This is a genomic window from Thermovenabulum sp., assembly GCF_049701175.1.
GTDB lineage: Bacteria > Bacillota > Thermosediminibacteria > Thermosediminibacterales > Thermosediminibacteraceae > Thermovenabulum.
Genome location: NZ_JBNATW010000016.1, coordinates 1 through 51,437, shown reverse-complemented (window position 1 = coordinate 51,437; position 51,437 = coordinate 1). Strand labels below are relative to the sequence as shown.

General features: G+C 38.1%; 53 protein-coding genes. 46 read left to right on the top strand and 7 right to left on the bottom strand.

Going from position 1 to position 51,437, the window contains the following annotated elements; translation table 11 throughout:
• Nucleotides 1–98: 98 nt before the first annotated feature.
• The 6 genes from ACPLVF_RS06995 to gcvH are packed head-to-tail and all read left to right on the top strand — an operon-like array spanning nucleotide 99 to nucleotide 6,596.
• On the top strand, nucleotides 99–875 hold the full coding sequence (locus tag ACPLVF_RS06995; RefSeq protein ID WP_424907121.1) for an AAA family ATPase: 777 nt from the start codon (nucleotides 99–101) through the stop codon (nucleotides 873–875).
• Nucleotides 876–893: 18 nt separating this feature from the next.
• Nucleotides 894–1,832: an acetyl-CoA decarbonylase/synthase complex subunit delta gene (gene acsD, locus ACPLVF_RS06990; protein ID WP_424907120.1), complete on the top strand. Its 939-nt coding sequence runs from the start codon at nucleotides 894–896 to the stop codon at nucleotides 1,830–1,832.
• A 20-nt stretch (nucleotides 1,833–1,852) separates the two neighbouring features.
• Nucleotides 1,853–3,211 carry an acetyl-CoA decarbonylase/synthase complex subunit gamma gene (gene acsC, locus ACPLVF_RS06985; RefSeq protein ID WP_424907119.1) on the top strand — a complete coding sequence of 453 codons (1,359 nt, stop codon included), beginning with the start codon at nucleotides 1,853–1,855 and terminating at the stop codon, nucleotides 3,209–3,211.
• Nucleotides 3,212–3,244: 33 nt separating this feature from the next.
• A complete protein-coding gene (gene acsE / locus ACPLVF_RS06980; RefSeq protein WP_424907118.1) occupies nucleotides 3,245–4,030 on the top strand; it encodes a carbon monoxide dehydrogenase/acetyl-CoA synthase methytransferase subunit in 786 nt (261 codons plus the stop codon).
• 52 nt (nucleotides 4,031–4,082) lie between these two features.
• Nucleotides 4,083–6,206, top strand: coding sequence for an acetyl-CoA decarbonylase/synthase complex subunit alpha/beta (gene acsB / locus ACPLVF_RS06975; RefSeq protein WP_424907117.1), 2,124 nt, complete (start codon nucleotides 4,083–4,085; stop codon nucleotides 6,204–6,206).
• Between the two features lie 12 nt (nucleotides 6,207–6,218).
• Nucleotides 6,219–6,596: a glycine cleavage system protein GcvH gene (gene gcvH, locus ACPLVF_RS06970; protein WP_424907116.1), complete on the top strand. Its 378-nt coding sequence runs from the start codon at nucleotides 6,219–6,221 to the stop codon at nucleotides 6,594–6,596.
• Nucleotides 6,597–6,671: 75 nt separating this feature from the next.
• Here the strand turns inward: gcvH and ACPLVF_RS06965 are convergent, their stop codons facing one another.
• Both ACPLVF_RS06965 and ACPLVF_RS06960 read right to left on the bottom strand, forming a co-directional pair.
• Complete coding sequence (locus ACPLVF_RS06965; RefSeq protein ID WP_424907115.1) at nucleotides 6,672–7,211, bottom strand: spore maturation protein; 540 nt, start codon at nucleotides 7,209–7,211, stop codon at nucleotides 6,672–6,674.
• A 27-nt stretch (nucleotides 7,212–7,238) separates the two neighbouring features.
• Nucleotides 7,239–7,832 (bottom strand): nucleoside recognition domain-containing protein, encoded by a 594-nt coding sequence (locus ACPLVF_RS06960; protein ID WP_424907114.1) that lies wholly within the window; start codon nucleotides 7,830–7,832, stop codon nucleotides 7,239–7,241.
• A 228-nt stretch (nucleotides 7,833–8,060) separates the two neighbouring features.
• Here ACPLVF_RS06960 and acsV point away from each other — a divergent pair, with 228 nt between their 5' ends.
• The 7 genes from acsV to ACPLVF_RS06925 all read left to right on the top strand — a co-directional run bounded on the left by acsV (nucleotide 8,061) and on the right by ACPLVF_RS06925 (nucleotide 13,702).
• Entirely contained in the window at nucleotides 8,061–9,989 is a 1,929-nt protein-coding gene (gene acsV, locus ACPLVF_RS06955; RefSeq protein ID WP_424907113.1) for a corrinoid activation/regeneration protein AcsV, read from the top strand.
• A gap of 35 nt (nucleotides 9,990–10,024) precedes the next feature.
• Complete coding sequence (locus ACPLVF_RS06950; protein ID WP_424907112.1) at nucleotides 10,025–10,243, top strand: hypothetical protein; 219 nt, start codon at nucleotides 10,025–10,027, stop codon at nucleotides 10,241–10,243.
• Between the two features lie 14 nt (nucleotides 10,244–10,257).
• Nucleotides 10,258–10,449: a CooT family nickel-binding protein gene (locus ACPLVF_RS06945; RefSeq protein WP_424907111.1), complete on the top strand. Its 192-nt coding sequence runs from the start codon at nucleotides 10,258–10,260 to the stop codon at nucleotides 10,447–10,449.
• A gap of 3 nt (nucleotides 10,450–10,452) precedes the next feature.
• The gene (locus ACPLVF_RS06940; RefSeq protein ID WP_424907110.1) at nucleotides 10,453–10,863 is read left to right on the top strand and encodes a DUF3842 family protein; all 411 of its coding nucleotides are present in this window, start codon (nucleotides 10,453–10,455) and stop codon (nucleotides 10,861–10,863) included.
• A gap of 156 nt (nucleotides 10,864–11,019) precedes the next feature.
• A complete protein-coding gene (locus ACPLVF_RS06935) occupies nucleotides 11,020–12,138 on the top strand; it encodes a DUF362 domain-containing protein (RefSeq protein WP_424907109.1) in 1,119 nt (372 codons plus the stop codon).
• A gap of 172 nt (nucleotides 12,139–12,310) precedes the next feature.
• Nucleotides 12,311–13,522, top strand: coding sequence for a DUF401 family protein (locus ACPLVF_RS06930; protein WP_424907108.1), 1,212 nt, complete (start codon nucleotides 12,311–12,313; stop codon nucleotides 13,520–13,522).
• Nucleotides 13,523–13,702 carry an L-serine ammonia-lyase, iron-sulfur-dependent, subunit alpha gene (locus ACPLVF_RS06925; protein WP_424907122.1) on the top strand — a complete coding sequence of 60 codons (180 nt, stop codon included), beginning with the start codon at nucleotides 13,523–13,525 and terminating at the stop codon, nucleotides 13,700–13,702. It begins immediately after the preceding gene.
• A 53-nt stretch (nucleotides 13,703–13,755) separates the two neighbouring features.
• Here the strand turns inward: ACPLVF_RS06925 and ACPLVF_RS06920 are convergent, their stop codons facing one another.
• Nucleotides 13,756–16,503 carry a phosphodiester glycosidase family protein gene (locus ACPLVF_RS06920; protein WP_424907107.1) on the bottom strand — a complete coding sequence of 916 codons (2,748 nt, stop codon included), beginning with the start codon at nucleotides 16,501–16,503 and terminating at the stop codon, nucleotides 13,756–13,758.
• A 22-nt stretch (nucleotides 16,504–16,525) separates the two neighbouring features.
• Nucleotides 16,526–17,206 carry a heparan-alpha-glucosaminide N-acetyltransferase gene (locus tag ACPLVF_RS06915; RefSeq protein WP_424907106.1) on the bottom strand — a complete coding sequence of 227 codons (681 nt, stop codon included), beginning with the start codon at nucleotides 17,204–17,206 and terminating at the stop codon, nucleotides 16,526–16,528.
• A gap of 342 nt (nucleotides 17,207–17,548) precedes the next feature.
• Between ACPLVF_RS06915 and ACPLVF_RS06910 the strand changes: the two genes are divergently transcribed.
• From ACPLVF_RS06910 to ACPLVF_RS06825, 18 genes are all read left to right on the top strand, one after another.
• Complete coding sequence (locus ACPLVF_RS06910) at nucleotides 17,549–18,733, top strand: M20 metallopeptidase family protein (RefSeq protein WP_424907105.1); 1,185 nt, start codon at nucleotides 17,549–17,551, stop codon at nucleotides 18,731–18,733.
• A gap of 11 nt (nucleotides 18,734–18,744) precedes the next feature.
• Complete coding sequence (locus ACPLVF_RS06905; RefSeq protein WP_424907104.1) at nucleotides 18,745–20,274, top strand: AbgT family transporter; 1,530 nt, start codon at nucleotides 18,745–18,747, stop codon at nucleotides 20,272–20,274.
• A 53-nt stretch (nucleotides 20,275–20,327) separates the two neighbouring features.
• Nucleotides 20,328–21,581: a DNA polymerase IV gene (locus ACPLVF_RS06900; protein WP_424907103.1), complete on the top strand. Its 1,254-nt coding sequence runs from the start codon at nucleotides 20,328–20,330 to the stop codon at nucleotides 21,579–21,581.
• A gap of 104 nt (nucleotides 21,582–21,685) precedes the next feature.
• The gene (locus ACPLVF_RS06895) at nucleotides 21,686–21,868 is read left to right on the top strand and encodes a Flp family type IVb pilin (protein ID WP_424907102.1); all 183 of its coding nucleotides are present in this window, start codon (nucleotides 21,686–21,688) and stop codon (nucleotides 21,866–21,868) included.
• Between the two features lie 190 nt (nucleotides 21,869–22,058).
• Nucleotides 22,059–22,583: an A24 family peptidase gene (locus ACPLVF_RS06890; RefSeq protein ID WP_424907101.1), complete on the top strand. Its 525-nt coding sequence runs from the start codon at nucleotides 22,059–22,061 to the stop codon at nucleotides 22,581–22,583.
• Between the two features lie 12 nt (nucleotides 22,584–22,595).
• Nucleotides 22,596–23,003 carry a TadE/TadG family type IV pilus assembly protein gene (locus ACPLVF_RS06885; protein WP_424907100.1) on the top strand — a complete coding sequence of 136 codons (408 nt, stop codon included), beginning with the start codon at nucleotides 22,596–22,598 and terminating at the stop codon, nucleotides 23,001–23,003.
• A 19-nt stretch (nucleotides 23,004–23,022) separates the two neighbouring features.
• Complete coding sequence (locus tag ACPLVF_RS06880; protein WP_424907099.1) at nucleotides 23,023–23,967, top strand: TadE/TadG family type IV pilus assembly protein; 945 nt, start codon at nucleotides 23,023–23,025, stop codon at nucleotides 23,965–23,967.
• 20 nt (nucleotides 23,968–23,987) lie between these two features.
• Entirely contained in the window at nucleotides 23,988–24,686 is a 699-nt protein-coding gene (gene cpaB / locus ACPLVF_RS06875) for a Flp pilus assembly protein CpaB (protein ID WP_424907098.1), read from the top strand.
• A gap of 15 nt (nucleotides 24,687–24,701) precedes the next feature.
• The gene (locus ACPLVF_RS06870; RefSeq protein ID WP_424907097.1) at nucleotides 24,702–25,856 is read left to right on the top strand and encodes an AAA family ATPase; all 1,155 of its coding nucleotides are present in this window, start codon (nucleotides 24,702–24,704) and stop codon (nucleotides 25,854–25,856) included.
• 6 nt (nucleotides 25,857–25,862) lie between these two features.
• Complete coding sequence (locus ACPLVF_RS06865; RefSeq protein WP_424907096.1) at nucleotides 25,863–27,269, top strand: CpaF family protein; 1,407 nt, start codon at nucleotides 25,863–25,865, stop codon at nucleotides 27,267–27,269.
• Nucleotides 27,202–28,155, top strand: a complete 954-nt coding sequence (locus tag ACPLVF_RS06860) for a type II secretion system F family protein (RefSeq protein ID WP_424907095.1) — start codon at nucleotides 27,202–27,204, stop codon at nucleotides 28,153–28,155. Before ACPLVF_RS06865 ends, ACPLVF_RS06860 begins: the two co-directional genes overlap by 68 nt.
• Before the next feature lie 14 nt (nucleotides 28,156–28,169).
• Nucleotides 28,170–29,012, top strand: coding sequence for a type II secretion system F family protein (locus ACPLVF_RS06855; protein ID WP_424907094.1), 843 nt, complete (start codon nucleotides 28,170–28,172; stop codon nucleotides 29,010–29,012).
• Between the two features lie 10 nt (nucleotides 29,013–29,022).
• On the top strand, nucleotides 29,023–29,379 hold the full coding sequence (locus ACPLVF_RS06850; RefSeq protein WP_424907093.1) for a DUF192 domain-containing protein: 357 nt from the start codon (nucleotides 29,023–29,025) through the stop codon (nucleotides 29,377–29,379).
• Nucleotides 29,380–29,385: 6 nt separating this feature from the next.
• Entirely contained in the window at nucleotides 29,386–29,949 is a 564-nt protein-coding gene (locus ACPLVF_RS06845) for a hypothetical protein (protein WP_424907092.1), read from the top strand.
• Between the two features lie 49 nt (nucleotides 29,950–29,998).
• Nucleotides 29,999–31,156 carry a sensor histidine kinase gene (locus tag ACPLVF_RS06840; protein WP_424907091.1) on the top strand — a complete coding sequence of 386 codons (1,158 nt, stop codon included), beginning with the start codon at nucleotides 29,999–30,001 and terminating at the stop codon, nucleotides 31,154–31,156.
• Nucleotides 31,157–31,819 (top strand): response regulator, encoded by a 663-nt coding sequence (locus tag ACPLVF_RS06835; protein WP_424907090.1) that lies wholly within the window; start codon nucleotides 31,157–31,159, stop codon nucleotides 31,817–31,819.
• Between the two features lie 18 nt (nucleotides 31,820–31,837).
• On the top strand, nucleotides 31,838–32,599 hold the full coding sequence (locus ACPLVF_RS06830) for a DUF72 domain-containing protein (protein WP_424907089.1): 762 nt from the start codon (nucleotides 31,838–31,840) through the stop codon (nucleotides 32,597–32,599).
• The gene (locus ACPLVF_RS06825) at nucleotides 32,581–33,507 is read left to right on the top strand and encodes a Cof-type HAD-IIB family hydrolase (protein ID WP_424907088.1); all 927 of its coding nucleotides are present in this window, start codon (nucleotides 32,581–32,583) and stop codon (nucleotides 33,505–33,507) included. The genes ACPLVF_RS06830 and ACPLVF_RS06825 overlap by 19 nt, the downstream gene beginning before the upstream one ends.
• Here ACPLVF_RS06825 and ACPLVF_RS06820 read toward each other — a convergent pair.
• The 3 genes from ACPLVF_RS06820 to ACPLVF_RS06810 all read right to left on the bottom strand — a co-directional run bounded on the left by ACPLVF_RS06820 (nucleotide 33,476) and on the right by ACPLVF_RS06810 (nucleotide 37,467).
• Complete coding sequence (locus ACPLVF_RS06820; RefSeq protein WP_424907087.1) at nucleotides 33,476–34,432, bottom strand: D-alanine--D-alanine ligase family protein; 957 nt, start codon at nucleotides 34,430–34,432, stop codon at nucleotides 33,476–33,478. The genes ACPLVF_RS06825 and ACPLVF_RS06820 overlap by 32 nt on opposite strands.
• A gap of 196 nt (nucleotides 34,433–34,628) precedes the next feature.
• Nucleotides 34,629–35,723: an HD-GYP domain-containing protein gene (locus ACPLVF_RS06815; RefSeq protein ID WP_424907086.1), complete on the bottom strand. Its 1,095-nt coding sequence runs from the start codon at nucleotides 35,721–35,723 to the stop codon at nucleotides 34,629–34,631.
• 229 nt (nucleotides 35,724–35,952) lie between these two features.
• Nucleotides 35,953–37,467 (bottom strand): methyl-accepting chemotaxis protein, encoded by a 1,515-nt coding sequence (locus ACPLVF_RS06810; protein ID WP_424907085.1) that lies wholly within the window; start codon nucleotides 37,465–37,467, stop codon nucleotides 35,953–35,955.
• 207 nt (nucleotides 37,468–37,674) lie between these two features.
• Here ACPLVF_RS06810 and truD point away from each other — a divergent pair, with 207 nt between their 5' ends.
• The 15 genes from truD (at nucleotide 37,675) to cdd (ending at nucleotide 51,382) form a co-directional block, all read left to right on the top strand.
• Complete coding sequence (gene truD, locus ACPLVF_RS06805; protein WP_424907084.1) at nucleotides 37,675–38,844, top strand: tRNA pseudouridine(13) synthase TruD; 1,170 nt, start codon at nucleotides 37,675–37,677, stop codon at nucleotides 38,842–38,844.
• Between the two features lie 91 nt (nucleotides 38,845–38,935).
• A complete protein-coding gene (locus ACPLVF_RS06800) occupies nucleotides 38,936–39,886 on the top strand; it encodes a polysaccharide deacetylase family protein (protein WP_424907083.1) in 951 nt (316 codons plus the stop codon).
• A 93-nt stretch (nucleotides 39,887–39,979) separates the two neighbouring features.
• Complete coding sequence (gene queD / locus ACPLVF_RS06795; protein ID WP_424907082.1) at nucleotides 39,980–40,348, top strand: 6-carboxytetrahydropterin synthase QueD; 369 nt, start codon at nucleotides 39,980–39,982, stop codon at nucleotides 40,346–40,348.
• Nucleotides 40,339–41,160: a GTP cyclohydrolase FolE2 gene (gene folE2, locus ACPLVF_RS06790; protein ID WP_424907081.1), complete on the top strand. Its 822-nt coding sequence runs from the start codon at nucleotides 40,339–40,341 to the stop codon at nucleotides 41,158–41,160. Before queD ends, folE2 begins: the two co-directional genes overlap by 10 nt.
• On the top strand, nucleotides 41,114–42,328 hold the full coding sequence (gene folP / locus ACPLVF_RS06785; protein ID WP_424907080.1) for a dihydropteroate synthase: 1,215 nt from the start codon (nucleotides 41,114–41,116) through the stop codon (nucleotides 42,326–42,328). Before folE2 ends, folP begins: the two co-directional genes overlap by 47 nt.
• Nucleotides 42,292–42,753 (top strand): 2-amino-4-hydroxy-6-hydroxymethyldihydropteridine diphosphokinase, encoded by a 462-nt coding sequence (gene folK, locus ACPLVF_RS06780; protein ID WP_424907079.1) that lies wholly within the window; start codon nucleotides 42,292–42,294, stop codon nucleotides 42,751–42,753. The genes folP and folK overlap by 37 nt, the downstream gene beginning before the upstream one ends.
• A gap of 23 nt (nucleotides 42,754–42,776) precedes the next feature.
• Complete coding sequence (locus ACPLVF_RS06775; RefSeq protein WP_424907078.1) at nucleotides 42,777–43,622, top strand: DegV family protein; 846 nt, start codon at nucleotides 42,777–42,779, stop codon at nucleotides 43,620–43,622.
• A gap of 31 nt (nucleotides 43,623–43,653) precedes the next feature.
• Complete coding sequence (locus ACPLVF_RS06770) at nucleotides 43,654–44,172, top strand: gamma carbonic anhydrase family protein (RefSeq protein ID WP_424907077.1); 519 nt, start codon at nucleotides 43,654–43,656, stop codon at nucleotides 44,170–44,172.
• A 102-nt stretch (nucleotides 44,173–44,274) separates the two neighbouring features.
• Nucleotides 44,275–45,375 (top strand): BMP family lipoprotein, encoded by a 1,101-nt coding sequence (locus ACPLVF_RS06765; RefSeq protein WP_424907076.1) that lies wholly within the window; start codon nucleotides 44,275–44,277, stop codon nucleotides 45,373–45,375.
• 79 nt (nucleotides 45,376–45,454) lie between these two features.
• Nucleotides 45,455–46,981: an ABC transporter ATP-binding protein gene (locus tag ACPLVF_RS06760; RefSeq protein WP_424907075.1), complete on the top strand. Its 1,527-nt coding sequence runs from the start codon at nucleotides 45,455–45,457 to the stop codon at nucleotides 46,979–46,981.
• Nucleotides 46,978–48,069, top strand: a complete 1,092-nt coding sequence (locus tag ACPLVF_RS06755) for an ABC transporter permease (RefSeq protein WP_424907074.1) — start codon at nucleotides 46,978–46,980, stop codon at nucleotides 48,067–48,069. Before ACPLVF_RS06760 ends, ACPLVF_RS06755 begins: the two co-directional genes overlap by 4 nt.
• Before the next feature lies 1 nt (nucleotide 48,070).
• Nucleotides 48,071–48,955, top strand: coding sequence for an ABC transporter permease (locus ACPLVF_RS06750; protein WP_424907073.1), 885 nt, complete (start codon nucleotides 48,071–48,073; stop codon nucleotides 48,953–48,955).
• A gap of 20 nt (nucleotides 48,956–48,975) precedes the next feature.
• On the top strand, nucleotides 48,976–50,208 hold the full coding sequence (locus ACPLVF_RS06745; protein ID WP_424907072.1) for a fucose isomerase: 1,233 nt from the start codon (nucleotides 48,976–48,978) through the stop codon (nucleotides 50,206–50,208).
• Nucleotides 50,209–50,253: 45 nt separating this feature from the next.
• Nucleotides 50,254–50,973 (top strand): GntR family transcriptional regulator, encoded by a 720-nt coding sequence (locus ACPLVF_RS06740; RefSeq protein WP_424907071.1) that lies wholly within the window; start codon nucleotides 50,254–50,256, stop codon nucleotides 50,971–50,973.
• Between the two features lies 1 nt (nucleotide 50,974).
• Nucleotides 50,975–51,382 carry a cytidine deaminase gene (gene cdd / locus ACPLVF_RS06735; protein WP_424907070.1) on the top strand — a complete coding sequence of 136 codons (408 nt, stop codon included), beginning with the start codon at nucleotides 50,975–50,977 and terminating at the stop codon, nucleotides 51,380–51,382.
• Nucleotides 51,383–51,437: the final 55 nt, after the last annotated feature.

The window sequence follows — 51,437 nt, the reverse complement described above, 5'->3', positions numbered from 1 at the left end:
TTGTACATTCTCATCCCACCTTTAGCGAGGCTGTGATGGAAGCAGTTCACGATGTACACGGCCAATCTATTCACAATGCATAAAATGGAGTGATAAAAATGGCTTATACAATTGCACTGGCAGGTAAGGGTGGAACCGGTAAGACCACCCTTGCCGGGTTTACAGTGGATTATTTGGTAGAGAAGGGTTTAGGCACGGTCCTTGCAGTAGATGCGGACCCCAATTCGAATTTAAATAATGTCCTTGGGGTAGATGTGGAGTTTACCTTAGGTGAAATCAGAGAAGAAGTAAAAAATATGGAAAATCTCCCCGGTGGAATGACAAAGGCTGATTATTTAAATTTTAGGTTACAGCAGGCTATTATCGAAGGCAAAGGCTATGATCTCCTCGTTATGGGAAGGCCTGAAGGATTGGGTTGCTATTGCTTTGCAAACGGAATTTTACGAGAGGCAACCGATAAGCTTTCAAATTCTTACTCCTTTATGGTTATTGACAATGAAGCAGGGCTTGAACACCTTTCAAGGAGAACTACAAAAAAGGTGGATTTGATGTTTGCAGTAAGCGAATGCTCGAAAAGAGGGATAGATGCCGCATATCGGGTAAAAGCATTGATCGATGAGTTGAATTTAGATGTAAAGGAACTTTTCTTAATAGTAAATAGGGTTCCAAAGGATGGAATAGATGGGGAACTTTTGAAACATATAGAAAAGTATAATATCCCCCTTGCTGGTCTTGTTCCCCTTGATGACAGTATCTATGAATATGACAACAAAGGTATACCTTTAGTAAATCTACCTAAAAACACCGAGGCAATAAGGGCTTTTAGAAATATATTAGATAGCATTCTCCTTCCAAGGATAACTATAAAAAAATGAGATACGGAGGCGAAAGATATGGCATATAAAAAACCCCAGCAAAAATATCAGGGGAAAATTAGGGAAGTTATTTTGGGTGAAGGTTTAAAAATTGGAGGGGAATCGGTACTTCCCTTCTACAGCTTTGACGGAGATTTGGGCAATGCTCCAAAAATCGGAATGGAAATCTGGGATGTGCCTCCTTTTGGTTGGCCCGAAAAACTGATGAATGAGATCAGGGAGGTAGCCGAAGATCCGGCAAAATGGGCAGAACATTATGTAAAAAATTACAATCCCGATTTTATAAACTTAAGATTTGTAGGTGCAAATCCCGATACCAAGGATAGAACTCCTGAAGAATGTGCAGAAATCGCTAAAAAAGTAGCAGAAAGTGTCAATGTCCCGCTGGTCATTGCTGGATGTGATTCTAATGAAAAGAATGCAAAGATTTTTACCAAGGTAGCTGAAGCACTTGCTGATAAAAATTATGCGTTCCTTTCAGCAGTAGAAGCAAATTACAAAGAAGTAGGTGCTGCTGTAGGTTTGGCGTACGGCAACATAGTTGTGGCCGAGTCGTCAGTAGATTTGAACCTTGCAAAACAGCTGAACATTTTACTGACTCAGCTTGGGGTAAAGCCTGAAAAAATGCTCATGAACCCCGGTATTTCAGCTGTAGGCTACGGATTTGAATATGTTGTAACTACCATTGACAGGATAAAGCTTGCTGCATTAGAACAGAACGATACTACACTTCAGATCCCTATAATCATGCCAGTTTCTTTCGAAACCTGGAAAGTAAAAGAATCAATTGCGACAGAAGAAGATGTACCCGAATGGGGAAATCAGGAAGAAAGAGGAATAGCAATGGAAATTGCCACAGCGGTTGGTGTGTTAACGGCAGGAGCCGATGCAGTAATTTTAAGACACCCGCGTTCATTTGAAATTATAAGAAGATTTGTTAGAGAAATGACGAACTAAATTTGAAGGGAGAGGTAAACATGGCTTTAACGGGTATGGATATATATAAACTGCTTCCAAAGAAAAACTGTAAAGAATGCGGCTTTCCAACCTGCCTTGCTTTTGCTATGAAATTGGCACAGGGAGGGGTTGATGCGGAAAAATGCCCCTACATGTCCGATGAGGCAAAAAAGAAACTTTCCGAGGCTACAGCTCCTTTGATGAAGACGGTGAAGTTTGGAAGAGGTGATAAAACTTATACCCTCGGAGGGGAAACTGTTCTTTTCAGGCATGAAAAAACCTTTGTAAACAGGAATCGATTTGCGGTAATGTTCAATGATACCATGTCTGAAGAAGAGATCAATGAAAAGATTTCGCGAATGAACGGGGTAAACTATGTGAGAATTAATGAAAATATGTTTGTAGAAATAGCTGCAGTAAAATGTGAAAGCAAAAATAAAGAAAAGTATATTGAACTATTAAAGAAAGTCAAAAACGAATGCAAATTAGCTGTACCCATGATAATTACCGATGACCCGGAAATTGCAAAGGCAGCGGTAGATGAAGTGAAGGGATTAGGTCCAATACTATTCGGAGCGAATGAAGAAAACTTTGAAGCTATGGTCAACATAGCAAAAGAAAATAATCTGCTTTTAGGAGTAGAAGCAGAGAATTTGGAAGCTTTATATAATCTCGTCGAAAAAATCCATTCTCTCGGATACAAAGAACTCCTTTTGAGCACAAAAGCCGGAAGTGCAAAACAACTCTTTGAAGATGTAGTAAATATCAGGAGAACGGCTTTAATCTCGCAAGATAGAACCTTTGGATACCCCACAGCTGTTTTTGTAAACAGGCTGTCAAAGGATAAGTTCATGCAGCTTTCCTATGCTTCGATGTTTATCGAAAAATACGCATCAATAATCGTTCTTGATGACATAGATTACTCATTAGCTTTGCCTCTCTTTGCTTTAAGACAAAACATTTACACAGACCCGCAAAGGCCTATGAGGGTGGAACAGGGAATATACAAAATAGGGCAGGCTGATGAGAATTCTCCCCTTTTAGTAACCGTAGACTTTGCTCTAACCTACTTTATAGTATCGGGCGAGGTTGAAAGGTCGAAGGTTCCGGCATGGGTTCTTATACCTGATGCTGGCGGATATTCGGTATTAACTGCTTGGGCGGCAGGAAAGTTCAGCGGAAAGTCCATTGCAAAGGCGGTTAAAGATTTTGGAGTTGAAGATAAAATCAAGACAAGGGAAATTATTATCCCCGGCAAGGTTGCGGTGCTAAAATCCGATATTGAAGATGCTCTGCCCGGATGGAAGGTAGTAGTGGGTACCGAAGAAGCTGCAATGATTCCTAAATTTTTAAGGGATTATGCAGCAAAAAGGTCGTAAAATTTTAAGAATGAATTTTTGGAGGTGTGTTTTATGGCAAGGTTTTTAACCATAGGTGAGAGAATTCACGTCATTTCACCGGTCATAAGAAAAGCTCTTCAAGAAAGGGATCCGAAGCCTATCTTGGAAAGGGCAAAAGAGCAGATTGAAGCGGGGGCTCATTACCTTGATGTAAATATAGGTCCTGCTGAAAGAGATGGAGAAGAATTAATGCAGTGGGTTGTAAAACTTTTGCAATCCGAATTTCCCAATACTCCCCTGTGCTTGGATACCGCCAATACCAAAGCAATTGAAGCGGGTTTAAAGGTTTATGATCCAAAACCGGGAAAGGCTATAATAAACTCTGCCGATGCCGGAGCAAGGATAGGGATGCTTGAAGTAGCTGCAGAATACGGTGCTATGGTTATAGGCCTTTGTGCAAAGGAAGGAATTCCAAGGGATAATGATGAACGAATTGCTTACTGCACTGAAATTTTGGATAGGGCTATGCAGTTAGGGTTAAACCCCGAAGACATTTTATTCGATCCTCTATTTGTCGTAGTAAAGGGTATGCAGGAAAAACAGCAGGAAGTCCTTGAAGCGATAAGGCAGATTTCGGAAATGGGCCTTAAAACTACGGGAGGTTTGAGCAATGTATCCAACGGATGCCCCAAAGAGTTGAGGGGACTTATAGAAGCAGTATTTTGTTCAATGGCAATTCAGTGCGGGTTAACTTCTGCTATAATAAACCCGTGCAACAAAATGCTGATGGATGTTATAAAAACTGCTGAAATATTAAAGGGCTGGAATTTGTACTGCGATTCTTATCTTGAACTATAATGAAACTTTGTGGCCTGAAAGCCAAAAATAAAAATCCTTGGAGGGATTTAAAATGACTTTATTTGACATCATTTTTACAGGGTCAAAGCAGGCATTAGAAGCTGCGAGAGCTACCGTAGAGGGGGCTATTGGGAAAAAGGGAGCTGAAGCAAAAGTAGCTTTCCCCGAAACAGCATACAGCTTACCTACCCTTTACGCAGCTACGGGCAAAAAAATATCTACTCTAAAGGAATTAAAGGAAGCCTTAGGAATTGTAGAAAGCCTTATTGTAGAAGAACAAAACCTTGAAAAGGCATTGAACGCTGGGCTTGCAACAGCTCTTTCTGCCGAAATCATCGAAGCCTGTAAATATGCAGTGGATGAAAAGCCTTATAGCGAGCCCTGTGCAGGTTTTATATCCGATGCTATCATTCGCTCCTTAGGTGTTCCTCTTGTTACCGGAGATATTCCCGGTGTTGCCGTTGTTATTGGAGAAGCACCGACACCTGAGGAAGCTGCAAAGGTAATCAAGGGTTATCAGAACAAGGGACTGCTTGTTTTTCTTGTAGGAAAAATTATAGATCAAGCTATCGAATCAAAGGTTAAAATGGGGCTTGAACTTAGAGTTATCCCCTTAGGTTACGATGTAACCTCTGTAATCCACGTAGTAACAGTTGCGATAAGGGCTGCTCTCATTTTTGGAAACGTCCAGCCCGGCAATTTAGAAGAACTCTTAAAATACACAAAGGAAAGGGTTCCTGCCTTTGTTAACGCATTGGGCCCCTTGAGCGAGCTTGTAGTATCAGCGGGTGCGGGGGCAATAGCTTTGGGATTCCCTGTAATTACTGACCAAGAAGTTCAAGAGGTACCCCACTTCTTGATAATTCAAAGGGACTATGATAAAATGGTGGCAACCTCATTGGAAGCAAGAAACATCAAGATTAAGATAACGGAAATTCCTATTCCGGTAGGTTTTGCAGCAGCCTTTGAAGGCGAAAGGGTCAGGAAAGAAGAAATGTACGCCGAATTCGGTGGTGGCAGAACTCCTGCTTGGGAGCTTGTCAGAAAAAGAGAAATGGCCGAAATAGAAGACCACAAGATAGAAGTAATCGGTCCTGACCTTGACACCTTAGGGCCTGATGGCGGAAAACTACCCCTTGCAATTTTGGTGGATGTAGCGGGAAGAAACATGCAGGAAGATTTTGAACCCGTAATGGAAAGAAGGATACACTATTTCTTAAACTACATTGAAGGTGTAATGCATATAGGGCAAAGGGACATCATGTGGCTTAGAATAAGCAAATCCACTTACGAAGCGGGATTCAGGCTCCATCACATAGGAGAGGTTTTATACGCAAAGATGCTCGATGAATTTGGAAGCATTGTGGATAAAGTACAGGTAACCATAATCACCGATAAAGAAAAAGTGGAACAACTTGCGAAAGAAATTGCAAAACCCCGCTACGAAGCAAGGGACGCCAGACTTGCAGGCTTAACCGATGAAAGTGTAGATGTTTTCTATTCCTGCTTGCTGTGCCAATCCTTTGCACCTGCTCATGTATGTATTGTAACACCTGAAAGATTAGGATTGTGCGGCGCTGTAAGCTGGCTTGATGCTAAAGCCACAAAAGAAATTAATCCTGCAGGACCCTGTCAGCCTATAGTAAAAGGGGAATGCTTGGATGAAGTAAAAGGTGTTTGGGAATCTGTCAACAAAGCTGTAGAAGAGCTGTCCCACGGAGCTACAAAGGAAGTATGCATCTATTCACTCATGGAAAATCCCATGACTTCTTGCGGTTGCTTTGAATGCATATGCGGCATTATGCCCGAAGCAAACGGTGTTATAATTGTAAACAGGGAATACACTGGGCCTACTCCCCTTGGAATGACTTTCGGAGAGCTTGCATCAACAACAGGTGGTGGAACACAAACACCCGGCTTTATGGGCCTTGGGAGACAGTTTATTACAAGCAAGAAGTTTATTGCTGCAGAAGGCGGATTGAAGAGATTGGTATGGATGCCAAAGGAATTAAAAGAGGCTTTGAGGGAAAAGTTGAACGCAAGAGGAAAGGAATTGGGGTACGATAATTTTGCGGATATGATAGCCGATGAGACGGTAGGAACTGATCCAGATTCAGTAGTGGAATTTTTAACCAAGGTAGGGCATCCTGCACTTACTATGGAACCAATGATGTAAGGAGGTAAGAAAATGTATTTCCCCGAAGAGTATAAATACCACAAAGAACACACATGGGCAAAGATTGAAGGGGATATAGCGGTAATTGGTATTACCGATTATGCTCAGGATAAATTGGGAGAGGTATTGTTTGTTGACCTTCCCGAAGTTGGGAGTGAAGTAAAACAAAATGAGGTTTTCGGCACTATAGAATCGGGGAAGGTGGCCTCGGATCTTTACGCACCTTTAAGTGGAAAGGTAATAGAAGTAAATGAAGAGTTGGCAGACAGCCCTGAACTTGTAAACGAATCCCCTTACGAAAAAGGATGGATGATTAAGATAAAAATTGAAGATGCATCCGAAATCGAAAATTTATTAGAAAGCACAGACTACCAAAAAATATTAGAATAGCTTTTCTTTAGATTATTAAACACCATTATTAAAAACCCTACAGTAGTTTTGCACGCTGCAGGGTTAATTTAATATTTATCCGCCCAATAATATCCTGACCGCATGAGCCGCAACAATAAGGCCTACGGTGTCGGCTATAAGGCCGGCAAAGAGGGCATGCCTTGTATTTTTAACACCAATTGAGCCGAAGTAAAGGGCAATAATATAAAGGGTTGTATCGGTTGCACTGTTCATCGTTGCAGCAACCTTTCCTATAAAAGAATCCGGGCCGTAGGTTTTAAAAATCTCGGTCATAATTCCCTGAGCGCCTCCGCCTGAAAGAGGCCTTATCAAAGCCATTGGTAGGGTTTCGGAAGGTATTCCTAAAAAATTGGCAAAAGGAGTTATAAAGGTAATTAGAAAGTCCATTGCACCGGAAGCCCTAAAAATTCCGACAGATACTAAAACCGCTATTAAATAGGGAATTACTTTTACGGCTGTGGCAAACCCTTCTGCCGCTCCTTCAATAAAAACTTCGTATATTTTCACCTTTTTGATATAACCGTAAGAAATTATGAAAATAATAAAACAAGGCACTGCCCATTGAGATAGGGTATTTACTATTTTGGGAAGCATTAAAAAAACCTCCAATATAATAAGCTATTATTTTGATCTAAAAGCGGGCAGTTTTTCCAAAATTTTAACCGCTATAATTCCAGCCATGGTGGAGCAAAAAGTAGCAATCAGTGTAGGACCTATAATTGCTGTGGGATTTTGGGATCCCGTAGCTTTCATTAAAGACATGGTTGTTGTGGGAAGTAAAGTTATAGAAGAAGTATTTATTGCAAGAAAGGTGCACATGGCATTTGTTGCCGTATCCTTTTTCGGATTTAAGCTTTGAAGTTCCTTCATAGCCTTTAATCCTAAGGGCGTCGATGCGTTCCCCAATCCCAGCATATTAGCGGCTATGTTTAATGCCATAGCTCCCATTGCAGGATGTCCAGAGGGTACATCGGGGAAAAGCCTGGCCATAATGGGTTTTATAGCTTTTGAAATTTTATAAACAAGTCCTGATTCTTCAGCTATTTTCATAAGTCCGAGCCAAAAGGACATAACACCTATTAACCCCAGTGAAATATCTACAGCAGTCTTGGCATAATCAAACACTGCTTGAGTTACCGCATCCATTTTTCCCGTCAAAGCCCCTGCTAAGATTCCTGAAAAAATTAAAAAGAAAAATATAAAATTCATTGCCATTGTTAAAACCTCCTTTATAAATATTTATGCCTAAGAAAAGCTTTTAATCCACCAAGTTATGGTATACTATTAAGTAAAAAAAGCGAAAAATTGTATGAATAAGTGATTATTGTTGGCAAAAATGAAGTAGATGCTAAAAAACAAAGGAATTTCTGTTAAAAAATTATCAAATAAGTCTTTTTGTGTTATAATTAAATCGAGAAAAATGTCACAAGATAGGTGATTTAAATGGAAAAATGCACTGTGGTCTTTAATCCTTCCAAAAAAAGTATAAGCGTAAAAAAAGGCGCAAATCTTCTGGAAGTAGCAAGAAAAGCGGGAATCTTTGTCGATGCACCCTGTGGAGGAAGGGGACACTGCGGAAAGTGCAGGGTTAAGGTGGAAAGCGGTAGCCACCGCATGGAGTTTTCTCCCCTTCTTACTGAAGAAGACATAAAAAAGGGTATCAGGCTTGCGTGCCTTACATTTGTTGAAGGAGACATGGTGGTAGAGATTGAGGAGGCGAAAAATGTCGAGGATATTCTTGTCGAAGATGTGAAACCCGGAGATGAAAAAAGTGAAAGGATTAAAAATGCCAGCAGACTTTTAGAAAAAGAGGGAATTGTTAAAGATAGCGGTGTTTTTATTATAAATTTAGAACTTCCAAAGCCTTCTCTTGACGACAATGTAGCGGATTTTGAAAGATTAAAAAGGGAGCTAAAAATAAGACATAATATTGAAAATGTTACCTGCTCTTTGGGGGTTTTAAAAAGCTTACCGAAAGTATTAAGGCAAGAGGATTTTAAAATAATAGCAACCCTTTTAAAAAGCGAAGGGGTTTATGAGCTTTTAAAAGTCGAAGGTCGTGAAAACAAAGGTGCGTACGGTATTTGCACTGATGTGGGCACAACTACGGTAGCGGCTAACCTTGTAGACCTGTCAACGGGCGAAATTATTGCCAGTGCTACTTCGGGCAATCTTCAGATGCAGTACGGGGCAGATATAATAAGCAGGATAATTTACGCCTCATCGCAGGAGGGCCTTGAAAAGCTTAGGGTTTCCATAGTAGAAGGCACCATCAACAGGTTAATAAAGGAGCTTATTAAAAAGGCAAAAATCAGTAAAGAGGATATTGTTGCTGGTGTTTTTGCTGGAAACACTACTATGACCCATCTTTTATTGGGAGTGGACCCATCTTATATCAGATTAGAACCTTATATACCTGTATTTAGGGAATGCCCTCAGATTAAAGCAAAGGATACCGGAATTGATATAAATCCTGAAGCTAATATTACAGTTTTACCTAATGTAGCAAGCTATGTAGGAGGGGATATCGTATCCGGTGTTTTAGCATCAGGTTTATGGGCTGAGGATAAAAATACGCTTTTTTTGGACTTGGGCACCAATGGAGAAATAGTTTTTGGGAACAAGGATTTTATGCTTACCTGTGCTTGTTCTGCAGGTCCGGCTTTTGAAGGTGGAGAAATAAGCTGCGGTATGAGGGCAATGCCGGGGGCTATTGATGAAGTTGCAATTGATAGGAAAACTTTAGAGCCTAAAATCAACGTGCTGGGGGACATAAAACCCAAGGGCATATGCGGGTCAGGCCTTATAGACCTTATTGCAGAGATGTTCCTTTCGGGTATAATCGATTCTAAGGGAAAAATTTCAGGTGAAATAAAAAATGACAGGATTAGGTATGATGAAAATTTGGATGTTATGGAATATGTAGTGGTATGGGGCAGGGAAAGTTATGACGGAAGAGATATAACAATAAATGAGATTGATATAGATAACCTGCTGAGGGCAAAAGGAGCCGTTTTTTCCGGTTTAAGCGTGCTTTTAAAAACGGCTGGATTGTCGGTTTACAATTTGGATAAGATCATAATAGCAGGGGGAATAGGTCGCAATTTACATATAAAAAATGCTAAAATTATAGGTCTTTTGCCCGACATAGATGAAAAAAAATTTAATTATATGGGGAATGCATCTTTGATCGGGGCTTACCTTTGCCTTGTATACGAAAAAGCAAGGGAAAAGGCAAGGGAAATAGCGGACTCAATGACCTACATTGAACTCAGCACTTACCCCTCTTACATGGATGAATTTGTTAGCGCGTGCTTTTTGCCGCATACCGACCGCAGTCTATTTCCCAGCGTAATATCTTTAATTAAATAAGAATATAAAAATAAAAGTTAAGGGAGATGGAGATTATGCACATGCATGAAGGACATGATAGTGACATTCAAACATTAAAAATACTCCTTGCCCATTGGATTGAACACAATAAGTCCCATGAAGAGAATTTTAGGAAATGGGCTGAAAAGGTAAAGGCCTTGGGAAAAAAAGAATGCGCAGAGTATATTGAAAAGGCTGCAGATTTACTACTTCAGGCGGGAGACGCTCTATTTGAGGCGAAAAAATTAATATAAGGGGTGAATGAGCTTTGTGCGAATCAAGGGTGGTTATTTTGGAGGACGGTAAAGAAAAGGAGATTATGGAAAACGTTATTTATGTAGAGCCACAGGATGGGAAGGTTTTTATGTACGACTTATTGGGGCAGCAGAAGTTGGTTGATGCGGTTATAAAAGAAATAAAACTATTGGACCACAAAATAATACTTGAAAAGAGGAAGTAAGCTATGATAATAGCGGTTGTTGACGGAATGGGGGGAGGAATCGGAAGCCAAATTATTTCTCTTTTAAGGCAGGACCTCCCACCGGATGTAAAAATTTACGCCTTGGGGACTAATTCGGCAGCGACGGCTAACATGATGAAGGAAAAGGCAAACAAAGGTGCAACCGGTGAGAACGCAATTGTCAGCACGGTAAAAAAAGTGGATGTAATTGTAGGCTCCTTGGGGATTGTGATACCCAATTCCATGATGGGAGAAATCACAGAAAGGATGGCTTCTGCTATTGTAGAAAGCAGGGCAAGGAAGATATTGATTCCTATTTTAGACTGCGAAGACATAACTGTATTAGGTATTGAAAAAAGGCCCCTTTTTCTTTCGATAAAGGAGGCCATCGAGAAAATCAAAGAGATGTTTTAATAGTAAAATTTTTTGCTCTACCCTCTAATAATGGGTAGAGCTTCTTTTTATTTTGTTCTTTATAAATGTCTTGACATAGTGATATAATAATTTTGCGCTTAAATTTTTAAAATTAAATTTAGATAGCACTTAGCTAACAACATTGGAGGGATTTTCTTGAAGTCCAAGGTTTATTTTTTTGACTTAAGAGCTAAAAAAAGGACCGAAAGCCTTGCAGCAAAAGTAGGAAGAATTTTCGAAGCTGCCGAATTTGGCAGAATTATTTCGGAAAATGATATGGTGGCATTAAAGATACATTTTGGTGAAAGAGGAAACAATGCCTTTATTAATCCCATTTTTGTTAGACAAGTAGTGGACAAGGTTAAAAAATACGGCGGCAAACCCTTTTTAACCGATACCAATACATTGTATAAGGGCTCAAGGAGCAATGGTATAGACCATATAGTAACTGCAATTGAAAACGGTTTTGCTTATGCTGTAGTAAATGCCCCAATAATCATTGCTGACGGTATAGTCAGCAAAGATTCTGTTGAAGTAGAAATTAATAAAAAACACTTTGACAGGGTAAAGATTGCATCCGCTATTTACTATTCGAATGCTATGATCGTGCTTTCTCATTTTAAAGGCCATGAAATGGCGGGTTTTGGAGGAGCGATAAAAAATTTGGCAATGGGATGTGCGCCTGCTGCCGGCAAACAGCGCCAACACTCAACTTTAAAACCTAAGGTTTCTGAAAACTGCAGGGCGTGCCTTGCCTGTATTAAAAACTGTCCTAAGGATGCCATATCTCTTGTTGATGGCAAGGCTTACATAGATGCAGAAAAATGCATTGGATGTGGAGAATGCATTTCCATGTGCGTGTTTAATGCAATAAAACCGGTATGGAAAACGGATATTCTAGAATTTGTGGAAAGAATGACCGAATACGCTTACGGTGCTTATATAAATAAGAAGGAAAAGACGGCTTTTATAAACTTTGTCATGAATGTCACGCCTTTATGCGACTGCACGCCATGGAGCGATGCACCGATTGTCCACGATATCGGAATCCTTGCATCCTTTGATCCTGTAGCCCTCGATAAGGCATGCCTTGATTTGGTAAATTCTCAAAAAGGCAACCCCCATTCGGCACTCGGGGATAAAAATAAGGGATTTGAGCCAGGAGAAGACAAATTTAAAGCCATCCACCCTGATACAAAGGGAGAATATCAGTTAGAATACGCCGAGAAATTGGGTATGGGCACAAGGGAGTATGAGCTGATAAAATTAACGTAAAAAAGTATTTAATGTTATAAAACCGGTATATAAAACGGATGTTTTGAAATTATGACCGAATACGCTTACGGTGCTTATATAAATTAAAAAGATAAAGATGGCTTTTATAAATTTTGTGATGAATGTTACGCTTTAAAGCGACAAGTATAATAAAACAAAAAAGGAGAATAGTATGATTTTATTTTTAATATTTCTTACTGCAATTTTTTTTAATGTATACCTGTTTCGAAAGAACATCAATATAGGGTTAATAATGCTTCTTAATTCTTTAATTTTATCCTTTATAAAGAAAATGCCTATTAAGGCTGTGATATTAACCGCCTTTAAGGCTGTAGTTTCAGAAAAAACCCTTGAATTGATATTTATCTTAATTGCGGTTATGATAATTGAAAATATGATGAGAACCAGTGGTATGATTGCAAAAATGGCGCAAAGTTTAAGGCTTCTTGTGAGCAATAGACTTTTTTCAGCGATCATGCTTTCATCTGCCCTCGGACTTCTTCCTTCTCCGGGAGGAGCAAGATTTTCGTGCCCAATAGTAGAGGAAATAACAGGTGATGGATTATCCAATTTGAATAAAGCATATATAAATTACTGGTTCAGGCATGTTTGGCTTGATGGTTTTATTCTATACCCTGGAGTTATTCTTGCTGCAAAATTGCTGGATGTGCCTGTGGGGAAATTGTTTTTGCATTTGATGATTTTTATAATTATATATGCGGTTTCCGGTGTTTTAATAATAGGGGAAAAAATCGAGGATAATAAAATGGCTTTAAAAAATGGGGATAGGAAAAAGGCTTTAATGGAATTTTTATTCAGCATAATGCCGGTTTTCACCATGATAGTTTTATATATTTTACTTATAAATAGGTTTGAGTATGCCCTTGATTTAGCAGCATTAATAACTATAATTGTTTTGATAATTTTAAACAAATTAAATCTAAAAGAAGTAAAAAGGATAGTAAAAGAATCTTTAAATTTAAATTATGTGATAATAATAATTGGTGTTATGGTGTTTAAAGATTTTTTGACCGTTTCGGGAATAGTTGAGTCCCTTTCCAGTGCGGTAGTTTACTATAAGATACCAAAAGAATTATTGTTTGTTGTTATTCCTTTAGTTTCCAATTTCTTTTTTGGTGTAACGGTAAGTTTTGTATCTTTAGCTTTTCCCATATTGATTCCCTTCGGACTTGGCCAAAATATTTGGCATGCTGCCTGCGCTTTTGTTTCAGGTTTTATTGGAGGGATGATAACTCCCGTTCACCTCTGCAGCGTTATGACGGCGGAATATTTTGATGTGGGAATAGATAAACTTTTAAAAAAGGTTATGGCCTCATCCTTTTTTGTACTTGCAGCTGTTATCGCTGTTTTGATTTTAATTTGAATAATAGCTTTAAAGCTGGCTCTTGCCGGCATAGAAAGTGTAATCCCGCCCGATGAAGTGATAAAAGCTATGGGAGAAGTGGGAAGGATGCTGCCAGAACAATTGAGGGAAACTGCAATGGGAGGTCTTGCTGCTACACCAACGGGGAAAAAGATACAAGACAGGGTATTAAAAAAGTAAAAGTTAAAAAAAAGAGCAGCCCAAAATGCGGGCTGCTTTTTAGATTTCAGGCTCTAATAATTAATAACTGCAGTTTTTGTCTTATCATCCCATGTGACCTTTACGCCTAAGTTTTCGCTTACATATCTTAAGGGGACATAGACCTTCCCGCCGACCATCTCCGCGTATTTGTTTGCCACCTTTAGGGTTAAAATTTTATTTCCCTTTTTAATAATAACTTCTTTCTTTTTCTCATTCCATTCAACTTTTGCCCCGAGATTTTCAGAAATCAGCCTCAAAGGGACCATTCCGTTACCCTTTTTGTTTATATAGGGTATTGAATCAGGAGAAAACAAATCCTTTCCGTTTAAATTGATTGAGAAATCGATAACGGGTACGGTGAAAGTTTTTTGTATAAATGAAGCGTTAACCTTAAGGATGAGATTCCCTTTGTCTTGGGTTTTGAAAATCAAATTTCCTTTATCAAAGCTGTATTTTTTATTATAGGAAAGGGAAAGGTCAAAATTGTAAGGGTAGTTAATTGGTAGTTTGCTTTGGTAATGAGAAATACCGGTTAATTTTATTTCAGTAGGTATTCCCTTCTTTATATAAAGGGTTTGGTTGATTATATCCTTTAAAAGGGGAATTATTGAGTAAGAGGTTGAATTACCCTCAAAGCTGAAAAGTAATGCTGCAGGATTTTCTGTATCAATTGGTGGTAGGCTTATAAACCTTATGGAATTTTCCTTTTTAACATAAAATTTTTCACCTTTTAAAATCACGTTTACCTCTATATTTTTTTGAGTTAATTGCGAAAGAAGTTTTTTAAAAAGGGCGATTTCCTGCCTATCGGTAAACTTTTCTATAGGACTATTTAAGAAAACAATTACCTTTTTATACTTTGAAGCGCCTTTCAAGTCCTTTATAAAAGATTGCCACTGATTGTAGTCGGTAGTTCTGATACCGCCCTTTTCTGCCCTTAAGAAAATAAACAATTTGTCTTTATCACTAAAAGATTGATATTTTTGGTTAAAGCTTTTTAGGTTTGAAAGATAATTTTTTGGGATAATTTTTGATAATTCCCCTTTTGTATTAACCTCGTCGAGGGCAATGATGTAGTCGGTCTTATACTTTTTAATAATGTCTAATGCCTTCAAAAAGGCTTCTTTGTAATCTTTTTCTGCTAATTTACTTTCGGAAAAGCCGCTTATTAAAGCAAAATTAGCATCGCTGATTTTTTTATTTTGATTATCCTTATATACCGGTGTAGAAAGATCTAAACCCTCAAATTTTGAGCTTTCTTCAACAGGTAGATTAAAATTGTTTATATCCAATGGGTCAATATATGCGAGTGTTCCATTTTTATCTATTCCGTAATAAGAAGAGTCGGAAGTTTTTATTATCTTTACAGGTGTTAATATTTTTATATTCTGCGAGGTTTTCACATTCTCATATTTTGCAGTAATGACGACCTCCCCTTCCTTTTGGGCAAAGAAGGTATTTTTATTAAATTTCCCAAGGTTTTTAGAAATGCTCCATTGTATCCTGTTTTGATCAATAGATACAGGGTTATAATATTCATCGTAAGCTTTTACGTTTAAGGTAATTCGGGAATTTTTTGCAACCGTAAAGAAAGGGGTTTCAATGATAAGGCCTGCAATTTTGCCCTTCGGGGCTTTGTTTATTATTCCGATTCCATTTATAACAGGCCTTTCTTTGTTATCCGAGGGACTATTTAAAACCTTGGGGACCTCTTCACCCGGAAGCCTTCCCACCATCGTAGATGAGCCACCACCGTCGAGATTAAGCGCATTGTACGCCCCGAGGTTCAACAATAATTTTGCCAATTCCTCCTGAGTTAAACCGTCGCTCTCCTCCTGCCGGCCGTCAACCACTACCATTATTATTTTATTTTTTTCCTTTGTAAATCCGATAGCGGTCCTTGGATGAACCCCGCTTATATTGTGGGAAAAGCTTTCAGGGATTTTGCCGTTTTCCACAAGTACGGCACCGCCTCCCACTGCAGTTTTTATATTGGATATTTCAGGTACCAATTTTAAATCAAGGGTTACGGGGTCGCCTATGCTAATTTTTGGATAAATTTGGGCTGCAAGATCCTGCCCGACTGCGAAAACCATTCTGCCATCCTCTATGAAGGAGGATTTGCCGTAGAAAAAGTTTTCGATGACATTGTCTTTAACGATGATGTAAAGGGCATCACTCTTGTCAGCAGGTAATTTATAAGTTTCCCTGCCGAAAAAGGTATTATAAAGCATTACCCTTCCGGTTGGGTCGCCTATTTTGTTTACTGAAGAAATAGGCAAAGAAGTCCCGTCCTTTAATATCAATTTACCTTCAAAAGAAAAATTTAGTATTTGGGGTATCTTATCAAAGGTTAGAGCAAAGGCAGCCATATCCGAACGGTTAGAAGGGGATGAAATAAGTTTGCCTTCGTCAATATGTATGCCTACGGATGAGGAAGGATTTGTCATTGTAAAAAAATCGCCATTTATCCCCGCAACCGCATTGTTCCCTTTAACAAGGTCGCTTAAAGTTTTCCTTTCAGATAAATTTTGTTTATTGTAGAGGCTTATTACGTCAATATAAGGGGAGGAAAGGTCAACCGTCAAAATATGTACTTTCTTCCATCCATGGGAAGTGAATATAGTTCTTTTTTCATAAATTACGCCTTTTGCTATAGGGCTTTGTTCTTTTTCTTCATAAAGGATAACCGATTCCTGTGCGTAAATATTTGAAGGCAAAATTGCGATTAAAAGAAGAATGACAGTTAATACGGAAATAAGCTTTTTAAACCTTGTCATGTTTAGACCCCCTTAGTGGAATTTAATTGAACAAATATTTATACAGAAATAGTATGCCGATAATAACGGGCTGATGGATTAAATAGATTACAAGAGATTTTTTACCTATGAAATTTATAATATTTTGCTTTGCGTTTTTGTTTAACAATCTTTTTCCTTCGGCGTAAAAGGTTTTATAAAAAACAACTCCAAAAAGGAAAACCCCAAAATAGGGAAATATAGGATAATAATCCAAGGATGAAAAATCTTTATAAATGAGACCGAGTGGGAATAAGAATTTATACCCTACAAAAATGCTGTTAAAATAAATTCCAATTAAAATTGATAAAAATGCTGTGGCAACTAAAAAGGGAACATCCTTTTTTTTGAAAAAATACGAAAACAAATAAGATAAACCGATAAAATGGAGTATTCCGAATTTAACATACATGCTTTTATCGATTAAATATGTAATAAATGTTATTAACATTCCGAGGGAGAAAATTTTTATGCCCCGTAAAAGGGCATTTTTGCTCAAGTTTACGCTTATACCTGCAAGGAAAATAAACATTAAGGCGGATGTTTTGCCTTCATAAAACCAAAAACCGCTGCTGAAACTAACGGGTAAGCCCATGTAGTAGTTTAAGTCAAATACAATGTGGAAAATAACCATCAATATAACTGCAATTCCCCGGAAAAAATCAATTTCATCAATTCTTCCCATAAACGCCCCTCATCTTTAACCGGTTGTTATAAGTATAACAGGAAAAACCATTTATGTCCATTTCATGTATTTTAAATTTACTTTACAAATTGTGGCTTGGTTTTATTTTGGTACATGTTATGCTAATGCACATTAAATCCTACTGAAATAGTATGAATTATGCAAAACAAGAAGAAATATAAAGAAAAACAAATATAATTTAAAATAAATTAAAAATCTAAGAAGAAATGGGGTTTACAATATAAAATAGCATATCTTATAATATTCACTAAATATTCATTTATTCTTTTAATTAAATAAATAAGTAAAGCATCACAATTTTAAACAAAAAGGAGGGGTAAAGTGAAGGATTTAAAAGAAAGAATACAAAAAATTTTTCCGAAAGTTCGGGAATTGCGCCGGGATTTTCATGCCCATCCTGAACTCGGCTTCGAAGAGGTGCGCACATCGGAAATCATAGCAATGACCCTCGAAGGCCTTGGTTTGGAAGTAAAGACAAAAATAGCTAAAACCGGGGTTGTTGGTTTGCTGGATACCGGGAAACCCGGGCCTACCGTGGCACTGAGGGCTGATATGGATGCCCTGCCCGTAAAGGATGCCAAGAAGGTTCCCTATGCTTCTACAGTCGATGGCGTTTGCCATGCCTGTGGACACGACGGACATACTGCAATGCTTCTGGGCACTGCGATGATTCTATCGGCGATGAAAAACGATTTTACAGGAAAAGTAAAATTCATCTTTCAACCCTGCGAGGAACAACTTCCCGGGGGAGCAAAGCCAATGGTTGAAGCTGGTGTATTGGAAAATCCTAAAGTAGATAACATTTTTGGCATTCATTTATGGACTAATTATTCTATAGGAAAAGTAGGGTTAAAAGCCGGTCCCCTTATGGCAGCTGCAGATTCCTTTGTTATTGAAATTATAGGTAAGGGGGGACACGGCTCAGCACCTCACCAAACAGTTGACGCTGTCGTGGTGGCTTCGCAGGTAATAAGCGCTTTTCAAACAATTGTCAGTCGTTCTGTGAACCCCCTTGAACCTGCTGTGGTGAGCGTTGGGACCCTGCAAGCAGGATACGGTTTTAACATTATTGCGGATACTGCAAAAATTACCGGCACTGTGCGCACTTTTAGCGAAGAAACAAGAGCTTTGATTCAAAAAAGAATGGAGGAAATTCTAAAAGGTATTACCCAGGCTTATAATGCAGACTATCGCTTTGACTATATAAAAGGTTATCCGGCTGTGATAAATAATGAAAAAGTGACTGAGTATGTCCGTCAAATTGCAGCTGAAGTTGTAGGGGAAGAAAATGTATTAAATGCAGAACCGGTTATGGGTGGAGAAGATTTTGCTTACTATCTGCAGCAAGTTCCCGGTACCTTCGTGTTTTTAGGTGCTAAAAATGAAGAAAAAGGAATTGCTTTTCCACATCACCATCCTGAATTTGATTTTGACGAGGATGCTATGGCTATAGGAATAGAGCTAATGGTTAGGTACGTATTAAACAATAAAAATTTAAAAATTTAAGGGGGTCAAATATGAACAAACCACTGGTAATAAATAAAAGAAAAGTATCTTTATTAGACAGATTTTTGAATTTTATAGAAAAAGCTGGGAATAAACTGCCCGATCCGGCTACCATATTTTTAGGACTTTCAATTCTGATAATTTTACTTTCCCATCTTGCTGAAATTGCCGGATGGCAAGCAGTAAATCCTGCTACAAAAGAAGTTGTAAAAGCGGTAAGTTTGTTAAGAAGGGAAAATGTAGTTAGGATTTTTACGGAGATGGTCAATAACTTTGCTACCTTCCCGCCTCTTGGGCTGGTCCTTGTAGTGATGATGGGAGTCGGAGTTGCAGAGTATAGCGGTTTAATAAATGCACTGCTCAGAAAGCTTCTTAGTGGAACCTCTGCCTCTTTTATAGTACCTGCAGTTATTTTGATCGGGGTTTTAGGAAATGCTGCAGGTGACTCAGCATTGATTATTATGCCTCCTTTAGCAGCTATGATTTTTCTAAGCGTAGGTCGTCATCCCCTTGCAGGAATTGCAGCTGCCTATGCTGCAGTAGCCGGTGGTTTCAGCGCCAATTTGTTTGTTAATATGTTAGATGTATTGTTGGCAGGTTTTACGGAAAAGGCTGCTCAAATAATTGATCCTAAATATATTGCAAATCCTGCGATGAACTATTATTTCTTAATTGCTTCTACTTTTGTTATTACCTTGGTGGCAACCTGGGTAACGATAAAAATTGTGGAACCTCGTTTGGGCAATTACGAAGGCCACAAAGAAGAGTTTCATCCCTTGAGCGAAAAAGAAATTAAAGCACTCCGCGTAGCGGGGATTGCAGCCTTGGCATATATCGGACTAATAGCTTACTGGACATTGCCAGCTAATGCACTTTTAAGGGACCCTAAAACCGGTTCTTTGATTATTTCTCCCTTTATGAAAAGTTTGGTACCCATAATGACCGGATTTTTCCTTTTCCCCGCAATTGGGTACGGAATTGCAGCAGGTACTATTAAATCGGATAAAGATTTGGCTGCTCAAATGTCAAAGGCTATGAGCACAATGGGTTCCTATATAGTAATAGCTTTCTTAGCTGCTCAATTCATAACGTTTTTTAACTGGAGCAATATAGGAACTATCCTGGCTATTAAGGGAGCGGATTTCTTAAAGAACATAGGTTTTACAGGGTTACCCTTGTTGATCGGAATCATAATCTTTTCTTGTTTAATAAACATTTTAGTAGCCAGTGCTTCTGCAAAATGGGCTGTGCTAGGGCCTGTTTTCGTTCCAATGCTCATGCTATTAGGTTACTCACCAGCATTTACACAGCTGGCTTACAGGATAGGTGACTCAATTACAAACCCCATTACTCCGTTACTGGCGTACTTCCCTATGGCTCTTTCCAGTGCTAGAAAATATGACGAAAATTTGGGGATGGGAACTCTAATTTCCATATTGCTCCCTTATACCATATATTTCGCATTAGCCTGGATATTGTTATTCTCTATATGGTATTTCCTGAACCTGCCTTTAGGGCCCGGAAATATGATACACTTATAGTAAACTATCTAAAATCTCCTACCGGCACGACCGGTAGGAGATTTTTTTTAAAGTTGATTTTTAATAGGATAAGGTTTAAAATAGATACAGAACAAATGTTCGTAAAGGGTGAATCGGGAATGCTCAATATAATCCATGTGGATATGAACGCCTTTTACGCTTCCTGTCATCAGGCAAAAGACCCCTCGTTAAAGGGGAAGCCTGTCATTGTAGCCGGTGACCCTAAAAAAAGGAACGGGATTGTGCTTACGGCGTCCTATGAAGCAAGGGCTTACGGTGTAAAAACGGCTATGCCCAATTTCCAGGCTAAAAAGCTCTGTAAAAATGCCGTATTTTTAAAACCCGATTATATTCTTTACGTTAAAATGAGCGAAAGGGTAATGGATATATTAAGACGGTTTACTCCAATTGTGGAGGTTTTCAGCATAGATGAAGCCTGGCTCGATGTTTCGGGCTGCGAGAGGCTTTTCGGCGAACCCATTGAAATTGCAGAGAAAATACAAAAGGTTATAAAGGAGGAATTGGGCCTTCCCTGCTCTATCGGCATATCCTGCAATAAGATCCTTGCGAAGATGGCCTCAGACCTTAAAAAGCCCATGGGGATAACGGTGCTTTATCCTGAAGAAGTGCCTGAAGTTATATGGCCCCTGCCTGTAGAAGAACTTTACGGGGTAGGAAAGCGAATGGCAGACAAACTAAATTCTATGAATATAAAGACCATAGGGGATTTGGCGAATATCCCGGTAGAATTTTTGGAAGCCGCGTTCGGAGTTATCGGAAGGCAGCTATACCTTTGGGCAAACGGTATAGATGAAAGCCCGGTTGATCCAGGTTTTACAAAAGGGGAAAAGTCTATGGGGCATTCCATAACCCTTCCAAAGGATATTACAACCTTTGAAGAGGCAAGGGCTGTACTCCTTTCCCTCTCCGAACAGGTAGGAAGAAGGGTGCGCAAAAAAAATTTTGTGGGGAGGGTTGTAACCCTTACCATGAGGGATGATAGCTTTTTAACCAAGACCAGATCGGCTACCATTCCGTATACCAATACTACGGAAGATATTTACAAAACTGCAAAAAAGCTTTTGGAAAGTAACTGGGACGGGAAAACCCCTTTGAGGCTTTTGGGTGTGAGCTTGTCCGGGCTCACGAGGGACTTTGAACAGATTTCCCTTTTCCCCCATGATGAGAAATTAAGGAAGCTGAATAAAGTCATTGACAAGATAAAGGATAGGTTTGGGGAAAATGCGGTTTACAGGGCAGGACAAAAGTTTGAAAGGGATGAAGTTAAAATAGGCTTCAGGTCATAGGACCGCAAGCTTCAATTTTAAGCCTTTTGCCTCATGTCCAAAGGTTTTTTAAGGATTATTATGGAATTAGAAAAAAGAAAGGTAAGTGGAGGAGGCCGGGTGGTATGTTAAAGAAGGTTTTGGATGGTGTAAAAAGGCTCTGGACGGAAGAAGAAGGTCAGGGAATGGCAGAATACGGTCTTATTCTCGCATTGGTTGCTATAGTGGTAATAGGTGCATTGACAGTTCTTGGAAGAAGAATTTCTAATAGAATGAACGATGTAGCAAACAATTTAGGTAACGACTAAAATTATATAACTTATTATTAAAATACAAAATTGATAATTTTGTATATCATATTAGAGATAGATTTCTACAGATAGGAGAGAAAAATCCTTAATAATATCAGGAGTAGCAATTAAAAATTATAAACAAAAATTAAATCAATTGGCCCTACTTAACGGTAGGGCCAAATTTACAAATGCGGAGTGAGAGTGGATGGAGGCCTTAAAAGAGATCCTTCTTATTGTATTGGTTTTAACATGCCTTATTAGCGATCTTTTGAAAAATAAGATCTACAATGCGGTGATTTTTCCGGCACTAATATTAGGGTTTTTAATAAATGGGTATTTGGGTGGAATAAAAGGTTTTGTGCTGAGTTTAGAGGGCATGTTTCTTGGGATGTTGTTCCTTTTTATACCTTATCTATTGCGGGGCATAGGTGCCGGAGATGTCAAATTTTTAGGAACAATAGGTGCTATAAAAGGCCCTGCTTTTACGTTAAACGCCTTTTTATATTCAGCTATTGCCGGAGGAATTATTTCCCTTGCCATAATGTTTTTTGACAAAAATTCGCGTTATAAGATAAAATCGGTTTTTCTTACGCTTTTGTCAATACTGGGTTTTGTCCCGAAAGGTCTAAATCTTTTGGAGAATTTAGATTCTCCTTCAAAAAAAGGGCGATTCCCTTATGGTATAGCTATAACCTTGGGCACAATTGCCGCGTTTATATTTTCAATTTAAGAGGTGTGGAACTTGATCGGGATAAAAAAAATAATAAAAGACCAAAAGGGTCAGTCCATGGTTGAATTTGCGCTTATCCTGCCAATACTTATCGTGATGATCTTTGGGATTTTGGAATTTGGCAGGATTTATTATGCTCAGATAGTGCTGACAAGGTCAGCAAGGGAAGCGGTTAGGCTCTGCGCTGTCGGGAAAACCGATGATGAGGTTGTACAAAGGATATACGAGATTACTCCTTTGCCGGATTTGGCACAAAATTTGAATATTGAGTATATTTCGCCGCCACAAGAAGAGAGAAAAACAGGGGACCCTGTTACCGTAAAAATTTCCTATAAACTGACACTAATAACTCCCTTTATTTCCAATTTTTTAGGAAACCCTTTAACTTTGAAAGCAGAGGCTACAATGAGGATGGAATGATTATTGGGGTGTTGCCTTTATGATTGTAAATAATAAACTCAAAAATTTAATAAAGGGGCAGGAAGGGCAGGCAATGGTGGTTTTTGCCCTTTCTTTAGCTGTGCTTATCGGAATAACGGGACTTTTTATGGATACGGGTCTTTTGGTGCTGGAAAAAGAAAGGCTTCAAAATGCCTGCGATGCCGCTGCGCTTGCAGGGGCCTACGAGCTTCCCGATGAGGAAAAGGCAATGGAAAAGGCAATAGAGTATTTTCAAAAAAATGGTTATGCGCCTGAAGACCTCAACATCTCCTTTGACAGCAGTCAAAACAAAATAACCGTTGAAGCATCAAAAAATGTTGAGTTTACTTTTATGAGGATAATGGGTTTTAAAAACAAAACGGTTAAGGCAAAGGCTTCTGCTGTTTACGGTGCGGTAACTGGAGTAACCGGCGTAGTGCCCTTCGGCATACCGGACCAGAGCTTTGAATTTGGCAGGGAATATACCCTGAAGGCAGCACCTAAGGACGATTACGGCCCGGGAAACTACGGAGCTTTAGCTTTGGGATTCAGGGGTTCTTCCACTTATGAGAACAATTTGAAATACGGATATAATGGGTTTTTGAAAGTGGGCGATTGGGTCCAGACAGAGCCGGGCGACATGTCAGGGCCTACGGAAAGAGGGGTAAACTACAGGCTTTCCTCGTGCCCCCATGAACCCAAATGCACCATTGAGAGTTACCATCCCGGATGCCCTCGGGTTATGATAGTGCCTATATTTGACCCGTCTTCACTCCTTCAGGGCAGGGATGAAGTGAGGATAGTGGGTTTTGGCTCTTTTTTGTTGAAGGGGGTTTCAGGAAGCGGGTCAAAAAATGAGGTGACCGGATACTTTATAAAAATGGTGCCTCCTGATGGCACAGAATTTACGATTGATCCTTCACAGCAAAATTACGGACTTCATGCTGCGAGGATAGTGGAATAAAAAGGTTGGGGGAAAAGATTATGAAAAGTAAAATGATTTTATTACTTGCCATTCTCTTAGGTCTTTTATCTGCTTTTGGAACTTACAAATATCTTAGTGATTTGGAGGCTAAGTACAAGATTACAGGGGAATTCATTGATATAGTGGAAGCAACAAAAAAGATTCCTGCAAAAACCGTTATAGAAAGCAGTATGGTCACTACAAGAGAAGTGCCATTGAAATATGCCCCTTATGGAGCAATGAAAAAAGATGAGGTAATAGGGAAAATCGCAAAATACGATATACTTCCCGGCCAGATAATACAAAAAGATCTAATTTTGGACAAAAAAGACCCTGCCGCGGGGCTTTCAGTAAAAATTGAACCGGGAAAGAGAGCCATTTCTATTCCGGTAAACAATGTGGTTGCTTTAAACGGCCTTTTATCTTCAGGGGACAGGGTTGATGTTATTGTAACCTTCGATGCTCCGCCGGACAAAAAATTTGCCGTTACATCTACAATTATACAAAATGTACCTGTTCTTGCAGTGGATGCAAGTTTAAATGCACAGGGGCAAAGCAAAACTGAACCTAAAACCGTGACTTTGATGGTGACGCCTGAAGAGGCCCAGCAGCTTGCTTTTGCCGTTCAGCACGGCAGTATACATCTGACTTTAAGATCGCCTCAAGATACCGGTAAAATTCCACTAAATTCGACAAAAGCGGAAAACCTTTTAAGATAAGCGGAGGTGTGAAAAATGGCCATAACCGTTGTCATTGCTGACGATATACCTACGACAAGAGATGACATAAAAAGGCTTTTGTATTTCGAAGAGGACATAGAAGTAATAGGAGAGGCTGCGGACGGATATGAAGCGGTGGCATTGGCAGAAGAATTAAAACCCGATGTAATATTAATGGATATAAATATGCCCAGGATGGATGGAATAGAAGCTACAGAAAGGATTACCACAAACAATCCTCAAACGGCTATTGTGATTATTTCCATTCAAGGGGAGAACGAGTATTTAAAAAAGGCCATGGCAGCAGGAGCACGTGAATATCTTATAAAACCCTTTACGGCTAAAGAACTTTCCGAGACCATAAGAAGGGTCTATGAATCCCAGCAAAAAAGAAACATGGCTTGGATAGGAACCAAAATAGAAAAACCGGACAACTTACCGCAAAAAAGGGGAAAAATTATATCCTTTTTTTCGACAAAGGGAGGGGTTGGAAAAACCGTAGTTGCTGTAAACCTTGCTATGCAGCTTTCTAAGGATGTGCAAAAAAAGGTGGTACTTCTCGACCTTGACCTGAGTGCAGGAGATGCCGCTTTGATGCTCAACATAGCCCCAATTACAAGTATTGTGGACCTTGTTAAAGAACAAGAGGAATTAAGCTATGATCTTTTGGAGGTTTTTTTACTGCCCCATGTTTCAGGATTAAAACTCCTTGCAGCACCGGAAAGGCCGGAATTTTCCGAGTATGTCACATCTAAGCATGTTGAAGAAATCTTGAGGATATTAAAGGATAACTTTGATTATATTGTAGTCGATTTACCAGCTTATTACAGCGATACCAATATCAGCGTGCTTGAAGATTCTGAATATATTATACTCCTATTAAATCAGGATATAACTTCTCTAAAAAGGGCGAAAATCGATTTTGAGATATTAAAAAAATTAAATTTAGAGCAAAAGGTTAAAGTAGTATTAAACAAAAAAGGGAATGACGGTTTTAAACCTGAGGACATAGAAAAGGTGCTTGGCACAAAGATATTTTCCTATTTGATAGAAGATGAAAGAACTGTAGTAAGTTCTGTAAATAAAGGAAACCCCTTTGTCTTGAGCGCACCCAAGTCAAAGATTGCTTTATCTATAGCTGAACTTTCCGAGAAGTTGGGGCTGAGGTGATGATAAATGTCACTTCTTGAAAAGTTGGAAGGGGCAAAAATACAAAAAAATTTAAAGGAAGAGGACTTAAAAAGGTACAACGAACTTAAATCAAGGCTTCACAGGAGTATTGTTGATGAGCTCAAAGACTTCAAGTCAGAAGATGACAACAAGGAAGCTTTAAAAAGGAAGATAGAAGAGTTTGTGGAGGCCTTTTTGGCAAAGGAAGGGGATTATATACCAAAGGTAGACCGTCAAAAAATAGTCCAGGAAATGATAAATGAAGTAATTGGTTTTGGACCTATTACACCCCTTATTGAAGACCCGGAAATAAATGAAATAATGGTAAACGGTCCTAAAAAGGTTTATGTAGAAAGAAAAGGCAAAATAGAATTGACAGATGTTACTTTTAGGGATGATGAACACGTAATGAACATAATAGAAAGGATCGTGGCACCTATAGGAAGGCGTATAGATGAAAGTATGCCTATGGTGGATGCTAGATTACCTGACGGCTCTCGAGTCAATGCCGTTATACCTCCTCTTTCACTGATAGGACCAGTAATTACCATAAGGAAATTTTCTAAAAAACCTCTCAGCATCCAGGATTTAATTAATTTTGGCACATTAACGCAAAATATGGCGGTATTTTTAGAGGCCTGTGTTAAGGCAAGGTTAAACATATTAGTAAGCGGTGGAACGGGCAGTGGAAAAACGACCACGTTGAATGTCCTGTCTTCTTTTATACCTGAAAACGAAAGGATTATAACCATAGAAGATGCTGCGGAACTTCAACTGCAGCAGCCTCATGTTATAACCTTGGAAAGCCGTCCACCCAATATAGAAGGCAAAGGAGCCATAACAATAAGAGACCTTGTAAGAAACGCATTGAGGATGAGGCCTGACAGGATTGTTGTGGGAGAGGTGCGCGGTGGAGAAGCCCTTGACATGCTTCAGGCAATGAATACAGGGCATGATGGCTCTTTGACTACCGGACATGCAAACTCTCCAAGGGATATGCTTTCAAGGCTTGAAACAATGGTGCTGATGGCAGGAGTAGAACTTCCGGTAAGGGCTATAAGGGAGCAGATTGCCTCAGCTATAGATCTTATAATTCATCAAAGTAGGCTTAAAGATGGATCGAGGAAAATAATAAACATTGTTGAAGTGCAGGGGTTAGAAGGAGATGTGATTGTTTTACAGGATATATTTACCTTTGTTCAAACGGGAGTTGATCAGAACGGAAAAGTCCTCGGATTTTTTAAACCGAGCGGAGTACTGCCAAAATTTATGGAAAGGTTTGAAGCTTACGGGATTAAACTTCCCCTTTATATCTTCGATCCTAATTATTCCGAGGAGGTAAAAAATGAGTCTTCAAATTCTTCTGTTGTTAAACTTTCTCGCCGTCTTTTTGACGGTGGTTTACGTTTATGAAAAAAGAAAAGAAAATAAGGAACAATTTTTGGAAAGGATAGGTGGAGTATTAAAGCAGCAAAAAGCCGGGAGTAATAAAGATATTAAAAATCTTTTAAAAGAGGTCGTAAAGTGGGGAGGAAGGCTTTCTATTGCAAAATCCCTCGGAAAGTATATAGACAATAAACTGGAAGAAGCAGATGTTTTATTAAAAGGTGAAGAGTTTATAAGCATTGTGTTTTTCTCCTTTTTATTTGCTTTCGTATTTGTTTTTATGATAACTCTAAATTTTTCGGTTACTGTCTTAGTTTCTCTTGTGGCTTCTTTTCTCCCTTTTTTGATACTTGAGTCGGTACGACAAAAGAGGATTCAAAAAATAAACTCCTCTATAACCGATGCACTGACAATAATGTCGGGGGCCCTTCGCTCGGGGTTTAGCTTTCTTCAAAGCATGGATTTTGTGCAAAAAGAGCTGAAAGGTCCCTTGAGCCGTGAGTTTTATAGGGTTATTAAAGAAATAAACTTTGGAGCCTCTACTGAAGATGCCCTAAAAAGCATGTCAAAAAGGGTAAAGAGTGAGGATTTGGACCTTGTTATAACTGCGGTTTTGATCCAAAGACAGGTGGGAGGCAACTTAGCAGAGGTCTTAGATAATATCACAGCAGTAATACGGGATAGAATCAGGATAAAAAGGGAAGTAAAGACCTTAACAGCGCAGGGCAGGATATCCGGACTGATAATAGGCCTTTTGCCGGTTCTACTTGCCGTTTTTATGTTAACTGTGAACCCTGATTATATAAACGAACTTTTTGTAAACCCCCTCGGAAGGATTCTGCTGTTAGTTGCTTTTTTGGGCGAGGTAGCAGGCTTTTTGATGATTAAAAAGATAGTAGATATAAAGTATTAAAGGTGGGATAAATAATGCTGTTTGCTGTATCCCTTTTAGCATTCCTCTTTACCTTTGTATTGACCTTAGCTTTGACAAACAAAATCTATGAACCGCAAATTTATATACAAAAAAGGCTGTATCAAATGGCGGATAAAAATAATGATATAACGTTGAGGCAGGTAGAACTTTCGCTACCTCTTTTTAAAAGAACTATAGAACCTTTACTAAATAAAATTGCTGCTGCCCTCAAAAAACAGGGGCTTTTGAAAATGGTTTTTGTTATATTGTTTTCTACTTCCCTTTATATTTTTTTTACTATCCTCGGTGTATCAAAATTTAGGGCTCTATTTTTTCTTATTGTTGGAGGAATTTTAGGTTATTATATTCCAGACTTAATTAAAGAGAGTAAAAAAAGAAGGATAAAGGAAGATGTAGAAAAGAGGTTGCCGGAAGTCCTTGACTTGCTCACGGTATGCGTTGAGGCCGGACTTGGGTTTGATGGTGCAATGGTGAAGGTGGTGGAAAAAACAAAGGGGGTGCTTGCTGAGGAAATGGCAAGGGTAATAAACGAGGTCAGGATGGGAAAGCCTCGCAAAGAGGCATTAAGGGACATGGCGGAAAGGCTTTCTGTTGACGAACTTTCAAATTTTGTAGGGTCTATAATTATGGCAGAACAGCTCGGTATAGGGATAGGAAATGTGCTTCGCCTTCAATCAAAGGAAATAAGAAGCAAAAGGCGGCAAAGGGTGGAAGAGATGGCCATGAAGGCGCCGGTTAAAATGCTGCTTCCCATTGTATTTTTTATATTTCCTGCTATATTTATAATACTGCTCGGGCCTGCAGCTTTGCAGTTAATGAAAATATTTGCAAAATAGGGAGGATTTTATGCTCGCCGTAAATACAAAAAATAATAAAATAATCGCACAAAATTTAAAAATAGCGGATACCTTTATAAAAAGGCTTATAGGATTAATAGGTAAAAATCACTTTTATAAAGGGGAGGCCTTACTTATTACTCCGTGCAATTTTATTCATACTTTTTTTATGAGATTTCCCATTGATGTGGTTTTTTTGGATAAGGACGACAATGTTATAAAAACTGTAACAAATTTGAAGCCTTATAGAATTTCACCTTTTGTAAAAAGGGCTTATAAAGTCTTGGAACTCCCCGAAGGCACAGTTTTAAATGCTCAAATTGAGGAAGAGGATAAAATCCTTTTTTTGGAGGATAGGAGGGAGTGAAGTGATATGAATATTATGGTAAGACTTATCTTTATTTTCCTTTTACTTAACCTTTTAAGCCTTTTAATTTTTGGAAGTGGTATTTTTTATGCGGCTTTTTTTATAAAGACTTCTTTTGAAAACCTTTTAAGTTTCGGAATTATATTGATTCTTGTGAGTATAATTGTTAATACTTTATTTTTTTATTCATATATTAGAAATAGAATAATAAAGCCCTTTAATAAAATTGCTGAGATTGCAGGCAACCTTTCCACGGGAGATTTTTCGGAAAGGTTTTCACAACTGCCACAAAAAGCTTATTTTCCCTTTCTGATTACATTGGATAACATGGTTGACCACTTTGAAAGGTTATTAGATTATATTGATTCATCGGTGAAAGATGTAAACTTTTTATCCAATAACGTGATTCAGAGACTGGATATTATCGAAAAACGGGAAGATGACGAAAAAAAGGTTGAAATTATTAAAGAAATAAAATCTTCTACAAAAAGGATAACGAGGATAAGTCTTCAGCTCACCTCCTTAATTCGACAGTTTAAATTAAAAGATAAAATTAATGAAGGATTTTAAGCTCTTTTATAGAATTAATCTATTAATCCTATAAAAAAGGTGATACGGCTTGATTGATGTATCCTATCTTGATAAAATTATTCAAAAGGTGAAGCAGGTTGTTGAGAAGAGTAAAGAAGAAATTTACGGTTTAAGTGAAAATGCAAGGCAGGAATACGAGAGGGCTAAAAGGGAATTAGAACAGGTCAAAACAGAAATTAAAGAAATTATAGAAGAGGTCGACCGATTGGAAAAGGAATATATAAAGGCAAGGATAAGATTGGTTGAAGTGAGCAGGAACTTCAGGCTCTTTAAAGAAGAGGATATAAAAAATGCTTATGAAGAAGCTCATTCGAAACAGATAGAGCTTATAAACAAGAGAGAGAAAGAAAAACTTTTAAGAAACACCCGGGAACACCTGCAAAGGTATTTAAAAAACTTGGAAATGACAATAAAACGGTCAGAGGAATTGATAATAAATATAAGCATGGTTATTAAGATTTTAAATAACGAACTTTCTACTTTAAGCGATAAAATTGGGGAATTGCAGCAGTTTCAGGCTTTGGGCCTTTCAGTTATAACCGCTCAGGAAGAAGAAAGAAAAAGAATTGCGAGGGAAATACACGATGGTCCTGCACAGAGCTTGGCAAACATTGTGATGCGGGCAGAGTATATTTTAAAACTGATGGAAGTGAATCCATCCTTAGTAAAGGATGAATTATTGACATTAATGGAACTTGTGAGAAAAAGCTTAGCAGATGTAAGAAAAATTATTTTTGACTTAAGACCGATGTCCTTAGACGACTTAGGTCTTATTCCTGCTTTGAGACGGTATATAGAACAGTTTACGAAAAATTATGGGATTTTTGTAGAATTGACCGTTCTCGGAAAAGAATACGCTTTAGATTCTACACTTGCTATTGCTATCTTTAGGATTATTCAGGAATCGCTTAATAATGTAAGAAAATATGCAGGAGCCACGGAAGTTGTGGTGAAATTAGAATATTTACCTGATAGGATAAATGGCACCATAAGGGACAACGGCTGCGGCTTTGATGTGGAAAAGGTCCTTGCGGATAAAGAAGGCACTGCTTTTGGGATAATGGGTATGAGAGAAAGGGTTCAGCTTTTAAAAGGGAAGTTCGAGATCAGATCAAAGATTGGTAGGGGAACGGAAGTAATGTTTTTTATTCCGGTAAAAAAGGATAATAAATCCGGAGGGAATTAAATGATAAATAAAGAAGGAGAAAAAATTAGAGTAATAATTGCAGATGACCACGCTTTAGTAAGGGAAGGAATTGCGAAAATATTGTCCCTTGATCCGGATATAAAAATAATTGGCGAAGCAACGGATGGGAAAGAAGTTATAGAACTTGCAAAGAAATTAAAGCCCGATGTGATCTTAATGGACATTAATATGCCCAATGTAAACGGTATAGCAGCTACAAGGGAGATAAAAAGGGAAAATCCCGATATAAAAATAATAGCTCTAACTATACATGAGCAGGTGGATTATTTATTGGAGCTTATCCGTTATGGAATTTCGGGATATGTTTTGAAAGACGTAAAGCCCGATGAATTGATAAAAACAATAAGAGATGTTTTTGATGGCAAAGGGGTAATTCCGCCTTCCATGACCCCAAAGGTATTTGAAGAAATAAACCGATTATCCCAAAAGGATGATGGTGTAACATTTGATCTGACGCCGAGAGAAATAGAAATTTTGAGGGAACTTGCAAAAGGGCTTTCAAATAAGGAAATTGCGGAAAAACTTTTTATCAGTGAAAAAACCGTGAAAAATCATCTTACAAATATATTTCAAAAAATGGGGGTTAATGACCGCACCCAAGCGGTTTTACTGGGAATAAAACATAATATTATAGATATATGATTTCGGGGGGCAGTGTGTTTGATAAAGGTTGCAACCTCTGGCTATGCCTATAAAGATTGGATAGGCAAATTTTATCCTGAGGGAATAAAGGAAAAGGATATGCTTGCCTATTACAGCCGTGAGTTCCCCTTCACTGAAGTGAATTCAACGTATTACAGCATGCCGTCTCCCTATATGTTTTATCACATGATGAAAAAAACACCTGAAAATTTTGTTTTTGTTGTAAAAGTATTTGGTGGCATCACCCATCATGGGGATTTGAGCCCGGTAACAGTAGAAAAATTTAAAGGTGCTGTAAGCCCCATTATTGAGGGAAAAAGGTTGGGATGTATTTTAGCCCAATTCCCTTACAGCTTTCACAACAATGACAAAAATCAGGATTTCTTAAAAAGAATGCGCGAGGCATTTAAAGAAATTCCTTTGGCAGTAGAATTTCGCACTGTAGATTGGCTTACAATAGATACTGTAAGGCTTTTAAGAAATTTGGATATTGCCTTTGTGTGTGTGGATGAACCCCCTCTGCGGGGGCTTTTGCCTCCTGTAGCCATTGCCACAAGCAGTTTTAGTTATATAAGGTTTCACGGGAGAAATAGAGAGAGTTGGTATAATCACGAAAATTCCTATGAAAGATATAATTATTTGTATAAAGAAGAGGAGTTAAGGGAATGGGTACCCAAGATTAAAGAATTAAAAAGAAAAACGGATTTGGTTTATATAGCGATGAATAATCATTTCAACGCACAGGCGGGTTGTTTTGGGATATGGAAGGCTATAAGTTAATTGCCCTCGATGTAGATGGGACGCTCATAAATAGCAGGTATATTCTTACAAAAAGGACGATAAAAGCCTTAAGGCAAGTAATGAATAAGGGCTTATACGTTACCTTATGCACAGGAAGATTTTATAGGAGCGCAATAAGAATTGCAAAAAACATCCCTGTAAATGCTCCTATAATAACTTCAGATGGAGCATTGATAAGGGATGTTTATAATAATCGGATATATTACGAGAAGGCTTTACAAAAAGATGTCTTGATGGAAATTATTGATACAGTTTCGGGCTGTGACGATGTGAAGCTTCAAATCTTTTTGAGGGACAAAAAAATATTCTTGGGGAAAAGTTATCGAGTTGCCCAGTTGAAAAGATTTTATACCTTTGCGAGGAGGTTTTCGTTCATAGGTAGCGTAAATTACATCAGGGACTTTGTGCTCATTCCTGTTAAGAATATAGATGATGTAAATAGACTTAAAAAATATGTTGACCGAATTTATATAGACGGGTATATGAAAGAATCCCTTGGGCTGCCGCTGAAAGCGGTTATCTCTGGGAATCCCGTCACCATTGTTGAGTTAACAAAAAAGTTTGAAAAAATGTTTGGCAAATCTATCTACATTACATCTGCAGTTAAAAATACGGTGGATATAGTAGACGGGGAGGTTTCTAAGGCAAAGGGTCTTGAGGTAATATCCCGTATCCTAGGATTGAAAAGGCAAGATATCATTGCTATTGGAGACAATTACAACGATATTTTAATGCTGGAATATGCGGGACTCGGAGTACTAATGGGGAATGCACCTTTAGAATTAAAAGAAAAGGGGCTACCCCTTACTCTGACGAATAACGAGGAAGGGGTAGCTTATTTTATCGAAAGCCATTTTAAAAATACCTTTTTTTCGCACTTTCAATGATTGCTCCTATAAATTCCTTACCGGAAAACCCAAAAGCCTTTGCCATGTAACCCATGTAACCGTGATGTGTTTTTCCGCTGGACATGGTAAGCCCTGCAAAGGTATTTATTTCCAAGAAGTAAGGTATGCCGTCCTCACTCAATATCATATCGATTCTTCCGTAATCTTTTGCATTGAGGACTTTATAAATGGATAAGGCGGTATTTTTTATTTTTTCTTCTATTTCCGGAGATAGCAATGCGGGGCAGGTTATCTTTTCTTTATCGTACATTTTGTGTTCGAAGGTGTTCGTTTTAACACCGCTGTAGCTTATCTCAAGAAGGGGTAAAACCATGGGATTTTCGTAACCTATGATTCCGACAGTTATTTCTCTACCTTTGATGTATTCTTCTACAAGGGCAGGCTGCCCTATTTTTTCGGTGATTTTGGCTATTACTTTTTTCAAGTCTTTTTCGTTTTCCACTATGTTTTCATCGCTGATGCCGGAACTGTTTCTTCCCCTTAAGGGTTTTACGAAGAGGGGAAATTTTAAATCATGAGAAGGTATATCATCGGGGCTGTTGGAAACAAAAAATTTTGGGGTTGGAAGGTTGTGAAAGGCAACTATTTTTTTCCTGGCAGCTTTATCAAGGGATACCAAGTCAAGTCCGGAACCGACAAAGGGAATGTTAAAGACCGTTAAAAATGCTACTTCTTCAAGGGATGAGGCATTAAAAACAAGATCTACTTTTTCCTCTTCAATTTTTTGTAGAGTTTCTTTGGGATTATCCCTTTTCCATTCAATCATTACAGCATCGTATCCGTTTTCTTTTATGAAGGTGTAGTGATGATAAGCCTCATCGTAGGCATCGTCAAACACATTATCGGATATTCTTTGCTGGAGTTCTACATTTCTAAACCTTCTCCAAAATACCCCTACCTTCACGCTCCACCCTCCCCTAATTTATATTTTTAAAATATTAAAAGCTATGGAGGACCATAGCTTTTCCTCCTCTCGTTACGCTTACGAGGTTAGCTGACGGGTTCGGGTTGAGAGGCAACTTAATTTTAGCAAAAATAAAAATAAATGTCAAAAGCGATTGAATATCATTAAATTATAGCTTTAAAAAACATTATAATTGTTAATTATTAAAGCTAAAATACTTGTTTTTTTCAAAAGTTGGAATGAAATTTAAGGCCTCTTCGGGAGTCAACTGCCTTCTTATCGTTATGTTTAATTCCTTTGTGAGGTCTATTTCTTCAAAGCTCTTTAAAAGCTTTACTTTTGGCCTGAAAGGAAGGTCTGAGGAAGCTACAACTATAGCTGCTTCTTCAGTGCTCAGCATTACCAGGGTTCCTGGGGGGAAGGGATTGATACACGACAAAAAAGCTCGTACAAGATTAAAGGGGAAAAGGGTGTTACAGGAACCTTCAATCATCTCGTAGACCTCATGTACCGGGATGGCTCTACGGTATACCCTATCGGTAGTCATGGCGTTAAACACATCGGAAATCGCACAGATATAGTCAAGATCGTTTATTTCAAGTTGTTTTAACCTTCTCGGGTAACCGCTGCCGTCAAATCTTTCGTGATGGTTTAGAACAATATTTAAAGAAAAAGGGTTTAAATTTTCATCATCTTTTTTCTTTAATATTTCATAACTGAAAAGGGGATGTTTTTTTATTATTTCATATTCTTCTGGAGTTAGTTTTGCTGGCTTATTTAGAATTTCCGGCGGTATCTCCAATTTACCTACATCGTGTAAAATGCTACCCATGCCCAATGCAAACAGCTTTTTTCTGCTGTAGCCCAACTTTTTTCCGGCAATGAGGGAAAGAATGCATACATCTACAGAGTGTGCAAAAGTATATAAGTCGTTAGAACACAAGTTAGTTAAATTTTCTGATACTCCCTTTTCAGAAAGGATTTCTTCTATAAGACTTTTGACCACATCTGCCACATTTTCTAAATCCAATATATGCCTGTTTTTTATCCAATCCATTAAAGTAATAAGGGCGTTCTGTCTTAATTTTTCAGAGATACATTCCTTTATTTGAAATTCATCGTAAGGTATAGGGCCTTCGACTTCAACTGTTATAATGTTATTCTTTTTTAATAATGAAATCAAGCTTTCGGTAAGTATAACGCCTCTGTTTAAGAGGAGTTCGCCCCTTTTACCGAAAAGCGGTTTTTCTACCCTCATACCGGAAGTTAAAAAATTTACAGGAACTTTCAAAACAATTACCTCCCAGATTTAACTCACTTTTAATAATTCTTTCCTTTCTTCAGAATTAAATATTTCCTTCAACTTTGCGATTCTTTTAATGAAAGGAGCATAAAAAATTAGCAAAATTTGACTATTTTTTATAGAATTATTTTATGCTTTTTTGTCGAAATTGGTCAAGATATTTTAGAAATAATCCCCAAAAAGTAAAAAAAAATGGCGGCTTTTGCCGCGATGAAAATTATTTTGAAGTTAATTTAAATATATCATCAATGCTTAAGGCGACTTGCACTATTCCAGGTTTATCCTTTCTTTTTACACCGACAAACTTGTAAAGCTTACCATCCACATTTCGGGGTTGGAGTTTTTGCACTATTCTATCAACCTTTCCTCTTAATATTTTCCTGAACTCACCGGCCTGCGTGGTTTCATCATCGGGGAATCGGAAACCTAAGCTTTGTTTATCGTTATCGAGAATAATTACCCCATCTTCATCGGTTATGCAGATCTGCGTAACCCCGTAGCTTTTTACTATATCAGGCATTCTTTCAAGGGAAAAACTTTCTTTTGTAAGCCTTTCAGCCACTTCTTCAGCAATTTTTAACAATTTTTCCCCTAAGAGTTCGTCGAAACCCTTTGTAAAAACCTCGAAGTTTTCAACAGAATTTTTAAGATTTTTTACCTGATTAAAGTTTTCTAACAGGTAATCTTTTTGCTTTTCAAGGATTTCTTCTACGTTTTTTATTGAATCGGTGATAACCGATGAAAAGTTTGAGACGTCCTGAATATTTTCCGCCATTTGCTCGGTAGCTTGAGTTTGGGACAATATATTTTCAGATATGTTTTTAATTATGCCTTCAATCGTTGTGATTACTTGAGTTATATTGGAAAGGCTTTTTTTGGCTTTATCTGTAGTGGATTTTTGTCTGTCAACCTTTTTGAGGCTTTGTTCGAATACTTCGGAGGATTTTTGAATATAAGATTGAATATCATTTACTAATTTAACAATTTCCTTTGAAAATTTTGATGTTTCATCGGCAAGCTTTTTTATCTCCTCTGCAACTACCGCAAAACCTTTTCCCGCAGCTCCTGCCCTTGCGGCTTCGATGGAGGCATTTAAGGATAAGAGGTTTATCTGTGAAGATATTTCGTTAATGTTATCGGAAACGGACGAAATTTTCCCCAGAAGGTCTTTTAAGCCCATAATTTCTTTAGATATGTGAAGTATTTCCCTGCCCTGCTCTTCAATTATTGATACGGCATCTTCAATGGACTTCAGGCTTATTTCTAAATCCGAAGCGGCGTTTTTTGAGGTGTCTAAAGCCATCGACGAGTAAGAGGCTATTTCGTTTATACTTCCATAAAGTTCTTCGGAAATGGCGGCGCTGTTGACTATCCTGTCATTTATATCCATTACATTTTTTAAAAAACGGGAAAGGATGTCATTTAAATTTTTTATATTATCTTCAAGCTTTTTGGAAGAAGTATTTATGTTTGTAGAACCTGCAGCTATCTCTGCGGAATTTTTTAAAATATGGTATATTATATTCTGTAAATATTTCTGTAATGATCTTAAAGAAGGAAATAGCTTTTCCACATTTTTTTCGATGCTGTCAAAAAGGGATTCGCTCTTTGAATATGATTCTAAAATTTTATTGGATTTTTCGACGGTCTTCGTCAATATGTAAATTTTAGAAAACAGGTATATTATTACTGCGATTAAAAACATGGTCAAAAATGATAAAAAGATAAGCAAGGTTTTTCACACCCCCAAAAATTTCCGTTTAAATTTTCAATATTCGACAAAATTTCTGGTTTTCCTTTGTATAAAGTACATATATATTTTTTTGAAATATTGTAATAAGTCGTTTTGAAAAAATTTTATTGGAAGAAATGGAAGAGCTGATTGAAAAAAGCGAAAAACAAAAAGGGAATATTCAAATTTTGATAAAGGGTGAGGGTTTTGAAAATAAAAGTTTTTCCTGAAGATTTCATTGTAAAGGAATTGGCAGATATAAAATATAAAAAGGGTGGAAAGTATAAGATTTACCTTTTAATAAAAAAACACTGGAATACCATGGATGCTCTGAAGTTCATATCTATAGAAAATAATGTTCCCTTAGAAAAAATAGGAAGTGGTGGGAGAAAGGATAGGCACGCCTTAACTTTTCAGTATATTTCAGTCCCGAGGGAATACGATTTGACCTTTGAAAGGGAAAACGTTATCTTGGAGTTTGTGGGTTTTTCGGATGATTTTGTTTCACCGAGGGTATTAAAAGGCAACTATTTTGAAATAACCTTGAGGAAGATTGAGGAAAAGGATAAAGATAAGATTGTAACAAGGTTGAACGAAATAAAGGAGTGGGGTTATCCCAATTTTTTTGATGACCAGCGTTTTGGGAGTGTAGAAAATGAGGAGGAATTTATTGCAGAAAAAATCCTAAAAAAACATTATAATGGGGCTTTGAAGCTTTATTTTACGGTAACCCATCCGGAAGATAAAAAGGAGGAAAAGGAAAGAAAACAAGAAATTAAAAGGCTTTGGGGAGATTTTGAAGCCGTTCTTCCCTTCTGCAGGACAAAGGTCGAAAGGGATATAATAAAAATACTTTTAAAAGGCAAAAGTAAAGAAAACATGGTAAAAGCGCTTAACACCATTCCAAAAGAGGAGCTTTCAATGTTTTTTTCCGCATATCAAAGCTATCTTTGGAATAAAACCCTGCTTTTAATTCTTCCCAAGTATGCAGAGGATTTATATAGAGTAAAGGGGAAAATAATGGACTATTTAATATACAAGAAAATAGATGATATCAAAAAGTTCAAAGATATTAGAAATATGGAAATACCTACCGTTTCTTATAAAATTCCCAAGGTAGACGAAAATGTTAATAAGGCGATAGAGGAGGTATTAAAGGAGAGGGGTGTTACTTCATCGGATTTTAATTTAAAAAAGATAAGGAAGTCTTTTTTTAAATCCTTTATGAGGAAAGCAGTTGTATTTCCGGAAAATTTATTTTTTACTTCCTTTGAAAAAGACGAGTTTTATGAAGGATATGAAAAAATCAAAATAAAATTTATTCTTCCTCCTGGTTCCTTTGCTACAATGCTTGTGAAATCCCTTTCAATAGAATAAAAAATCCTTCCTTTTATTTCATAGTTTTTTATAAAGCTTATAAGTGCTAAAATAGATGTATAATAGAATGGTTCGGGAAGGACAAAAATATATGAGAAAAGAGAACAATAATACTGTTGTAATTTTTCTTATCCTCTTTTTTATTTTTTTAGGACTTTTAACGGGTTTTTTATTAGCTTTTTCAGGAAGTAAAGCCATAAAACAAACCCTTTCTCAAAGTAGTAATAGCAATAATCCCCCTGCAAAAATAAATGAGGATGTCAAAGGGGAAAGTTACGAAGAGTGTTATTCCGGTGAAGTTAATACTTTAATTTATTATCGACTTTTTCCTGAAAGGAAGCATTTTACAATAGAAGAAGAAAAAGAAAAAAACATTAATAAAAAACACAGCAAAGTTAAAGGTAAAACAGCCTATCTTACTTTTGACGACGGTCCCAGCAAAAACACGGAAAAAATATTGGAGATACTTAAAAAGGAAAATATAAAGGCAACCTTTTTCGTTGTAGGTTATAAGGAAAACGAGAATACGGTTATAAAAAAAATTTATGAAGAAGGGCATTCCTTAGGCAACCACACCTTTAGCCATAGGTATGATGTAATATATTCGTCTGTGGATGCTTTTATGAGCGATATAAAAAGACAGGAGGATTTGATTTTCAATCTAACAGGGGTAAGGCCTAAGATTATTAGATTCCCGGGGGGGTCTAAAAACTCGGTCAGCCTTAAGGAAGGCTCGCAGGGGATAATGGATGAAATTAAAAAAAGGCTGAAAGAGGAAGGCTATCATTATATAGATTGGAATGTGGTAACGGGAGATGCAACAATGCCCTATCCCGATAAAAAAGCAATGCTGGAAAATTTAAAGAGGGGATTAAAAAATAAAAAGATAGCAGTTGTACTTCTTCATGATACCGATTCAAAAAGTTTAACCATTGAAATTTTGCCGGAAATTATTGAAATAATAAGAAGTGAAGGCTTCAAATTCGATGTAATTGACGAAAAAAATATGGAATTTATCGAAAATTATGTAAGGCAGCGTTAAAAGCTGCTTTTTTTATTTTACTTTTTTTATGGTATTATATGGATTTGAAGTGCTATAATATTAAAAAGGCTTTTTATTAATTGAGGTGAGAAAATGTTTTTAATACGTGAGTTCAAGTTCGATGCGGCTCACAACCTGACCTCCTATAAAGGAAAATGCGAAAGGCTTCACGGGCATACTTACAAATTGGTTGTAAAACTACAAGGTGAGCCGGATAATGAAGGGATGATAATAGACTTTGTTGAGCTGAAAAGGATTGTTGAAGAGAAGGTCTTAAAAAAATTTGACCACAGCTATATTAATGAAATTATTCCCCAGCCTACTGCGGAAAATATAGCTGAGTATATTTTTAAGGAACTTTCCGAGGCTTTGAAAAGGGAAAACTGCTCCCTTTATGAAGTGGAAGTTTGGGAAACAGAAAGCTGTGGGGTAATTTACAGGGGTGAAAAGAGTTGCAGCTAAAGGATGTGCAGTCGGAAAAAGACGAAAGGATGGTGCCTTTAAAAAAGGTAGGGATAAAGGGTTTAAAATGGCCTTTGAAGGTTCAGGACAAAAAAAGGGGATATCAGTTTACTATAGCTGACATAACCATTTCAGCTGATTTGCATCGAGATTTAAGAGGAACCCATATGAGCAGATTTGTCGAGGTTTTAAAAAACTTTGAAATTTTAAGCTCAAAAGGAATAGAGGATATTTTGGTAGAGATAAAGGAAAAGCTTCATGCGGATTCTGCCCATATAGAGCTTTTAATCCCGTATTTTATATGGAAAGAATCACCTGTTACAAAAAGCGAATCTCCTTTGGAGATTTGTGCTAAAATTTATGCGGAACTTTCTGATAGCTATAAGATTTATACCGGTGTGAAAGTTCCTATACATACCCTTTGCCCATGCTCTAAGGAGATAAGTGCTCAGGGAGCTCACAATCAGAGAGCTGAAGTTGAAATCATAACAAGGTCTAAGAAGATGATATGGTTTGAGGACCTTATAGATATTGCAGAAAAGAGCGCGAGCTGCCCCATATATACTTTGCTGAAAAGGCCCGATGAAAAATATGTTACTGAAAAAGCCTTTAGTAATCCCAAATTTGTAGAGGATGTTACGAGGGATGTAGCTTTGCTTTTAGAAGAAGATTCTCGTATAGAATGGTACAGGGTGGAAGTCACCAGTTTCGAAAGCATACACAATCATCAGGCTTTTGCCTGTGTAGAAAAGGGGTGGATGTGTTGTGATAATGGAGATAACACTAAAATATCTGAGGAAGGAAATGAATAGGGTAGGAGTTCATCCTTCTTCCTTCCCGATTTTCGAAAAAAAGGAAAGGATAATACCCTTAAAGCTTTTTGATATACCTTTCCCTGCTGCGAATATTATTAAACAGGAGATGCTGTCCCTTGGAGGAGATGCAGCTGTCCATAAAAATGTAATCGATGGAAAGGTGGAAAAGTCCGATATTATATTGCTTGGGACTAAAAAACATTATGAATTCCTCATTGACAAGCTAAATAAAATGCCTTTCTTTGGCCTTCTTGAGACAAAAAAAGAGATTGAGGAGTTTTTTAACAAAAAAAGAGTTGATATAATCTTAAGCCCGTGGGGCAGAAAGATTTATTTTAATGATACTTTAATAATGGGAATAATAAACGTCACCCCTGATTCCTTTTATGCGGATTCAAGGAAGGAAACTATTGAGGAAGTTTTATCTGTTGCAAATAAAATGATTGAAGAAGGGGCAGATATATTAGATATTGGAGGCCTTTCTACAAGGCCGGGTTCGGATGCCGTTGACGAGGAGGAGGAAATAAGGAGGGTAATTCCTGCTCTAAAAGCAATAAGGGAAAATTTCCCGAGGGTATTCATATCCGTGGATACTTACCGAGCACAAGTGGCACAAAAGGCTTTGGAAAGCGGGGCGGATATGGTAAACGACATAAGCGGTTTTTCCTTTGATGATAAAATCTTAAATGTTGTTGCCGAAGCGAAAGCTCCTTATGTGCTCATGCACATTAAAGGGACGCCAAAGGACATGCAGAAAAATCCCTATTATGAAGATGTTATAAATGAAATAATTGGATATTTTTATGAAAAGATACAAATAGCAGCTGAAAAAGGTGTTGATCCGGAAAAAATAATTTTAGACCCGGGAATAGGGTTTGGGAAAAGGTACGAAGACAATTTGGAGATTATATCAAGGGTTAAGGAATTAAAGAGCCTTAAGAAGCCCTTGCTTATAGGCCATTCAAGGAAAAGTTTTATCGGCAAAGCTTTAGATGGTGCTACCCCTGAAGAAAGGCTGGAAGGTACCCTTGCGGTTACTGCAATGTGCGTCCTGAATGATGTAGAAATAATAAGGGTGCATGATGTTAGGGAAAATAAAAGGGTGGTAAAGATGCTGGAGGCGGTAAAATGGCAGATGTATTCATCGCTCTCGGAAGCAACATAGGTGATAGAGAAGGAAATATTAAAACAGCAATAGAAAAGATAAAGGAAAAGGGAATTGAAATTGTAAAAATTTCGGACATTATTGAAACCGAGCCTTACGGGTATAAGGAGCAGCCGAGTTTTTTAAATGCCGTCCTTTGGGCAAAAACCTCTCTTACTCCTCGTGAATTGTTAAGTATACTTCAGGGCATCGAAAAGGAAATGGGCAGGGAAAAAAAGTTTAAATGGGGACCGAGAAACATCGACCTTGATATAGTTTTTTACGATGACCTTGTTATAAACGAAGAAGGTTTAAAAATACCCCACCCCGATGCTCATAACAGGGTTTTTGTAATGGGGCCGATAGCCCAAATCGCTCCTGATTTTATCCATCCAGTTTTGAAAACACCGGTAAAGGAAATTTTTGAGAGATTATCAAAAATGTAGAAAAATTTAGGAGGTTGATTCTATTGTCGAATATTGTAATTATTACTGACACCTCGTGCGACCTACCGGAAGATGTTTTAAAGGATCTACCTATAATACGTTTGAAGATGCCCGTTTCTTTAAAAGACAATCCCGATCAGGACATCTCCGATCTAAACATTAAAGATTTTTACGAAAAAATGAGGAAAGGGGAAATAATGCCTGTAACCTCGCAGGTTCCAGTAAATGTTTTTATGAACTGTTTTGAAGATATACGAAAGGAAGGCAAAAAGGGTATTGTGCTAGGCCTGTCTTCAAAACTGACCGGTAGCTACCAGTCAGCTTTACTTGCAAAGGAAACCGTTAAAGCGGAGCATGTAAATGTTATAGATACTAAATGTGCAAGCCTCGGCACGGGCCTTGTGGTTTTAAAAGCTGCAAAAATGGCACAAGAGGGCAGGGATTTTGACGAAATTTCCCGGGAAATAGAATTTTATGCCCATCATATGGAACATATTTTTACAGTGGACGACTTAGAATTTCTGAAAAGGGGGGGTAGAATTTCAGGAGCACAGGCTTTTATAGGAGGGCTTTTAAATATTAAACCCATTTTGCATATGGTTGACGGAGCTATATTCCCCTTAGAAAAGGTGAGGGGTAAGAAAAATGTTGTAAAAAGAATGGTTGAGATTGCTGCAGAAAGAGGAAAAAATTTGGAGAATCAATTTATAGGCATAAGCCATGGGGATAATGAAGAATTGGCCCTGGAACTTGCCGATGCTATGAAAAAGGAATTTAATATAAAAGAAATAATAATTTCGTGGATAGGCCCTGTAATCGGAGCCCATTCAGGTCCTGGTACGGTGGCACTGTTTTTCCAGAACGCTTAACAAAACATTCTTAAGATAGAGGAGGTATATTATGATAATTAAGTTTAAAGATAAAAAGCCCAATATACACAACACTGCCTTTGTTGCCGAATCGGCTGATTTGATAGGGGATGTGACGGTAGAAGAAAATGCAAGCATATGGTTTAGGGCAGTTTTAAGAGGGGACATAAATTATATTAAAGTTGGGAAGAATTCTAATATACAGGACGGGTGCGTGCTTCACGTTACAGAGAATAATCCCTGTGTTATTGGAGATAACGTTACAGTGGGGCATAACGCCATTCTCCACGGATGTACTGTTAAAGATGGGGCCTTAATAGGCATGGGAGCAATTGTTTTGGATGGGGCGGAAATAGGAGAAGAAGCCCTGGTGGCAGCAGGGGCCCTTGTCCCGAGCGGCAAGGTTATTCCAGCGAGGAGCCTTGTTATCGGTTCACCTGCTAAGGTTGTAACAGAACTTACAGAGGAATACCTGAACTCAATAAGAAAAAACACCAAGGATTATGTAGTTCTTGCGAAAATTTTCTTGACAGGAGAAAACCTGTATTGATAAAATGAAGATGTCAGATGTCAGACAACTTAAAAGCTTCAGAAAGGGGGTTCTAAAACTCTAATTTTTAAATAAAATGTTTACGAAATAGGAGGGTAAAACATGAAAATGAAGAAATTTATAGCTTTGATGCTTGTGGTTTTGATGGCAGCCTTTATTTTCGCAGGCTGTGCAAAAAAAGAAGCTCAACCTCCTCAACAGCAGCAACAGCAACAGCCTGCCGAGTCTAAAAAGATAAAAGTGGGTCTTGTTTTTGACGTAGGTGGAAGAGGAGACCTTTCCTTTAACGACAGCGCATATGCAGGGCTTGAAAGGGCTCAAAAGGATTTCGGAGATAAAATCGAGGTTAAATACTTAGAACCATCACAGGGTGGAGAAAATAGGGAACAGCTTTTAAGGCTTCTTGCAGAAGATGGGTATAATTTAATCTTCGGCGTTGGTTTCATGTTTACTGACCACATCAAAAAGGTTTCACAGGAATTCCCCGATGTGAAATTCGGATTAATTGACGGAAATATAGAAGGACTTGATGAAAAATCCAATGTTGCTTGCTTGCAGTTCAAGGAAGAAGAAGGGTCCTTCTTAGTGGGTGCTGCTGCGGCATTGAAATCTAAGACCGGCAAAATAGGTTTTGTAGGCGGTATGAAGATTCCTTTGATAGAAAAATTTGAAGCCGGTTATATGGCAGGAGCAAAATTTGTCAACCCAAAGGTTGAGATAATTTCTGATTATATAGGTACAACCGGTGATGCTTTCAAGGATCCTGTAAAGGGCAAAGAACTTGCATTAAAGCAGTTTAAAGCTGGAGCAGATGTTGTTTACCATGCTTCTGGTGCTTCTGGCATAGGTGTAATTGAAGCTGCTACGGCAGAGAAAAAATTTGCCATAGGGGTTGACTCCGACCAATCCTTAACAGCTAAGGAAGAACAAAGGCCCTATATACTTACAAGTATGTTAAAGAGGGTAGATGTTGCGGTTTACGACACAATTAAGGATTATGTAGAAGGTAACTTCAAAGGCGGGTACAAGGTATTTGGACTTGCGGAAGACGGTGTTGGTTATGCTGTTAACGATTACAATAAAAACATGATATCTGATATTATCCCAAAACTGGACGAGATTAAAGAAAAAATTGTAAAGGGCGAAATTAAAGTGCCCGCAGACAAAAAGCAATATGAAGAATTTGTAAAAGGTCTAAAATAAAAGGTTACCTGCGGGGTGACGGTAAAGTCACCCCTTTTTAATAATTTTTTAAATTTTTATTTGCGAATGAGGTGAAATCTTGGAAAAGGCGATTGTGCTTAAAAACATTACAAAGCGTTTTCCGGGAATAATTGCTAACGACAATATAAGTTTGGAAGTCAATAAAGGGGAAATTCATGCAATTGTCGGCGAAAATGGGGCGGGCAAGAGCACCCTTATGAAAATTTTATCAGGTCTTTACCAACCTGATGAAGGAGAAATCTATATTTTTGGTAAGAAAGAAAGGATAAATTCTCCCAGCCGTGCAATAGAATTAAAAATCGGAATGGTCCATCAGCACTTTATGCTGGTGGGAAGGTTCAGCGTTTTGGAGAACATCATACTCGGCGCGGAGAGGAAAAAGGGCTTTACTATAGATTGGGAAGAATGCAGGAGAGCTATAGAGGAATTGTGTAGGTTGTACAATTTCTCCGTAGATTTAAATGCGAAAGTGGATGAGATATCGGTAGGCATGGCTCAAAGGGTTGAGATCTTAAAGGTATTGTATCGGGGTGCAGACATACTTGTCCTTGATGAACCAACAGCTGTTCTTGCCCCGCAGGAAGTAAAAGAACTATTCCTCAATTTAAGAAGGCTCAAAGAAGAAGGCAAAACAATAATTTTTATAAGCCATAAATTGGACGAGGTTTTAGAGATAGCGGACAAAATAACCGTCTTAAGAAGGGGAAAAGTAGTAGGGACAGTACTCCCAAAAGACGTAAATAAAGAAGAACTTGCCAAAATGATGGTGGGGAAACCCGTATTGTTAAAATTAGACAAGGAAGAGGTCGAAAAGGGAGATGTTATTTTATCTATAGAGAACCTTTTAGTAAAGGATGGGAATGGACGGCCGGTTGTGGAAAATGTAAACATTAATATACGGGGCGGAGAAATATACGGAATTGCCGGTGTGGAAGGGAACGGGCAAAAGGAATTGGCTGAGGCAATAATAGGATTAAGGGATGTTTCAGACGGTGACATTAAAGTGCTCGGAAAGAGCATAAAGGACTTTTCTATTAGGGAAAGAAGGGATTTGGGCGTTGCCTTTATTCCCGAAGACAGGCACAAGCAGGGTCTTGTACTTCCGATGAAGGTTTGGGAAAATGCTGTGTTAGGGCTTCACAGAAAAAAGGAATTTTACAAAGCACCTTCATTAAATGTAAAAAAAGCTGAAAAATTTACACAAGATATGGTAAAGGAGTATAAAGTATCGTTGAGCTCTATTAATCAGGCTATTGAAGGTTTATCGGGAGGGAATCAGCAAAAAGTGATACTGGGGAGAGAGCTTTCGCAAGACCCGGTCTTTGTAATTGCTGCACAACCTACGAGGGGACTTGACATTGGTGCATCCGAGTTTGTTTACAGCCAGCTTTTGAAGCTGAAAAAACAGGGCAAAGCTATTTTGCTAATTTCTGCAGATTTGGACGAAGTGCTTTCCCTTTCCGACAGAGTTGGTGTAATGTACGGCGGCAAAATAGTTGCTGAATTTAGACCTGAAGAAGTATCTTTGGAGGAGATCGGTTTGTACATGCTGGGAGCTCATAAAAAGGCTGGTGAAGCGCCGTGAAGAGAAACTATAAAATATTAGCCTATAAAATTTTATCCCCAATCATTGCAATTTTTTTGGCTGCTTTTTTAAGCTCTTTGGTAATACTTGCCATAGGGAAAAATCCTGTAGAGGTTTTCTACACAATGTTCAGGTTTTCTTTTAGAAGATTAGACAGTGTAGCCATTATCTTGTATAATTCAACGCCTTTAATATTTTCCGGGCTTGCAGTATCCATAGGTTTTAGAATGGGGCTTTTTAATATAGGAATAGAAGGACAGTATTTAATCGGAACATTTCTTGCTGCTCTCGTCGGTTTTTCTTTTAAAGGGCTACCATCTTTTATCCATATTCCCCTTGTGATATTTGCAGGGATAATCGGGGGAATGCTGTGGGCATATATTCCTATTTACTTAAAAATAAAAAGGGGAGTTCACGAAGTTATTAGCACTATTATGTTGAACTATATATCCTACTCCCTTATCCACTATTTGATTTCGGAAGTGTTCATCGATAGGACCCAAAAATTGTTAATAAGGACTCCAAAACTTTTACCTACTGCTCTAATACCAAAACTTCACGGATTTTTATCTTTATTCGGGATTGAACTTCCCAAACACGTTTATTTAAATTGGTTTTTCCCGATAGGAATACTACTTGCAGGCTTTATATATTACCTGCTCTATTATACCCCCTTTGGGTTTGAGCTTCGTTCCGTTGGGCAAAATCCTGATGCTTCAAAGTCAGCAGGTATAAACCCGGAAAACGTTTTCTACAAGGGATTTTTGCTGAGCGGCGCTATCGCAGGATTCGTAGGGCTATCCGATCTTATGGGTTATTTTGGCTATATGGATTTAGATTTCCCAAGAGGTTATGGGTTTGACGGTATAGCTGTTGCCCTTATAGGACAAAACAGCCCCTTTGGAATTATTATAGCTTCAATGCTTTTTGGTTTTTTGAAGAGGGGAGCAGAAGGCATCCAAACCCTGTTAAATGTTCCAATGGATACTATAGTAATTCTGCAGTCTTTGATGATACTTTCAATAGTTATTATAAACAAGGTAATGAGCGACTACATTAAGCGAATAGAAAAGAAAGGGGTGGCCTAAGGTGTTTTTGGCTGAATTGATAGCATCATCCCTGAGGATGGCAGTCCCCATTCTTCTCACCGCAATAGGTGCTGTTTACACGGAAAGGGCAGGGGTAGTAAATATCGGCCTTGAGGGCATGATGATAGTGGGCTCCTTTTGGGGAGCTCTTGGCTCCTATTACTTTGGACCATACATGGGGTTTTTAATAGCAATGGCTGCTGGAGCTGTTTTAGCCTTAATACATGCTATTGCTACCGTTACTTTCAGGGTAGACCAGATAGTGAGCGGCGTAGCATTAAACATTTTGGCATATGGAAGTTCAAGGTTTTTGAGCCAAGCCTTTTTCAAAATGGCTACAACCACACCCCATGTAAACGGGCTTTTTAAAATAAAGCTGCCCTTTTTGGGGGATACTTCACCCATCATAATCTTAGCACTTGTTTTGGTGCCCTTAGCTGGTTTTATTCTTGAAAAGACAGTTTTTGGCTTAAGGCTTCGCTCGGTAGGGGAAAATCCCTTGGCTGCAGATACTCTTGGCATAAACGTGTTTAAGATGAAATACGCAGGAGTTATAATAAGCGGCGTTTTGGCAGGGCTTTCTGGTGCTTACTTAGCTTTGGAGCATACGGGAATGTATGTGGAAGGAATGACCCAAGGCAAAGGCTTTATTGCTCTTGCTGCGATGATTTTTGGCAACTGGACTCCTCAGGGAGCGCTGTGGGCTTCATTACTTTTTGGTTTTGCAGAAAGTTTGAGCTTTAGGGTTGTGCAGAATGCGATAATACCCTATCAGTTTATTAAAATGATACCTTACGTTTTAACCTTAGCCGTACTTGCAGGAGTTGTAAGAAAATCCACTCCACCTGCTGCCGATGGAGTGCCTTATGAGAGGGGAACGAAATAGAATTTTCAAGGAGGGTCGTTATGGACATTAAATTGAATGTCATTCAATTAATGTCTCCCCTTCACGGGAAGGAAAAGGTTAAAGAAAGCCTTTCAAAGACCTATGAATTTTTTAATGATAATTTTGATCCGGTATATATCGAGTATGAGGATATTAATGAAAAGTGGGAACCTATAAAAGGAGCCTTGACAGTTGTCTGGGTTATGACTGGAGGGACGGAAGAAAAGTTTAGAACTATTTATGACTTCCTTCCAAAGCCTGTTATTCTCCTTGCGGAAAATATAAATAATTCTTTAGCGGCTTCTCTGGAAATTCTATCATATATAAGTGAATATAAAAAGGATAAAGCCTATTTATTATACGGTGACAAAAGTTTTGTATTGGATAAAATGAAAAGGCTTTCTAAAATAGCAGAAACCTTGGCAAAAATTGAAGCTTCAAACATTGGAAGTATTGGAGGACCTTCGGAATGGCTTATTTCAAGTCATATAAATTATACTGAGGTAAAAAAACGGTGGGGGATTAATATAGTAGATATAAGCATGGATGAACTTTACTACACTTTAAAAAACGTAACTGATGATTACGATGGATATTTCGAAAGAGCTTTAAGAAAAGTAGAACCAGATGATTCAGAAATAAAAAAAGCCCATTGGGTATATGTAGCACTGAAATCCTTAGCAGAAAAATATAGATTAGATGCCTTAACTTTAAAATGTTTTGACCTGCTTATGAAATTTAAAACAACGGGATGCCTTGCACTATCTAGGTTATCCGATGAAGGCATTATTGCCGGGTGCGAAGGGGATTTGCCGTCGACCTTTACCATGTTTTTTGCCAATCTTTTAACGGGAGAAATACCTTTTATGGCAAATCCTTCATCCATAGACAAAAATAAAAACACCATAATTTTTGCTCATTGCACTGTGCCCACAAGAGCGGTAAAGAATTATGTTTTGCGTTCCCATTTTGAATCAGGTATAGGAGTCGGTATTGGAGGAGAATTTGATAAAGGCCCAGTAACTATTTTAAAATTCGGGGGGGAAGACCTTTCTAAAATTTCCTTTGCAAAGGGAAGGATATTGGACAATCCTCAAAGTGAATTTCGTTGCAGGACTCAAATAGAAGTATTTTTAGAAAAAGATGTGGAAGATTTTGTATCAAGTACATTGGGTAATCATCAGATAATTATATCGGGGGATTATGTTGATTATATAAAAGATTTGATATACTTTAAGGATATAAGTGTATAATTATAATATAATAAAATTACAAATTTTAAAGGGGTTGCGGTGTTTGTGGGTTATCCTGCTAAATATGAATACGCACTAAAAAAAATTAAAGAAATGATAGAAAAAGGAGAGATAAAAGAGGGCAGCAGATTGCCTTCGGAAATAGAATTTTCAAAAAGCTTAGGGGTAAGCCGGGCAACTTTACGGGAAGCCCTTAGGATTTTGGAAGACGAAGGCTATGTAAAAAGATACCACGGGGTGGGTACATTTATTACAAAACCACGTATAATAAAAAGCGGAATGGAAGAGTTGATAAGCATAACAAAGCTTATCGAAAAGCAGGGTATGAAGCCAGGCACAAAAGACGTGGTAATTGAAAGGGTGAAACCTACAGAGAAAGAGGCTACTTTAATGAACATACCTGCCGATGAAGATATTTACAAGGTTCAAAGGGTAAGGACTGCGGACGGTGTACCGGTACTTTATTGCATAGACAGAATTCCAGTGAGGTATGCAAAAAAGGAGTTTAACTTTAACAAAGAATCCCTTTTTGAGTACCTTCAGGAGGATTTAGGTATATTTATCGCTTATGCGGTTTCTGACATAGTGCCCGTCAAAGCAAAGATAAAAAATGTGTATAAAAAGCTAGATTTAAAATCGGGGTCCGAAGTTCTCCTTTTACTCGAGCAGCTTCATTTTGATGATAAGAACAATCCCATATTTTATTCCTCCAATTATTTTTCACCCGAAAAGTTCAGGTTTTATATAGTAAGAAAGAGGGTATAAAATGATAGGGATTAACGATTTAAACACAAAAGAAAGGGAGTTGGTTTTAGAGGCCATAAGAGCAAAAAATAATGCCTATGCTCCCTATTCAAAATTCAAAGTAGGTGCCGCAGTGTCGACTAAGAACGGCAAGGTCTATAATGGCTGCAACATTGAAAACGCTTCCTTCGGACTAACCGTGTGTGCTGAAAGAGTAGCCCTTTTTAAAGCCTATTCGGAAGGGGAAAGGGAAATTGATGTGATAGCGGTAACGGCGGATGTGGATGAGCCTGTTTCACCCTGCGGTGCATGCAGACAGGTGATTTTGGAGTTGGCAAAAGGAGCAAGGATTTTACTCTCAAACAAAGACGGGTCAAAAATATTAGCCACAAAACCGGAAGAACTTTTGCCTTACGGCTTTGTTCTATAATGAGTGAATTGCGATGATCAGAGAAGCAGATGAAATACCGATTTTAGGGCATTCA

Coding starts and splice junctions, on each gene's coding strand:
- ACPLVF_RS06960 (WP_424907114.1), bottom strand. CDS start 7,832: ATGGCAATGAATTTTATATTTTTCTTTTTAATTTTTTCAGGAATCTTA.
- ACPLVF_RS06845 (WP_424907092.1), top strand. CDS start 29,386: ATGAATATTATGGTAAGACTTATCTTTATTTTCCTTTTACTTAACCTT.
- ACPLVF_RS06865 (WP_424907096.1), top strand. CDS start 25,863: ATGTCACTTCTTGAAAAGTTGGAAGGGGCAAAAATACAAAAAAATTTA.
- ACPLVF_RS06905 (WP_424907104.1), top strand. CDS start 18,745: ATGAACAAACCACTGGTAATAAATAAAAGAAAAGTATCTTTATTAGAC.
- ACPLVF_RS06835 (WP_424907090.1), top strand. CDS start 31,157: ATGATAAATAAAGAAGGAGAAAAAATTAGAGTAATAATTGCAGATGAC.
- acsE (WP_424907118.1), top strand. CDS start 3,245: ATGGCAAGGTTTTTAACCATAGGTGAGAGAATTCACGTCATTTCACCG.
- ACPLVF_RS06930 (WP_424907108.1), top strand. CDS start 12,311: ATGATTTTATTTTTAATATTTCTTACTGCAATTTTTTTTAATGTATAC.
- queD (WP_424907082.1), top strand. CDS start 39,980: ATGTTTTTAATACGTGAGTTCAAGTTCGATGCGGCTCACAACCTGACC.
- ACPLVF_RS06920 (WP_424907107.1), bottom strand. CDS start 16,503: ATGACAAGGTTTAAAAAGCTTATTTCCGTATTAACTGTCATTCTTCTT.
- ACPLVF_RS06800 (WP_424907083.1), top strand. CDS start 38,936: ATGAGAAAAGAGAACAATAATACTGTTGTAATTTTTCTTATCCTCTTT.
- gcvH (WP_424907116.1), top strand. CDS start 6,219: ATGTATTTCCCCGAAGAGTATAAATACCACAAAGAACACACATGGGCA.
- ACPLVF_RS06915 (WP_424907106.1), bottom strand. CDS start 17,206: ATGGGAAGAATTGATGAAATTGATTTTTTCCGGGGAATTGCAGTTATA.
- ACPLVF_RS06870 (WP_424907097.1), top strand. CDS start 24,702: ATGGCCATAACCGTTGTCATTGCTGACGATATACCTACGACAAGAGAT.
- ACPLVF_RS06995 (WP_424907121.1), top strand. CDS start 99: ATGGCTTATACAATTGCACTGGCAGGTAAGGGTGGAACCGGTAAGACC.
- cpaB (WP_424907098.1), top strand. CDS start 23,988: ATGAAAAGTAAAATGATTTTATTACTTGCCATTCTCTTAGGTCTTTTA.
- ACPLVF_RS06770 (WP_424907077.1), top strand. CDS start 43,654: ATGATAATTAAGTTTAAAGATAAAAAGCCCAATATACACAACACTGCC.
- ACPLVF_RS06890 (WP_424907101.1), top strand. CDS start 22,059: ATGGAGGCCTTAAAAGAGATCCTTCTTATTGTATTGGTTTTAACATGC.
- ACPLVF_RS06895 (WP_424907102.1), top strand. CDS start 21,686: ATGTTAAAGAAGGTTTTGGATGGTGTAAAAAGGCTCTGGACGGAAGAA.
- cdd (WP_424907070.1), top strand. CDS start 50,975: ATGATAGGGATTAACGATTTAAACACAAAAGAAAGGGAGTTGGTTTTA.
- ACPLVF_RS06765 (WP_424907076.1), top strand. CDS start 44,275: ATGAAAATGAAGAAATTTATAGCTTTGATGCTTGTGGTTTTGATGGCA.
- ACPLVF_RS06860 (WP_424907095.1), top strand. CDS start 27,202: ATGAGTCTTCAAATTCTTCTGTTGTTAAACTTTCTCGCCGTCTTTTTG.
- folK (WP_424907079.1), top strand. CDS start 42,292: ATGGCAGATGTATTCATCGCTCTCGGAAGCAACATAGGTGATAGAGAA.
- ACPLVF_RS06825 (WP_424907088.1), top strand. CDS start 32,581: ATGGAAGGCTATAAGTTAATTGCCCTCGATGTAGATGGGACGCTCATA.
- acsV (WP_424907113.1), top strand. CDS start 8,061: ATGGAAAAATGCACTGTGGTCTTTAATCCTTCCAAAAAAAGTATAAGC.
- acsC (WP_424907119.1), top strand. CDS start 1,853: ATGGCTTTAACGGGTATGGATATATATAAACTGCTTCCAAAGAAAAAC.
- ACPLVF_RS06855 (WP_424907094.1), top strand. CDS start 28,170: ATGCTGTTTGCTGTATCCCTTTTAGCATTCCTCTTTACCTTTGTATTG.
- ACPLVF_RS06880 (WP_424907099.1), top strand. CDS start 23,023: ATGATTGTAAATAATAAACTCAAAAATTTAATAAAGGGGCAGGAAGGG.
- ACPLVF_RS06745 (WP_424907072.1), top strand. CDS start 48,976: ATGGACATTAAATTGAATGTCATTCAATTAATGTCTCCCCTTCACGGG.
- ACPLVF_RS06950 (WP_424907112.1), top strand. CDS start 10,025: ATGCACATGCATGAAGGACATGATAGTGACATTCAAACATTAAAAATA.
- acsB (WP_424907117.1), top strand. CDS start 4,083: ATGACTTTATTTGACATCATTTTTACAGGGTCAAAGCAGGCATTAGAA.
- ACPLVF_RS06940 (WP_424907110.1), top strand. CDS start 10,453: ATGATAATAGCGGTTGTTGACGGAATGGGGGGAGGAATCGGAAGCCAA.
- ACPLVF_RS06850 (WP_424907093.1), top strand. CDS start 29,023: ATGCTCGCCGTAAATACAAAAAATAATAAAATAATCGCACAAAATTTA.
- ACPLVF_RS06965 (WP_424907115.1), bottom strand. CDS start 7,211: ATGCTTCCCAAAATAGTAAATACCCTATCTCAATGGGCAGTGCCTTGT.
- acsD (WP_424907120.1), top strand. CDS start 894: ATGGCATATAAAAAACCCCAGCAAAAATATCAGGGGAAAATTAGGGAA.